The sequence below is a fragment of the Mycobacterium celatum genome, from assembly GCF_002101595.1.
GTDB lineage: Bacteria > Actinomycetota > Actinomycetes > Mycobacteriales > Mycobacteriaceae > Mycobacterium > Mycobacterium celatum.
The window spans coordinates 1-41,611 of the sequence record NZ_LQOM01000036.1 but is presented as its reverse complement, the minus strand read 5'-3'; the positions used below and the strand labels follow the sequence as shown (position 1 = coordinate 41,611).

Below are 41,611 nucleotides of genomic sequence, written 5' to 3'. Positions count from 1 at the left end.
CCCCAGCCGTGCATCCCGGCAGGCACGCGCCGAGGGGGTACGCGTCTTGGCGGCATAGTAGGTGCTCGGGGCCACCGACACCCCTGCGCTGCGCAGGACGGTGCAGATGGGCTCGACCCCGAACTCGTCACGGTTGGCGTCGATGAACTCGACTATTTCTTGTGTTGGCGGTCGAGCTCCGCCCCGAAGAAACTGGCCGCTCGCTTGAGAATCTCGTTGGCGCGCTTGAGTTCTCGGTTTTCCTGTTCAAGCTCTTTGATTCGGCGAGACTCCGTAGTCGACACCCCGGGGGCGTATCCGTCGTCGATGTCGGCTTGGCGCACCCAGGAGCGCACCGACTCCACGCCGTAGCCCAGCTGGCGGGCGACCCGCCCGACCGTCCCGTGCTCGGTGCCCAACTCCGCACACAGGGTGCGCACCATCCGCACCGCACCCGCTTTCTCCTCCGGGCTGTACCTACGAGCGGTCGGCTTGCCCGTCGACTGTCCTTCGGCATGACTCCATCCTCGTTTCCAAAATCAGGAGCCTCCAAAATTTCCAGGGCGATTCATCGGTAATTCTCTGGAGGAAATGGCGCAGACGCAATCACGGCTAGCTCTGTAGTGTTTGGACAGACTGATGTTTTCGGCACAATGGTTTTAGGTTGGTGAGGACTTGTTAAGCTACCCTCTGGATCCGGCACATCTTGGGAGGCGGGCATGTGTACGCCTCCAAACAAGTGGTCAGCTGGCGACTTGAGCGCCACCGAGGCCGCTCGGCGTAATGGTGATACCTGGCTGGCCGACCAGTCGGTAAGACAGGCGCTGCAACTCAGCGCCGTCGACGCTGATGACGAACGTGTACTGGCCGAGCTTCTCGAACGGCAGGGCTGGCACATTGACCGCCAGCGCGACTGATTGACTTTCGCCGACTTCAAGTTGTGGCGGACGACCAACATTGAAGCGGATCTCAGTTCCGAACGGCTGACGATCAGTTGGACTCGTCAGCACTTCGACCGGATGGCCGTCCGCATCCTGCAGAGCGATGCGAACGCTGTGTTCCTGGTTCGTCTGCGTCCAAGGGACTTCAACAATCATTCCCACTGCGAGAGACACGGGCCATGGCCCGGGTTGGCCAGCCGGAATCAGGACTCGATCGATGCCGCCTCCTGAGAGGTATAGCAAGTTGTTCTGCGCTTCCGCGTGGTTGCACAGCAGTGCGGTTAACTCCATCGCCTTCTCCGTGTCATACGTGCTAGACTATTCGGTAATACCGTAACACGAAAGCGGTATGACCGCCACCAAGGAGAGTCGTGGGATCGCCCGCCGATGCCGAGTTCCTTGAGATCGATGAGCGCAATGAACTTCATATAACAAAGCACGGAATAACCGCCGCAGAACTTGAACAAGTGTTCGAGAACTATCCCGTCTGGGCGCCGAACAGGCGGGGGCGCACCGCCACCTATTTGATGGTTGGGCGGACGTTTGGTGGGCGGCCGGTCATTGCGGCGGTATTTTATGACGAAATGCGGCGAGTGGTTCGACCGATCTCGGTCCGGGAGTGCACCCAGGCAGAGATCAACAAATGGCTCTAAGGAGTAGTTGATATGAGCAACGATCGCAGGGTTGAAGACGAGAGCGAGCTTGCTGATGAGCTCGAGAAGGCTATGGCGGATCCAAGCGAGTGGGGTGAGCCGATTCGAGAGAGTCGGCATCTGCGGTCGGAGAAGAGGCACCGTGCCGCGATGATTAGCATTCGGCTCACGGCGGAAGAGTTGACCGCCGTACAAACGGAGGCTACTGCCCGCGGCCTGAGTGTGAGCGCGTATGTACGCGACGCGGCACTGCGTCCTGCGCAGTTGTCATCGCCGATCACGGCCATGCATAGGCTGCCCGTCAATTCGCCTGCGGACACGCAGAATCCGATAATCGTAAGCGCTCAGAATCTTGCTACGCCCGATGAGAGGAGCGTCGCCACGACGTATCTTTTCCCGACTGCAGCGTCATAGGATCCATGCGCGCCGGAGCCGTGGCAACTCTCGACACTCGAAATCGCATCTCCGATGCTTTGGGCGACATAGGCGGATCGAGAAGAGCGTCTTCAAGAAGTGTTTCAGGCGGACGAACTTGACCTACCTCACATGTCGCAAACGACACCCCATGACCCTGGTGAAGGCGGCCCGGCCGACCGTCTACATGACGGCCGCCCGCGCCAGCGGGCCCGACCGGGTCATCTCGGCAGCATCGCACTGATCCAGCTGGAGCAGAGGCCTGCTCACCCGCCGGCCGGCCAGCGCGGAAGCATGTTGGGCCGCGGCAGGAATCGGGCAGCGTCGGCCAACCGGGCGGCGCCGTGCCCGGCCATACCCGTGATCGGCATGACGGGCACACCTGCCGGCCCTGCGGGGCCACTCACGGGGACGGTGTTAAAGCCGCCGGAGCCCGTCGGCAACGCCGCGGCAACGGAATTCGTCGCCGGCACTGCCGCAGACCAGCTCTGGGGCACCGACAGCGCCCCGAGCGAGGCGGCCCGGCGCAGGCCCGCCGCGACGCCTGACCCGCCCGACCCGGCTGCACCTGCCCAGCCGGCCGAGCCCGCCGCGCCCGCGCTACTGCTCACCAGTGAGCCCAGCCCGCCCAGCGCCGACGCCTTGACGCCGCTTTCCGCAGCTTTGGCCGCAGGCATCAGTGACTTTCCGGTCGAAATCACCGACGTTATCGTCGAACCTGTCCTTGACCAGAAATGCGGATCCATCGTGATCGTCGTCCACATCTCCTCTACGTTCTCCCACATACGCGAGGTAGACAACGAGGGAGATGCAGCCTCTTGCAACGTGATTGGGATGGTCGACGTGAGCCGCGACAGGGCCGCCTGCGTTGCGGCGCCCTGGCCTGCCACACCGGCCGGGTTCGTGGTGGGGGGAGGCGCCGTAAACGGCGTAACCTTCGAAGCCGCGGCGGAGGCGCCGGCGTAGCCGTACATCGTCGCAGCATCTTGGGCCCACATCTCGCCGTAATGGAACTCGGTGGCCGCGATCGCAGGAGTGTTCTGGCCCAAGATATTTGTGGCCACCAGTGTTTTCTGCAGTGCGCGGTTGGCGGCAACCACCAGTGGAGGCACCGTCGTCGCACGTGCCGATTCGTAGGCACCCGCGGCGGCGCTGGCCTGAGCCGCGGCCTGCTCGGCCTGTTTCGCGGTCGCGCGCATCCATGTGACGTAGGGTGCGGCAGCGGCAGCCATCGACGCCGACGCCGACCCCAGCCACGGCCCGCCGGCCAGTTGCGAGACCACCGACTGATAGGCCGACGCGGTGGCGTGCAGCTCGGCGGCCAGCTCGTCCCAAGCCGCCGCGGCAGCCAACATCGATCCCGAACCTGGACCTAAATACATTCGGGCGGAATTGATTTCCGGTGGTAATGACCCAAAGTCAAAGAACATGAAACTCTCCTCGAGAAAAAAAGACATAGGGGTAGCAGCTCGCGCTGCATAAACGCAGACGAGCATCAGATCAAGCGGTCGAACGCTGACCGATCAGCGGCGAGCGATGCAGAATTGGGTCAAGAGTTGTTGCCCGGCAAGGGAAGTCGGGGGCGCGCCGGGATGAGCCGCGCCGAACCGGGACCAGCCTGCCGGCAAGGAGATCGACAGCGAAGACCACCGCCACAGCGGCATCGAGCGCAACCGCGGAGGTAGCGCGCGGTGCAACGCTATTGCGTCGAACGCCTTTTGGGCGACAGGTGACGAACCGTGGTCCGTCTCCGCCCGTTCGGCGTCGTCAGCGGCCAACAACGCCACCACAGAGGGCGGCGGGGCAGATTCCGCGAACTCGAATCGCACCAGCCCGTATCCGACGACGGCGACCAGAGTGCAAATCGCGACAACGACGGCAATGGCCGACCGCCACCATCGCGGTCTGGGTCGGTCGCTGAAAGTCACAGTGGCGCAACTATAACAGCACGTCAGCGGGCCTTTTTCCGGCCGCCGCAAACCTATGTGTGTTCATATTTAACGAGCAGCGGTTCATAGAACAACGACACCAGCCGGTTACCGACTGTTCATTCAGCTGATGCCCGTGAGGAACTCGCCGTTGTGCTCGCCCACTTCCGGTGGGGGATTCGTCGCTGCGGCGGTGAACGTCGAATAGCGGGCCGGGGTGCGGATCAGCGTGACGGCGTCCTCGCCGCTACCGATCTCAAGCGCCAGCTTGTTCTCCGCGAACAGCGGGGTGTCCACGACCTGCTTCCAGGTGTACGGCAGGCACGCCATTAAGCCGTTGCCGCGCAACAGCTCCACCCACTCGGCCGATGTCTTGGCAGAAAGCGTCGACTCGAGTTCGTCGGTCAGTTCGCTGTAATTGATGGACCGCGAGCGCTGGTCGGCGAACCGCTCGTCGTCGAGCAGATCGGGGCGGTCGATCGTTCGGCACAGCAGTTCCCAGTGCTTGGGTACATACGCGCTGATGACGACGTAGCCGTCGGCCGTTCGGAAGGCGTCCGACGGTTGGGTGGCGAAGCCAACGCTCTTGGGCCCCTTGGGCTTCGGTGGTTGGTCGCTGCTGGACCGATTCAGGTGCACCGTCAACTGGTTGACCTGAAGGCTCACCGCGACGTCATACATGGCGACTGTGACGACGTCGGCCACGCCGTGGCGCTCGCGGTTGAGCAGCGCGGCCAGAACCGCCTGGGCGAGCACATGTCCGCTGGCGTTGTCGACCAGCTGGAACGGGATGATCTGCGGCTTGCCGTCCGGGGTGCGCATGCCGGTGGTCATGCCAGCTTCGGCGGCCACCATCAGGTCGACGCCGGGCCGGTCGCCGTGCGGACCGTTGCCGCCGAACGCCGAGAGCCGCGCATAGACCAATCGCGGGTTGCGCGACTGCAATTCGCTCGGACCCAGCCCCAGCCTTTCCATCACCCCGGGCCGGAAACCTTCGAGGACCACGTCGGCGGTGTCGGCCAATCGCAGTATCTGCTGCTTGGCTTCGTCGGAGGTCAGGTCCACCGCCACCGATTTCTTGCCGCGGTTGTTCGGCAGAAAGTAGGTCGCCAGCGGCGGGCGCCCGGGCAGGACGGAGGTGATCTGCCGGGCGGCTTCGCCGCCGGGCGCCTCCACCTTGATCACCTCGGCGCCCAGGTCGGCCAGCACCTGACCCGCGAGCGGCCCGGCCACGTTCTGGGTGAAATCGAGCACCCGGAAACCGTCAAGAGGCTTGGGGGCGTTGGTGTTCACGACCCCGCGCCCCGCACCGCGGTGCAGTAGTAGTTCTCCGCGGATTCGGCGTCGCTGCGCGGCGGCACCGGTAACCCGTTGTCGGACAACAACTGACTGGCCAGCGTGCGCGCGGTGCGCCAGCCTCGCTCGTTCAGGTAGGTTGCGACGTCGTGACGTCCGCCGGCATACCACAGGTCGTCGATGTGGGCGTCCAAACCATGCTCGTACCACTTCTGCGCGGCGGCGTGCATGACCTGCAGGGATTCCGGGGAATTCAGAAATATCTCCGCGACCAGCCGGCTCCCGTCGGCGCTGAGCGCAGTGATGTTGTCCAGCAAGCGATCCTGAGCCTCCGGCGGCAGGAACGCCAGCAGCCCCTCGGCGATCCAGGCGGCGGGGCGCGCCGCGTCGAACCCGGCCTGTCGCAGTGCGGCCGGCCAGTCGTGGCGCAGGTCGACCGGCACCGCCCGCAGTTCGGCCGTCGGCGCGGCACCCAGCCGAGCCACCGTCGCGGCCTTGAATTCCAGGACCTGCGGCTGGTCGATCTCGTACACCGTCATATCGGCGGGCCACGACAGCCGGTAGCCGCGCGCATCCAGGCCGGAGGCCAGGATGACCGTCTGGCGGACGCCGGCCGCCGCTGCGTCGGCGACAAAGCTGTCGATGAAGCGGGTACGCACGGTCAGCAGGTCGGTCATCGGCTGCATGCCCCACGGGTGGTCGGGGATGTCAACCTCCGCGGGGTCGATCTCGCCGGCGGCCCACCGGGTGAAGAAGTCGACGCCGACGGCCCGAACCAGCGGCTCGGCGAACCGGTCGTCGATGAGTCCGGCCCTGGTGGCGCGGGCCCGTCCCGCGGCCACCATCGTCGCGGTGGCACCCACGCTGGTCGCCAGATCCCAGGTGTCGTTGTCAGTACGCGCCATGCTCAGCAGCCTAACGACCTTTAGGATCGCCTGGTGACCTCCTCCAGCCCCGCCGGCCTCGACCACGTCTGTCACGACGAGTCCGTACACGTCGCACCGCCCAGGGACGCTGTCTGGCACCGGCGGGCCCGGTGGGCGCGACGGCTGGCCTGGGTCAGCCTGGTCGCGATGCTCGCAGAGGGCGTCATCGGGTTGTGGCAGGGCCTGGCGGTCGGATCGATCGCGCTGACCGGCTGGGCGCTGGGCAGCGCCCCGGAGGGGCTGGCCAGCGCAATGGTGGTGTGGCGGTTCAGCGGCCGGCGCACCCTGTCCGACACCGCCGAACGACGCGCCCAGCGCGGCGTCGCGTTGTCGTTTTGGCTGACCGCCCCCTACATCGCCGCGGAATCCCTGCATCACCTTCTGGACGAGCGCCATGCCGACACCTCGGTGATCGGGATTGCGTTGACGGCGATCGCCCTGGTCCTGATGCCGACGCTCGGCCGGGCCAAGCACGTCCTGGCCGTGCGGTTGGGCTCGGCGGCCACCGCCGGCGAGGGCACACAGAACTACCTGTGCGGAGCCCAGGCCGCCGCGGTCATGCTCGGCCTGCTGGTAACCGCGTGGTGGGCCGGCGGTTGGTGGCTGGACCCCGCGATCGGGCTGGTTGTCGCCGTCGTCGCGGTCTGGCAGGGCATCCGCTCCTGGCGCGGAGAGAACTGCGCCTGCTGATCGTCAGCCCTCGGCGTTCCAGGTGCCCGGCATCATCGGCATGCGCGTGCCGCCGCCGAAGTCGTCTGACAGGGTGGTCAGTCCCGCCGCGGTAGCGGTCTCCTTTGGGACCGTTCCCGTGAAGCCCAGGGTTCCCGCACCCCGATCCGACGCCAGCGCCTCGTCGGGTTCTAGGTCCATGTATTCGTAACCGCGGCCGAGCTGGCTGACCTTCACCCGTCGGCGCAGACGCGCCTCGGCCGCCTCCGGGTGCGCCGCTGCGGCCGCCAAAGCCGCGGCGGCGTCGGGGCGGGGGGTCTTCTTCTTGGCGCCGGAGCCGGCGGCGCTTTGGGAACCAATGCCCAGGTTGCCGACCGCGTAGGAGAAAAGCTCCGGCCCCGCCGGTGTCGGTGGCGGCGGTGGTGCGCCGGGCGCTGGAGGCGGCGAGGACGCAACGGTCGATACAGGAGCCGGGGCCGGCACCCCGGCCGGGCTGGCTGCCGGGGCGGTAGCGGGGACGGCGGGTGCGATGACGGCCGGGGCGAACGGCGCGGGTGGCGCGATGGTCACCGTGACCGGATGAGCCAGGCCGGCAAGTCCCGCCAGGCCCGCGAAGCCGGCGACCGCGCCCACCGGGGCTGCCGCCAGGGGGAGCGCAGCGGCGGCTGCCAGCGGCACGAACGGTGTCGTCGCGACCAAGTAGGTGATCACCCGAAGCGTCTCGCTGAACATCTCGAACCCGATCTCGGAGAAATAGATCAGCGAAGCGAACACCAAGACCGCGACATTGCCGTTGGCGGCTTGCACGATCGTCGGATAGAACTCGAGGTAGTAGCCAGGCCCGGCGAGGAATTCGTTGATCGCATCGGCCAGCGTCACCCCGGGCTGGGGCACCAGGTTCCAGTTGAACCAGCTCAGGAACTGTTCGGGGTTTTCGAAGCTGTAGAACGGGCTGCCGATCAGGTCGCGAAGCTCGGGTGGCAGAAGCTGTTGGATCAGTTGGTCGAGCGATTGGAAGATATTTTGCGGTTCCCCTGCGGAGCCCTGGTCGGCGAACGTGGTCACCGCTTCGGATTTCACGATCTGCGGTGCGCGTCCGGTTTGCGGCGCCGACGCCACCGCCGCGGTCGCGACCGCATGATAAGTGGCCATCGTGGTGGCCGCCTGGATCCACATCCGCACATAGTCGGCCTCGTTCAGTGCGATCGGGATCGTGTTGATGCCAAAGAAATTCGTCGCGACCAACACCGCGTGGGCCGCGTGGTTGGCGGCCAGCTCGGCCAGCGTCGGCATGGTCGCCAGGGCGGTGGTGTAGGCGACGGCGGCGGTTTCGTGTTGGGCGGCGGTCTCGGCGCTGTCGGCGCTGGCCTGCGTCAGCCACGCCAGATACGGCGCGTGGGCGGCCACATAGCCCTCGGCGGTGGGGCCGTCCCACGCTCCGGCCAGCACCGCGTCCAGCACCGCTGTGAGTTCCTGGGCCGTTTCCGCGTACGCGGTGCTCAGCGAGCTCCATGCCCCCGCGGCCGCCAGCAACGAGCCCGGGCCCGGGCCGCTGGACAGCAGCGTCGAATGCACCTCCGGGGGCGAGGCCATCCAGATGGGCGCGGTCATCCGTGCCGAAACCCCTTGCCGGCGCGGTCAAGTGGATCGGGGCCCAGCCCGAGATAGATGGCGCGCAGCCGGTCCCACAGCTCCAGTTGGCCCCAGGCGGGTTTGTCGCGGATCTGCTGGTCGTTGGTCAGGAACGGGTTCGGCAGCATCAGCGTCATCATTTGTTCGTCGCGCCCGTTGAACAGGCGCACACCCCACGACGTGGGGCATCCGTCGCTGCCGAGCCGGCGATACATCTCGGCCCGCGAACACTTTCGGATCCGGCCGAGCTCGGGCCCGCTCGCCGTGTGCTCGCCGATGCACAGATGGAAATGCCAGCGGCCGAAGTCGACCGTCGCGTACCCGTCGTACATCGAGATGCGCTTGGGCGGGCAGGGCGCCGCCACCTCCCAGGCCGCGCCCTCGATCAGGACGCCGAACCAGATGTCGTCCCAGTACTCGTCGAAGCACAGGTGGATCAGGTCGAGCACCCGCTGCTCGTCGGTGGGCAACGGCCAGATCTGTTCTCGCCCTCCGCCTTCCGTCTCGACGACGGGCGGCCTGGCGGTCTGGGTCATGACGCATCCTTTCTGCGGTCGGGCTTGGCTGTGAGCACACACTCGCCGCACAACCCGCCTCCGGACGTGCGGTAATACAGGCAGCAGCTGGTCCGGCGGTAGCCGCTACTGTCGAAACATATTGCGCCCGAGAGTCTTTCGTCGGCACACAACCTGCGGGCCAGGTGCCGGCCAGGCTCGCGGTCGAAGACGCGTGCGGCGCCCAGCAGCGCGGCTGCCGAGTTGCCGCGCAGCACCTTTTCCGAGATCGGGCCGAGCCGGCGCAGCGCCGCCGCCAGCGGGGTCAAATGTGTGTCGAGGACCGTGTCGGCCAGCAGCGGCTCGAGATCGTCGCCCTGCCATGCGATGGGATGCTCGAGGTGCAGCTCGATCCGGCCGTCGGTCTCCCGAAACAGCAGCTGCTCGGGGGCCAGGTCGGGCAGCAACCGATACCCGACCACGCCGCCGAGCCCGACCGACCACAACCGGGCAGCGAAACCGAGGAACAACGTCGAGGCCGCCACCCTCCGCTCCGGGGCGTCGATGCGCGTCTGCACGCGGCGCACAATGCCGTCGAGCAATTCTGTGTCGGCGTAGAGCCGCTGCACCGGCCACCAGCCGGCGTCGACCGGCCCCGCCCCGATCGCGAAATACTGGCTGACGGTGGACAATTCGTCCAGCATCGCCGTGATCTGCGGTTCGGGTGCACATCGATGGCTGCTCTGTGGAAGCTCGCGAAGCAGCGCGGGCAGGCTACTCAGTGCGGCCGACGCGGCGAACCCGGCGGCGCGGACGGTGATTCGCTCGGGCTCGGCCGCGGTGACCACGATCTCGGCGGGTTCAGCCGTGCGCCAGCCTTCCCGGGTGAGCACTCGCTGCAGCGCGCTGCGCAACGGGCCCGGCGCATCGACACGCGCAGCCCGCCCGCCGTTGTCCTGCACCGCGAACAGCTCGCCGATGCGGCCGGACAGCAGGTGCTCTTCCGGGATGGCGTCGACGAGCGTGCCGTCGGGAGCCAGCAGCCACACCCGGTCGGCCACGCGCAGCGCCAGTTCGAGGTCGTGCGTGGACATCACGACCGCCAGGTTTTGGTCGCGGGCCAGGCCGCGCAGCACCTCGACCAGGCCGGCGCGCGACGGCACGTCGAGGAAGGCGGTCGGCTCGTCGAGAACCAGGACCGACGGCTGCTGCGCGAGCGCGCGGGCGGTCAGCACTCGCTGCCGTTCGCCGTCGGAGAGTTCGACGGCGGGCCGCTCGGCCAGGTGCGCGGCACCCACGGCGCGCAACGCCCAGTCGACGACGGCGTGGTCGTCGCGGGTGAGCCGGCCGGTGACGCCGAGGTGCGGAATGCGGCCCAGCGCAACAAGTTCCCGCGCCGACAGCAGTCCGGGCTCGATCCGGTCGGTCAGTACGACCGCCACCCGCAGGGCCAGCTCGCCGGACCCCACCCGGGCGAGATCGTCGCCGTCGAGCAGTACCCGCCCGTCGAGCGCGGGCAGCAGCCCGCACAGGGTGCGGATCAGTGTGGACTTGCCGCAGCCGTTGGGGCCCAGCAGCACGGTGAGCTCGCCGGGGCCCGCCCGCCCGTGCAGGCCGGCGGCGATCACCCTGCTGCGACGTCGTCCGCGGTAACCGATTGCGAGATCATGCAATTCGATCATTGCGCCACTCCCACACCGCGGCGGCTGCGCAGCAGCACGGCGACGACGACCGGCGCCCCGATCAGCGCGGTGACCGCGTTGACCGGAAGCACCGCGTCGCTGCCCGGAACCTGGCTGACGATCCCGCATCCCAGCGCGGCCGCCGCGCCCATCAACACCACACCCGGCAGCACCACCCGGTGATCGGAAGTGCCCAATGCGAGACGCGACAGGTGCGGAACCGCCAGCCCCAGAAAGGCGATCGGCCCGCAGAACGCCGTCGTCACCCCCGCCAGCAGTGACCCCGACGCGACGGTGATCACGCGTACCCGTCGCACGTCGATGCCCATCGTGCGGGCGTAGTCCTCGCCGAGCAGCAGTGCATTCAAGGGACGCGCCGTCAGGGCGCAAGCCGCCAGCCCCGCTGCCACGAGCGGCAACAGCAGCCGCAGGTCGGCCCAGCTGGTGCCCGCGAAACTGCCGAGCCCCCACAGCAAGTATTGCTGGACGCGCTGCGGATCGCCGTGGGCCAAAAGCACGCTGACGATCGCCGCGCCGGCCGCGCCGACCATCACCCCGATCAGCAGCAGAGTCGACGCCGAGCGCACCCGGCGGGCGAGCAGCAGAACAACACCCAGCACCAGCGCCGCGCCCAGCGCCGCGGCGATAACCACGCCCGCATGGCCGCCTGCGGTGAAACCCGTTCCGGTGGCCATCACCACGACCGCGACGCCCAGGCTTGCGCCGGAGCTAACGCCCAGCACGTACGGGTCGGCGAGCGTGTTGCGAAACAGCGTCTGCATCTGCAGGCCCGCGACCCCGAGCCCGGCGCCGACGGCAATCGCCGTGAGTGCCCGCGGTAGCCGCATGTCGGCGACGATCACCTGCCAGCGTGGGTCGGACGGCGCCGCGCCGACGAGAACCCTGGCGGTGTCGGCAAGCGGCACCCGCACCGGCCCGAGCGCAAGTCCCAGCAGACCCAGCACGACCACCCCGCCGGCCAAGGCGGTCAACACCGCCGCCGCCCGGCTCATCCGCGAGTCACCTGTCGGTAGAACACGAATTCGTGGCCGGGGCCGAGTTCGGGATGCAGGATCGCCACCAGGTCGGCCAGGACCAGGTCGGGGCGCGCCACACCACGCTCCCAGTAGTCGGTGCCCGCCGTCCACACCTGACCGGTGCGGACCGCGGTCAGCTCGCCGTACCGGATGTCGGCCGCCAGCGCGTCGTCGAGCGTTGTCCAGTCGCTGGTGACCAGCCAGCGCGGTGCGTGGCCGGCCCTGGCATACACCGATTCGAAGTTCAACTGCAGGCTGCCGGTTCTCGTGTCGCCGGCCCACGGGTAGTTGCCGCCGGCGTCGACGATGAGCTGCCCGGCGTAGCCACCGCCGGCGGGCATCGACCAGGTGCCCTGGTGCATGGTTCCGGACAGCACCTCGACAGGCCGTGCGGCTGCAGCCTTTTCGGCGACCTTGCCGTAGTCGCCGCGCAGCTTGCCGTACAGTTCGCCGGCCTTCTTCTCGGTGCCGGTCAGCGCGGCGAACACCTTGACCCACTCGGCGCGGCCCAACGGGGTGGCCTCCAGCCATTCGGCGTCGGCGAGTACGTCGACGCCGGCGTCGCGCAGCCTGGCGTAGCTCGGGTCGTCGGTGCCCGCGGTCACCAGCACGCCGGGGTGGGCGGCGACGACGGCTTCGACGTCGACCTGCCCGCCGGGCGCGTACTCGGCGACCTTGCCGGCGTGGATGCGTTGGCGCAGGACCGGATTGACGACGTTGGCGGTAGTGGCGACACCGCTGACCACGTCGGTCCGGTCGAGCTCGACGAGCATGCCCAAATGGGTGGTCGATGCCGAATACAGGCTCGTTACCGGCACCGTGATCTGCTGAGAGTGGGCGAGGTCGCCGGTCAGGTGCGGGGCCGGGGCGCCGCAGCGCACCAGCACGTACGACTCGGGGGAGGCGTTGGGGTAGGGCTGCCTGACGGTTAGGACCTGATAGCTGCGGTGGTAGCTGAGCGTGAAGTTGGTGGCGTCGACGATCGTCGACTTATCCGGGAAGTAGTCGGCCTGCGGGTCGAAGTCGGTGATGCAGCCCGGGCGCGGGCCGCTGGTAACGGCAGGCGAAGCGCAGGCGCTCGGAATCAGCGCCAGGGCAATGGCAGCGGCGAGGGCCGCCCATGACACGCGGGACACGGACGTCGGTCAGCTCTCTCGGGGTACACCGCCCCGGGTCGCAGGACGCGATGACGCGAGTCTCCTGGCTCTCGGATCGCTGCTCGCCTCGCCTTCCAGCTCGCTGGCCGTGGCGTGTGAGGGTCGCTCCCCGATGACAGTGGCGGGACCGCGCCGGATTTGCACCGGCTTCCTGCGTCGTCATCGCCTTACGGGCGACATTGTTGCATGCCGTTCGCAACTGGGCGACGGCGGCGCGCTTTTCAGGTGGCAGCCGCGATGCTGGGTTCTTCGCCGGTGGCGAACCATCGGTTCAGCACCGGCTCCAGGCGGCCCTGCTCTTGAGCCTCGACCAGCTCGGCGGCCAGATGACGAAGCTTGACGTTGTGGTGCTGCGAGGCGTGCCGCAGCCGGTCGAACGCCTCATCGGAGTCGCACGAGTAGTGGCGCATGAGCAGGCCCTTCGCCTGACCGATCAGGTCGCGGGTGGCCAGCGCGGCGTGCAGGTGGTCAACCAGGCGGCGGGAATCGTCGTAGAGCGCGGCGTTGTCGAAGGTGGTGCCCGCGTGCAACGCAAAGAGCATCACCAGATCCATGACGTGCTCGGTGAATTGGTTGGGGCGCGGCGAGAACAACGTGCAACCCACCGACGGCCGGCGGAACGCGGGCAGCGGCAACGCGAGGCAACTGCGGAAGCCGGCGCTGCGCATCCGTTCGGGGAATCCCGGCCAGCGCTGCTCGGTCTCGGCGTCCTCGACCCGGCGCGGCTCGCGGTAGCGGATGGCGTCCAGAATCGGGCCTTCCCACGGGCGGAGCTCGCCGGGATGGTGTGCCAGCGCGGCGATCTCGCCGCCGGCCACCGTTTCGAGCTTGCCGGGCGCAACCTCCACGGTGACCGTGGCGTGTTCGCAACCCGGAATCGTGCGCACCGCACGCCTGACCATCCGGTCGACCACACTGACGACGTCGTCGTCGTCGACCAGTCGGCCCACTTCCGCCAACTCGCGGGAGAGCGAATGAAGCTGCTCGTTCATCGGCCCAGGCTACGTGGTTGCCCCCGCGTTGGGGAACGCAAACGGTTGATAGTCTGGTGGCGCGGTTGGACCAACAGCCCGTACGACGTTCGGTGTACCCGAACCTGGCTGGTTCAGTGGTCGTGATCGCGGTTCCCCGGCGTCGGTCCCTACCTGATCACCGACGGGGGAAGGAGCCCGCGACGACTCTGCTAGATGTTCACCGGGAAGAACTCGACGACGTGGTTCTGTTGCAACTCCGCGGTGAGGTCGACCTGTCCAATGTCGAAGTTCTGGAACTGGCGCTCGATCAGATCTGCTCCGGCATTGCGCGGCGGGTGATCATCGACGCCACCGCCATTACCTTCCTGTCGATGGCTGCGGTGGCGGCGCTGGTGCAGGCACAGGCGAACGGCTTGGATTTGGTGCTGGTGGCCGTGCAGCGGGCGGTGCTGCGGCCGCTGGAGGCCACCGGCCTGGCTCAGCGGCTGAAGATCTTCGCCTCGCTGGACGCTGCGCTGGCGATCGCCACCTAAGCCATTTGTGGCGACCCGCCGCGCTGGCGATCGCCACTAGGCGATTTGTGGCGACCCGCTGCGCCCGGCTTCGCCGCGCTGGCGATCGCCACTAGGCGATCCGGTATCGGATCAGCCGGGAGCTGTTGGCGACGACGGCCACCGACGACGCGTTGTGCAGGATCGCCGCCAGCACCGGCGACAACGCGCCGCCCGCGCCGATCAGCAGCCCGGCGGCGTTGACGGCGATCGACATGCCGTAGTTCTCCCGGATCACCTCGACGGCCCGCACACCCAGGTCCCGCACGTCGAGCAGGCGCTGCAGGTCGTCGTTGGCCAGCGCGACGTCGGCGGTCTCGACGGCGACGTCGGTACCCGCGAGCCCCATCGCGATCCCGATGTCGGCCGCCGCCAGCGCCGGCGCGTCGTTGACGCCGTCGCCGACCATCCCGACGACGTGGCCGTCGTCCTGGAGTTGGCGCACCACTTCGAGCTTGTCCTCGGGCAGCACCTCGGCGCGCCACTCGTCGATGGCCAGCTCGGCGGCCACCACCTTGGCGATCTCCGGATGGTCGCCGGTGAGCATGACGATCCGGCGGATTCCGTTGGCGCGCAGCTGCGTTAACACTTCCGGTGCCTCGGCGCGAACTTCGTCGCGCAGGCTGATCAGCCCTACCAGGGTACCGTCCACCGCCAGCAGCAGCGGCGTCTCGGCCTGCCGGCGCAGCTTGTCCACCCATTGCGCCGCCTCGCGGGACACCTCGACGTCTTCGGACTGCAGCAGCGACGGGCTGCCCAAGAGCAGGGTCCGCCCGTCGGCCCACGTCCGCATGCCCAGGCCGACCAACACCTCGCATTCCTCGTGCGGCGGGATGATGATCCGGCGTTCCTCGGTCGAGCGGATCACCGCCTCGGCCAGCGGGTGCCGCGAGTGCAGCTCCGAGCTGGCCGCATAGGCGAGCACCTGTTCGGGTTGCCAATCCTGGTGCAGCGCAATGATATTCGTTACGACGGGACGGCCCACGGTCAGCGTCCCGGTCTTGTCGAACACGATCGCGTCCACCCGGCCCGCCTGCTCCAGGTGCGAACCGCCCTTGATCAGGATGCCCCGGCGGGCGCCGTTGCCGATCGCGGCGCTGATCGCGGTCGGTGTCGCCAAGCCCACCGCGCATGGGCATGCGATCAGCAGCATGGTCATCGCCCGCCGGACGTCGCCGGTGATCGCCAGGGTGATCGCCGAGACGACGAACGAGATGGGCACGAAGCGACGGGAGAAGTTCTCGCCGACGGTTTGGATCGGGGCCCGATCATGTTGGGCCTCTTCGACTCTGGTGATGATGCGGCCGATGGTGGTCTCGTTGCCGACGGCGCTGGCGCGCACTACCAGCCGCCCGCGCAAGACCACCGAACCGGCGTGCACCCGTGCGCCGGTGACGACGCTGACCGGCAGGGTCTCGCCGGTGATAGCGGACTGGTCGACGATCGCCTCGCCGTCGACAACGTCGCCGTCGACCGGTATCGCCACGTGGTCGTGCACCACCACCTCGTCGCCGACTTGCACGGTGTCCATCGGCACCTGGACCTCATTGCCGTCGTCCAGACGCAGCCACGCCGTGTCGGCGGTGCCGCGCAGCAGGTCGGAGATGGCCCGCCGGGTCCGTCGCAACGTCAGGTCCTGCAGGTACTCACCGATATTCAGCAGCCACAGCACGGTCAGCGCGACGACGTTCTCACGCAGCACCAGGCTGGCCACCGTCGCCGCCGTGACCAACGCGTCGGTGCCGGCGCGCCCGGACCGCAGCGAGCGCAGCGCGCCGCGCAGGAACGGGTAGCCCATGAACACCGTCGCGCCGGTCGCCACCAGCTGGCCCGTCGGGCCGAGCAGTGGCGGGCGCTGGAAGACATAGCGGCGCACCCCGAGCAAGGCCAGCGCCGCACCGCCGATCACCATCCGCAACACCTCGGCGTTGCGGACATCCGACGAGCGCGGCGTGCGCGCGGGAATCAGCTCGGCCGCAACGTGTTCGGCGGACTTGATCGCCTCCAGCACACCGGAGCGGTCGCAGCGCTTCGGCGAATACCACACGACGACGGAGCCGGTATGCGGGTAGGCGTGCACTGTGCGCACCCCGTTTTGTTTGTCGACGGCCTCTTCCACCGCGACGGCGCGCCGCGAGTTCGAACGCACCCAGGGGACGTGCACCCGCATCCGCCCGGCCGCGTCGGAAACGACGAGCACGTCAGTGCTCGTGGTCGTGGTTGCCTCCGGCGGCGGGCGGGGGCGCTTCCTCGCCGATGCGTTCGCGTGCTTCGGCCACCACATCGGCGAGCTTGAGGCGGGCCGACTCCGCTGCTTCCTCGGCGCGCCGGGTTCCGCGCAGGCTCCACTCCGTCGCGGTCACTGCCGCGTTGTGCACCGGAGCCGAGCGCACGGCCTTGCGCAACGCTTCATAGGCGCTTACTCCGACGAGTCCGGTGACGACCGTCCCGGCCGCCTTCGCGAGTAGCCCGTGCACCACCATCGCCACATTCCTCCTGTGTTACGTCGATCCGCACCCGACGCTAACATAGAAATATTGCGATACCAATATGGATTGGCGGGTGGGCCTCTAGTCGAGGACCCGGGTGACCTTCTCGGTGTCGATCCGGTGCTGTATCGCTTTCGGATCGGGGTTGGCCACCTGCACCAGCGACGCGCCGACCGCCAACACTGCCAAGAGCCCGTCGATCAGCCCGGCGGGCCGGTCCCATGACATAGACGACAGCAGCCGGTCGGAGGCTGTCAAACCTCTTGTGGCAGCGGAGATTTGGCAGTCGGCGAGGACCTCGTCGACTGCTCGGCCGGCCAGCGCCGGGCCGGGATTGCGTTCGCCGTCGATCTGGTCGCCGTGCACCCGCACCGCGGTCGCGTAGTCGGTGACCCCGACCGGCAGGTCGGATGCGGGGCTGCCGAACGGATCGAGCGACAGCACCGCCACCTCGCCGGCCCCGGTGGCGTCGGCCTCCTCCAGCCGCGCCGCGGTGCACAACGCGACGTCGGCGTCCCAGGAGCCGCCGAGCAGGACTTCGGCGCCGATCCACCACACCCCGAACAGCACCGCGGCCGTCTGCCAATGGGTCGGCAGCAGTACCGCCACCCGGCTGCCCGACCCGGCGCCCAGTTCGTCGCGCAGCAGGTTGCCGGTCTTGGCGGCCCAGTTGGCCAGCGTCACCGCGGAGAGCTCGATGCGCTCGCCGGTGGCGTCGTCGTAGTAGGTGATGCGCGGGCCGACCGGGTCGGCGCGCAGCATCGGGTCGAGAATCGCAGCACTGAGCGTGCTCAGTTCACACACTCCGGTTTATCCGTGCCCGCCGTCAGGATCGGCGACGGCGGGGGAGCGTCGGGGTTGCCCGTGCCCGTGCCCGAGTTCGACGACACCGCCATCGGCGAGGCGCTGCCGTCGAGCCCGGATCCCGGGCCGGTGTAGTCGTTGGCCAGCACCACCCGCACGGTACCCGCCGGCACCGACGCGTCGGCGACGACGGGCAGACCGCCGAGGTCTTTGGCCACCGCTTGTGCGCCCAGGTCGTCGGCCTTGGCGGCCTGCACCTGGCTGCGCTGCACGTGCGCGCCTTCGTTGTTGCCGACGGGGCCTGTGCCAAAGCCCTTGGCGCTCAACACTTGTGACACCGCAGAGGCTAGCCCGTTGATGTCGGTGTCGTTGAAGACACTGGCGGCGGTCTTGGCGGGTGTGTAGGCGATTTCCTCGGTCTTGCCCTGGGCCTGATCCTGCAACAGGCCGCCGACCCACTCCTGAACCTGGTGCGGATCGACCCGCACCACGCTGTGCATGCCGTCGTCGCTCCAGCCGGCCTCGTCGAGCACCGGGATGGTGGCGAACGCGACGTTGCCGGCGGCCAGCTTCTGCAGCTGCTTCACGAAATCCATGATGTCCCAACCGGATGACAGCACCACCGAGCGCTGGATAGCGCCCTGCAGCCGCTCCAGCGTGGTCGGGCTCGACAGCGTCTTGCCGGAGATCACCTGGTGGGCCAGCGACGCCATCACCACCTGCTGGCGCACCACCCGGTCCAGGTCGCCGCGCGGCAGGTCGTGGCGCTGGCGGACAAAGCTCAGCGCCTGCGGACCGTTGAGCTTTTGCCAGCCGGCCGGGAAGTCGGCGCCCGAAAGCGGTTCGTACACTGCCTCTTTGAGGCAGACGTTGACGCCGCCGAGGGCGTCGGTGATCAACGCGAAGCCCAGCAGCCCGATCTCGGCGTAGTGGTCGACGGTGACGCCGGTCAGGTCGGCGACGGTCTTGATCAGCGCCTCGCGGCCGGCTTCGGTCCCGCGCGCCTCGGCTTCGGCGGGGTCGACGCCGGATTCGACGAGGCTGACCCGCTTCTCCTCCTTGACCTGTCCGTAGACGCCGTTGATCTTGGTCTTGCCCAATCCCGGCGCCGAGACATAGGTGTCGCGCGGAATCGAGATCGCGGTGGCCGACTTCCCGTTGTTGGGGATGCGGACCAGGATGATCGTGTCGGTGTTGGTGGCCACCTCGTCGCCGGCCCGCAGCGTCGCCAGTTCGTCGGCCGAGAGTGGGTTGCCGTGCGCGTCGGTGCGGCTGTCCATGCCGACCAGCAGGATGTCGACGGCGCCGTCGTCGCCGCCCTGGCCCAGCGACGGGGCGAACATGTGGTAGATCCCGTCCTCGAACGAACGGACCTGGCTCCACGCCACCCCGGTGCCGAACACGATGACGATGGCCGCCACGGTGGCAACCACACGAACCACACGTTGCGCAGGCATCACTTCAGGCTACTTGCGTAACAGTGGTATCGCCGGTAGCTGCGCATCGGCGTGCCAGACTCGACGGCATGCAGCCCAGGCTTGTGATCACCGGCGCCGGCGGACAGCTCGGCAGCGTTCTGGCGGCCCAAGCCGCCCGCCGCGGGCGCGACGTGCTTGCGTTGACGTCGTCGCAGTGGGACATCACCGACCCCGACGCCGCCGAGCGGATCATCCGCAGCGGCGACGTGGTGGTCAACTGCGCCGCTTACACCAATGTCGACGGCGCGGAAAGCGACGAGGCCAACGCGCACGCGGTCAACGCGGTGGGCCCGGAGCACATCGCGCGGGTGTGCGCGGACGTCGGCGCGCGGCTGATCCACATCTCCACCGACTACGTGTTCAGCGGCTCGGAACGCCGCCCCTACGAGCCCGACGACGAAACCGGGCCGCTGAGCGTGTACGGGCGTACCAAACTGGCCGGCGAGGTGGCCGTCCGCAAAACGCTGCCCGAGGCCACCGTCGTGCGGACCGCCTGGGTCTACACCGGCGGCACCGGCAACGACTTCGTCGCCGCCATGCGCCGACTGGCCGCCGGGGACGGCGCCGTCGAGGTGGTCGAAGACCAGACCGGCTCACCGACCTACGTCGCCGATCTGGCGACTGCGCTGCTGCAGGTGGCCGACGACGGCGTGCGGGCGCCCGTGGTGCATGCCGCCAACCAAGGCGCGGTCAGCCGGTTCGAGCTGGCCCGCGCGGTGTTCGCCGGGGTGGGGGCCGACCCGGAGCGGGTGCGGCCGATCAGCAGCGACCAGAAGCCGCGGCCGGCGCCGCGGCCCCGCTATTCCGCGCTGGGCGCCCGGCTCTCGACCGAGGGAGGCCTTACGCCGCTGCGGCCGTGGCGTGACGCGCTGGCAGTTGCTCTCGGGGCGGCTCCGCGGCCCTGACCGTCGGTCGGCGACCCGCTACGCCCGGCTCCGCCGCGCTTGCGATCGCCTCCTGACCGTCGGTCGGCGACCCGCTACGCCCGGCTCCGCCGCGCTTGCGATCGCCTCCTGACCGTTACTCTCTACGCGTGAGTGACGTCCTGCCGGTGGTGACGGTGACCTATTCGCCGGGCCCGCACCTGGACCGATTCCTGGCCTCGCTGTCCCTGGCCACCGAGCGGCCGCTGAGCGTCGTGATGGCCGACAACGGCTCCACCGACGGGGCGCCGCAGGCGGCCGTCGAGCGCTACCCGAACGTTCGGCTGTTCCCCACCGGCGCGAACTTGGGCTACGGCAGCGCGGTGAACCGGGCGATCGCGCAGCTCCCAGAGGCGGACGAGTGGGTGGTGGTGGCCAACCCGGACGTGCAGTGGGGGCCAGGCAGCATCGACGCGCTGCTGGACGCGGCCGCCCGCTGGCCGCGCGCGGCGACCCTGGGCCCGCTGATTCGCGACCCCGACGGGTCGGTGTACCCGTCGGCGCGCCACCTGCCCAGCCTGATTCGCGGCGGCATGCACGCCGTCCTCGGCCAGCTGTGGAAGGGCAACCCGTGGTCGACGGCGTACCGCCAGGAGCGGCTGGAACCCAGCGAGCGGCCGGTGGGGTGGCTGTCCGGGTCGTGCCTGCTGGTCCGCCGGGCGGCGTTCGACCAGGTCGGCGGCTTCGACGAGCGCTACTTCATGTACATGGAAGACGTGGACCTGGGTGACCGGCTGGGCCGGGCCAGCTGGCTGAACGTTTATGTGCCGTCGGCGGAAGTCCTGCACCACAAGGGCCACGCAACCGGCCGCGAGTCGGCGCGCAACCTGATCGCTCACCACAACAGCACCTACCTCTTCCTCGCCGACCGGCATTCTGGGTGGTGGCGCGCGCCGCTGCGCTGGGCGTTCCGCGCCGGCCTGGCGATCCGCGCGCGCCTGATGGTGCGGGGCGCAGAAAGGCGACGGTCGTGATTCGCGCCCGCGACGATGCAGAGCGAAGCGATGAGGAGGAGCGGCGCTCGTGATTGAGGTTGACGCCGTCGTACTGGTCGGCGGCAAAGGCACTCGGTTGCGGCCGTTGACGCTGTCTGCGCCCAAGCCAATGCTGCCGACCGCCGGGTTGCCGTTCGTGACGCATCTGTTGTCGCGGATCGCCGCCGCCGGAATCGAGCACGTGATCTTGAGTACGTCGTATCGGCCGGCGGTGTTCGAGGCGGAGTTCGGCGACGGCTCCAAACTGGGGCTGCAGATCGAATACGTCACCGAAGAGCATCCGCTGGGCACCGGTGGCGGAATCGCCAACGTCTCCGGCCGTTTGCGCCACGACACGGTGATGGTGTTCAACGGCGACGTGCTCTCCGGGGTCGATCTGGGTCAGCTCCTCGACTACCACCGCTCGAACGAGGCTGACCTGACGCTGCATTTGGTGCGCGTCGGCGACCCGCGCGCCTTCGGCTGCGTGCCGACCGAAAACGGCAGGGTCACAGCATTTTTGGAGAAGACACAGGATCCGCCGACCGACCAGATCAACGCGGGCTGCTATGTGTTCTCGCGGGACATCATCGACCGGATACCGCGCGGGCGGGAGGTCTCGGTGGAACGTGAGGTGTTTCCAGCGCTGCTGTCCGACGGGGTGCAGGTGTGCGGTTACGTCGACGCGTCGTATTGGCGCGACATGGGCACGCCAGAAGACTTCGTGCGCGGCTCCGCGGATCTGGTGCGCGGCATCGCGCCGTCGCCGGCGCTGCACGGGCACCGCGGCGAGCAGCTGGTGCACGACGGCGCGGCGGTCTCCCCTGGCGCGGTGCTGATCGGCGGGACGGTAGTCGGGCGTGGCGCCGAAATCGGCCCGGGCGCAAGGCTTGACGGCGCGGTGATCTTCGACGGGGTAAAGGTCGAGGCCGGCAGCGTGATCGAGCGCTCGATCATCGGCTTCGGCGCGCGGATCGGCCCGCGGGCGCTGATCCGCGACGGCGTGATCGGCGACGGCGCCGACATCGGCGCACGCTGCGAGCTGCTGCGCGGCGCCCGGGTGTGGCCGGGGGTCTCGATTCCCGACGGCGGGATCCGCTACTCGTCCGACGTCTAGCTGCGCCGAATGTGGGCTTGACGCACGATTTTTCGGCGAACGCGTGTCACAATCCCACACTCGGCGCGCGGGCGACCAGGTAGGCCAGCGCGTCGTCGGCGCTCTCGGGCAACGCATCGGCCGGCCACCACTGCAAATCCACCGACTCGTCGCTGATCGTGATCTGCGCACCGGGCGGCGCGTGGGCGACGAACTGCAGGTCGAGGTGGCGGGTCGGCACGCCCAGCGAGCAGGTGACGGGATGGACGTGGATGGCCGCCAACTCGCCCAGCCGCAGACCCGCGATGCCGGATTCCTCGGTGGCCTCCCGCAGTGCGGCCGCCGCGATGTCGCCGTCGCCGTCGTCGCAGTGCCCGCCGAGCTGGACCCAGCGGCCGAGCCGCGGATGCAGGGTGAGCAGCACCCGGCTGCCGGAGTCGTCCAGCACCAGCGCCGAGGCGGTGACATGACCGGGCACGCACTCGCGCCGGCAGGCGTCGTCGCGGGCATACAGGAACGCAAGCACAGCGTGGCGCACCGAGTCCTGGGCCGGATCCGGGGCTTGCCAGCCGGACAGCAGCGCGATCGCCGACTCCCGGACGCTCACTTGCGCACCAGCAGGTCGGCGACGGGCACCGGATCCCGCGGCTGTGTCGACCGCTCGGATGGATAGCCAATCGCGATGGCGCCCAGCGGTTCCCAATCGGCGGGCAGCCCCAGCTCGTCGCGGACCAGGTCGGCAGCGAAGATCGTCGAACCGATCCAGCAGCTGCCGATGCCGCGGACCGCCAGCGCGACCAGCAGCGCCTGCACCGCTGCGCCAACCGCGACGGTGAACATGGTGTGCTCGGCGTTCGTCCGCCCGGCGTCGGGATAGCTGTGGGCGCCGTCGGGCACCAGCATCGGGATGACGACTTCCGGTGCATCATAAAGGATTTGGCCGCGGGCCACCCGTCGCTCGATCGCGTCGGGGGGCCTGCCGTCGCCGGCCAGGTCGGCGCGCCACTTCTCACGCATGCGATCCAGCAACCGGGTGCGCAGCGCGGGAGTCTGCAGCCACACGAACCGCACCGGGCGGGTGTGGTGCGGGGCCGGCGCGGTCAACGCCTCGGCCATCGCCTCCTCGACGAGATCCGGCGGCACCGGCTCGCCGGCGAACCGGCGCACCGATCGGCGCAGCAGCTGCGCTTGGCGGCGGCCCAGTTCCATCGCTTCGGCGGTGCCGAGCCAGAACAGGTCCTCGGTGCCGGAGCGCACCAACCGGCGCGCGGTCGAGCCGTCGTCGGACACCGGCAACCCCCGAACCACGGCCACCGGTATTCCGGTGAGTTTGCCCTTGACCAGATCGGCGGCCGCGGCGATCTCGTCTGCGACGGCCACCTCGGTGACGATCAGCTCGTTGCCGTGGGCATCGACCGCTCCGGCGTACCCGTGCAGCACTTCCAGGCCGGCCGAGCCGACGGCGACGTCGGTCTGACCGTTGCGCCATGCCCGGCCCATCGTGTCGGTGACCACCACCGCGACCGTCACGCCCAGCCGATGGCGCAGCGCGGCACGCAACGCAGCGGCGCTGGCATCGGGATCTGTTGGCAGCAAGGCCAGTTCGGCTGACCCGACGTTCGAGCCGTCCACGCCGGCGGCGGCCTGCACCAGCCCGAGCCGGTTCTCGGTGATCAGCGTGCGGCCCTTGCGGGCCAGCACACGAACCGCCTCGGCGTCGACCAGCTTGCGCCGCAACGCATCCCGCGCCTCCGGGTCGTTGGGTGCCGGCACCAGCCGGCCCTCGCATTTGGACACCACCTTGCTGGTGACCACCACCACGTCGCCGTCGCGCAGCCACGGCGCGGCCCCGGCAATCGCGGTGGCCAAGTCGTCCCCGGGGCGGAATTCGGGAAGGCCGGTGACGGGCAGGATCTGCACCGCCGACGCGGTACCGTGTTCGCTCACGCCGCGACGCCCGCGAGCTCCACGCCGGCGCTCACCATCTCGGCCGTCGCTTTCGGATCCGTCATCAGCAGCGGTATCGAGCGCACCGCCACACCGTCGATGTCGGCGTGGTCGCCCTCGTGGACCAACCAGCAGTCCAGGATGCCGGTGCCCGCACGCGCGCCGTAATGCCGGCCGACCGCCTCGGCGGTGGACTCCACGCCGATCACCGACAGGCATTCTTGAGCCATGCCGCGCAACGGTTTTCCGTCGATGATCGGCGAGTAGCCGACGACGGGCGCACCCGCCGACCGCAGCGCGCCGCGGATCCCGGGGATGGCCAGGATGGCGCCGATGCTCACCACCGGATTCGACGGCGCCACCAGGATGATGTCGGCGTCCGCGATAGCATCGAGCACTTCGGTTGCGGCATGGGCGTTTTCGGCCCCGATATGGGCAAAGCTGTGGGTCGGCACCTGTGCGCGATAGCGTACCCACCACTCCTGGAAGTGGATCGCGCGCTGATTGCCGTCGGCGGGATCGGTTATGACCACGTGCGTTTCGCATCGATCGTCACTGGCCGGCAGCAGCCGGGCCCCCGGCTGCCAGCGGTCGCACAGCGCAGCGGTGATCTGCGACAGCGGGTAGCCGGCCCTCAGCATCTGCGTGCGCACCAAATGGGTCGCCAAGTCGCGGTCACCGAGCTCGAACCAGTCAGGCTGCATGCCGTAGCGGACCAGTTCCTCCTTGGCGTGCCAGGTTTCGTCGCGGTGACCCCAGCCGCGCTGTGGGTCGACCCCGCCGCCCAGGGTGTACATGCAGGTGTCCAGGTCCGGACAGATCCGCACGCCGTGCATCCAGGCGTCGTCGCCGATGTTCACGACCGCCGTCACCTCGTGATCGCCGGCCGCACCCTTGTTGGCGAACTGCCCCAGGCCGAGCAGCTGCTGCACGCCAAGGAGAAAGCGGGCGCCGCCGACCCCGCCGACCAGAACCGTGACCTTCACATCGCACGACCCTACGCCGACACGCCGAGGCCGAATTGGTGGCAGTGCCGTCAAAAATCGGTCACGAGATGGTATGGAAATCTTCCCAATAGCTTGACCACGGCTGATAACACGTGTGTAATCTCATCAGTGTCATTTCCCGGTTGGCCGGCCGGATTCGGTGTCGCAGACCGAGATTCGATCAAGTGTTCGAATTGAGATGGCCGCACATCAAAACAGTGGGCGACATTCACGAATCAACGAAATCAGGTGAGGAGGCGGAGCATGTCCTATGAGCACCTACGGGGCCTGATGGGAAGCACACCGCACACCACTACCGGCGCGGCGACGGCGGGGGCCGCAGCACGACCCCACTTGAGTTTGGTGCCCATCGCGCCCGAAGTGCCCGAAGTCCTTGAGCCGGCGCCGGTTAACGCCGACCAATGGCAAGACCGCGCGCTGTGCGCGCAAACCGATCCCGAGGCGTTCTTCCCCGAGAAAGGCGGCTCCACCCGCGAGGCCAAGAAGATCTGCTTGGGCTGCGAGGTGCGCACGGAGTGCCTGGAGTACGCACTGGCGCACGACGAGCGGTTCGGCATCTGGGGCGGCCTCTCCGAGCGGGAACGCCGTCGCCTCAAGCGCGGCATCATCTAACCGGCAGGCAGGGTTAGTCGGCGGCCGACCCGCCGCGCCCGGCTATGCCGCGCTTGCGATCGCCCGGTTAGTCGGCGGCCGACCCGCCGCGCCCGGCTATGCCGCGCTTGCGATCGCCCGGTTAGTCGTCGTCGATCGTCGGGTCGATGACGGAGGGCTCGACGTCCAGATACGTGGCCACTTGAGCCACCAGAATTTCGTGCAGCAATTCGGCGAGTTCGACGGTGTCCTTCGCGCGCCGCTCGATCGGCTTGCGGAACAACACGATTCGGGCCCGGGTGGCATTGCCGCGCACGTCCACCCCGGCGGGGATCAACCGGGCCAGCGCAATCGGCCCGTCGGCGATCACCTCCGGCGGCCACTGCACACTCTCGGGATCGCGGGCGGAGATCCGGGGGATCTCGTCGACGGCGACGTCGAGCCCGGACAAGCGGTCAGCCCAGCGCTGCTCGATGGGCTCGTAGGCCTCCAGCACCGCCATGTCGAACCGCTCGGCGCGGCTGCGCCACCCCGGCACCGTGGGCGGCAGTAGCGGACCGCGCATTTCGCGCCCCCGCCGTGACGCAGATCTGCGCACCGAGCGCCCGGAGCTGCGCGAATCGCTCACGGGCCGATGGTAACGGTTGGACATCGTGGTCCCCAGGTATGCGCGTGTCACCCGATGCCAGGACGTTTGCGCACGATAGCCTCTCGATCGTGAATGTTCCGCGTCGCTGCTGTCGGCCCGGGTGCCCGCACTACGCGGTGGCAACGCTGACGTTCGTCTACTCCGACTCCACCGCGGTGATCGGCCCACTCGCCACCGCCCGCGAGCCGCACTCCTGGGACCTCTGCGTCAGCCACGCCGGTCGCATCACCGCGCCGCGGGGCTGGGAGCTCGTCCGCCACTCCGGCCCGCTGTCCATCCCGTCCGACGACGACGATCTGGTCGCGCTGGCCGAGGCAGTGCGCGAGGGCCGCGCCGCGGTCCCTGCCGCGCCACCGGTCAACGGATTCGCCGACCCCGACGCGGCGCCGGCACCGGCTCCGAGCGCCGCTGTGCTGACCCCGGCCGGGCAGCGCCCCGCCGGCACCGGGCGCCGCCGCGGCCATCTGCGGGTGCTGCCCGACCCCGCCGACTAGAAGCCTGCTTAGCTGTCAGCCGGTCCCCCCGAAACCGTTAGGCTGACCACCATAGAGTCCCGATAGTCAGGAGCCCTTTCATGTCTCGGCCCGCCGCGGCTGTCAACCGTGTGATCAAGGCTTATGACGTGCGAGGCGTCGTCGGTGAGGACATCGACGAGCCGTTTGCCGCCGACGTCGGCGCGGCGTTCGCCAGGCTGGTGCGTGAGGACGGCGCGGGGCGGGTAGCCCTCGGCCACGACATGCGGGACAGTTCGCCGGCGTTGGCCGCGGCCTTCGCGTCCGGGGTTACCGGGCAGGGGCTCGACGTGATCCGGATCGGTCTGGCATCGACCGATCAGCTTTATTTCGCCTCGGGGCTGCTGGACTGCCCGGGCGCAATGTTCACCGCCAGCCACAACCCGGCCGCCTACAACGGGATCAAGCTGTGCCGGGCGGGCGCCAAGCCGGTCGGCGCCGACACCGGGTTGGCCACCATCCGCGACGACCTGATCGCCGGTGTGCCGAGCTACGACGGGCCGGCCGGCAGCATCGCCGAGAAGGATGTGCTCGCCGACTACGGGCAATTCCTGCGCTCGCTGGTGGACCTCTCCACGCTGCGCCCGCTGCGGGTGGCCGTCGACGCGGGCAACGGGATGGCCGGCCACACCGCCCCGGCGGTGCTCGGCGCAATCGAGTCGATCACGCTGCTGCCGTTGTACTTCGAGCTCGACGGCTCGTTCCCCAACCACGAAGCCAACCCGCTGGACCCGGCGAACCTCAAAGACCTGCAGGCCTACGTGCAGCAGAGCGGTGCGGATATCGGGCTGGCATTCGACGGCGACGCCGATCGCTGCTTCGTGGTCGACGATCGCGGCGAGCCGGTGTCGCCGTCGACGGTGACCGCGTTGGTCGCCGCCCGCGAACTGTCCCGCGAGATCGGCGCGACGGTGATCCACAACCTGATCACCTCCCGCGCGGTACCGGAGCTGGTGGTCGAGCGCGGCGGCACACCGGTGCGCTCCCGCGTCGGGCACTCCTACATCAAGGCGCTGATGGCCGACACCGGCGCGATCTTCGGGGGCGAGCACTCCGCGCACTACTACTTCCGCGACTTCTGGGGCGCCGACTCCGGGATGCTCGCCGCGCTGTACGTGCTGGCCGCGCTCGGTGAACAAGACCGGCCGCTCTCCGAGCTCACCGCCGACTACCAGCGCTACGAATCCTCCGGGGAAATCAACTTCACGGTCACCGACGCCGCCTCGGCCACCGAGGCGGTGCTGAAGTCCTTCGGCGGCCGCATCCACTCCATCGACCATCTGGACGGGGTGACCGTCGACCTCGGCGACGGCAGCTGGTTCAACCTGCGCAGCTCCAACACCGAGCCGCTGCTGCGGCTCAACGTCGAAGCACGCTGCGCCGAGGACGTCGACGCGGTGGTTCAACAGGTTGCCGCGGAAATAGCCGGGCTGACACAGGCAGTCACGTGAACGCCATCCACGCCACCATTGACATCGACGACACCGACGCCCTGATCGCCGCCGACCGCGACGGGCTGTTGCGGGCCGCGTCGATGGCCGGCGCACAGGTGCGGGCCACCGCCGCCGCGTCCGAGGAGGGTGCGCTCGACGCGGTGCGCGGAGATACCCCCCGCACAGTGATCTGGGTGGCCGGTCGCGGCACCGCCGAAACCGCCGGCACCATGCTGGCCGCGACGCTGGGCGGCTCGGCCGCCGCGCCGATCGTGGTCGCCGCCGAGGCCCCACCGTGGATCGGCGCGCTCGATGTGCTGATCATCGCCGGCGACGACCCGGGCGATCCTGCACTGGTCGGCGCCGCCGCCACCGGGGTGCGCCGCGGCGCCCGCGTGGTCGTCGCGGCACCCTACGAAGGCCCGCTGCGCGACACCACGGCCGGGCGGGTCGCGGTGCTGGAGCCGCGGATGCGGGTCCCTGACGAATTCGGCCTGTGCCGCTACCTGGCCGCCGGGCTGGCCGCACTGGACAGCATCGACCCCAAGCTGCGGACGGATCTGGCTGTGCTGGCCGACGAGCTGGACGCCGAGGCGCTGCGCAACAGCGCGGGACGCGAAGTGTTCACCAATCCGGCCAAGGCGCTGGCCCAGCGGATGGCGGGGCGCAGCGTCGTGCTGGCGGGAGACTGTGGAGCGACGCTGGCGCTGGCCCGGCACGGATCGTCGGTGTTGCTGCGGATCGGCCATCAGGTAGTGGCGGCCACCGGACTGGCCGACGCGCTGGTGGCGCTGCGCACTGCGCCGACGTTCGCCGAGGCGACGGACGCGCTGTTTCACGACGAAGCGATCGACGGACCGCTGCCCGAGCGGCTGCGGGTGCTGGCGCTGACGCTGGCCGCCGACCGGACCGTCGTCGCCGCCCGGGTCGCCCCGCTCGACGACGTCGACATCGTCGGCGCCGAGGACGTACCCGACGTGTCGGTCGGCGCTGCCGGCCAGGTCGGCGCGCAGCGGGCCGAGCAGCAGCTGGCAATATTGGCCGTTCGACTGGAGATGGCCGCCGTTTACTTGCGACTGGTGCGGGGATAGACAACAGACGTGGAACTGCTACGCGGAGCGATACGGACGTACGCCTGGGGATCGCGTACGGCCATCGCCGAATTCACCAGGCGATCCGTCCCGGCGGCTCACCCCGAAGCCGAACTCTGGTTCGGCGCGCATCCGGCCGACCCGGCATGGCTGGAGACCGCCGGCGGCGAAACGTCGTTGCTGGACGCCCTGGTCGCCGACCCCGACGGCCAGCTCGGTTCGGCAACTCGTGCCCGATTCGGTGACGTGCTGCCGTTCCTGGTGAAAGTGCTTGCCGCCGACGAGCCGTTGTCGCTGCAGGCGCACCCCAGCGCCGAGCAAGCCGCCGAGGGCTATCTGCGCGAGGAGCGGCTCGGTATCCCCATCAACTCGCCGATACGCAACTACCGCGACAAGAGTCACAAGCCCGAATTGCTGGTGGCGCTGCACCCGTTCGAGGCACTGGCCGGGTTCCGTCCGGCCGCCCGCACCGTCGAATTGCTCCGGGCGCTGGCGGTCTCCGACCTGGATCCGTTCATCCATCTGCTCAACGACCAGTCCGACGCCGACGGGCTGCGCGCGCTGTTCACCACCTGGATCACCGCCCCGCAGCCCGACATCGACGTGCTGATCCCCGCCGTGCTCGACGGTGCGATCAACTACATCACTTCCGGTGCAACGGAATTCGCGGCCGAAGCCAAGACCGTTCTGGAGCTTGGTGAGCGCTACCCGGGAGACGCCGGTGTGCTGGCGGCGTTGTTGCTCAACCGGATCAGCCTGGCCCCCGGGGAGGCGCTCTTCCTGGCGGCCGGCAACCTGCACACGTACTTGCGGGGGGTTGCGCTGGAGGTTATGGCCAACTCCGACAACGTGTTACGCGGCGGCCTGACCCCCAAGCACGTCGACGTGCCGGAGCTGCTGCGCGTGCTGGACTTCACGCCCACCACCGAGGACCAGCTGCGGCCGCCGACGCATCGCGACGGGCTTGGGCTGGTTTACGACACCCCAACCGACGAATTCGCGGTGTGCGTGCTGACTCTCGACGACGAGCACGTCGGTCACGAGGTCGACGCGCCGTCACGCCACGACGGCCCGCAGATCCTGTTGTGCACCGAGGGCCGCACCACCGTGCACGGAAAATCCGGGACGCTGACACTCGAGCGCGGGGCCGCGGCCTGGGTGGCCGCCGACGACGGGCCGATCCGGCTGGTGGCACACCAGCCGACGAAGTTGTTCCGGGCCACCGTCGGCCTGTGAGTACCTCTGCCAGCACCCGCGCGATCCTGGCTGCGCTGGCCGCCAACGCCGGCATTGCCGCGGCCAAGTTCGTCGGCTTTGTGGTCACCGGCAGCTCGTCGATGCTCGCCGAGGCGGTGCATTCGGTGGCCGACACCTCCAACCAGGCGCTATTGCTGTTCGGACAGCGCGCGGCGCGCAAACAGGCCGACGCGCTGCACCCGTTCGGCTACGGCCGCAGCCGCTACTTCTGGTCGTTCGTGGTGGCGCTGGTGTTGTTCACGCTCGGCGCAGTCTTCGCCCTCTACGAGGGCTATCACAAGATCGTCCACCCCACCGAGTTGACATCGCCGGCTGTGGCGCTGGTGATCTTGGCGGTGGCAATCACGTTGGAGGCGTTCAGTTTCCGCACGGCGGTGGTCGAGTCCCGGCCGCTGAAGGGCAGCGGTAGCTGGTGGCGGTTCATCCGCAACTCCCGCAATCCGGAGCTGCCGGTGGTGCTGCTGGAAGACACCGGCGCGCTGATCGGATTGGTGTTCGCGCTGGCCGGCGTCGGTTTGACGACAGCCACCAGCAACCCGGTCTGGGACGGCGTCGGCACCATCGCGATCGGTCTGCTGCTGGGCGTCATCGCGACCATCCTGATGGTCGAGATGCACAGCCTGCTGATCGGGGAGAGCGCCACCGCGGCGGAAGTCGAGGCTATCCGGGCGGCGCTGGAAAACACCGAACATGTCGACCGCCTGATCCATTTGCGCACGCAGTACCTGGGCCCCGACGAGATGCTCGTGGGCGCCAAGATCGCGGTGGGTCCGGAGGTCGAACTGGCCACGGTGGCGGCCACCATCGACGCCGCCGAGGCCAACATTCGCGCGGCGGTACCGGCCGCCCGGGTCATCTACCTCGAGCCCGATTTGGATCGCGCCCGCTCGCGCAGTAGCTGACGACGCTCGGCGAACCACAGCCGCATGTTGTGTCGGATCGTGCGCGCGATCAGTTTGGCTGAGGGGATCATGTAGAGGCTGTCCAGCAGCGAGAACCGGCGCAAAAACCATTCGGCGAGAACGGGATCGGTTTCCGCGGCGCCGAGCAGCTGGTCGTAGAGGTTACCGACCGGGCGATACCACCAGGGCATCGGACCGGCAGCGTGGTGGAACGTGAAATCGCCGACGGAATTCATGACCCACACCGGGTAGGTGGTCTTCGCGGTGGCCCGGTTCAGCTGACGGGCCAAATCTGCGCCCGGGTTGGCCAGCGCCTGGCGCAGATGACCGGCCTGCAGCGACGTCATCGTCATCCCCTGCCCGAAGGTGGGATCGAAGCTGGCCACCGCGTCACCGAACGGCACGATCCCGGCCGGAAACCGGTCGAGCTTGTCATAGCGGCGCCAGCGGCTGGTGGGGAAGCGATGGAAGGCCACCTCGCCGATTGGCTCGGCCTGTTCGAGCGCGGCGGTGAACTGCGCGGGCAACAGCTTCTCGGCCAGCACCCGGATCTCCGAGAAAGTATGCGGCGGTTCGACTTTGGCGACACCGAAGGTGGTCAGCGTCCAGGTGCCGTCCTCGTATTGCAGCATGCCCAGCCCCAGCGGCTGCTCGCGGGACGCGCCGGCGACCACCACCTTCTGGTTGATCATGCCATCGGGAATCCGAAGCTGTTGCGTCGCATAGCCGATACCGACGTCGACAACCTCCTCGGGTGGCCGCGGATATCCCCACTTCTCGAGCCACACCGGCAGTCTGGTGCCGCGCCCGGCGGCGTCGACGACGAGGTCGGCGGCGACGAGCTCGCCTGAATCGAGCGACACGCCGCTCACCCGTCTCGCGACGGGGTCGAAGCGCGGTTCGACCACCGTGCGCTGCTGCTGGATCTCGACGTTGGGCAACGCAACGACGCGCCGCCGGATCTGCCATTCCAACTGCGGCCGGCTGGGCACGTAGGCGGTGAACTCGTCGCGCAGGGTGTGGCCGGTTCCGAGCAGATGGCCGGCGGCGCCGAAGTAGATGGCATCCGGGCGGTTCGGCAGGATCGGCACCCCGGCGGCGACCATGTCGTCGAGCAGGCCCGGGAACAACGCCTCGAATTCCGCCGCGCCCCGCGCCATCAGCAGGTGCACGTGCCGGCCCTGCGGGACCGCCGCGCGGTTGGCGGGTGCAGCCGGCAGCTCGTCGCGCTCGAACAGCGTGACCCGGTCGTAGAAGTCGGCCAGCACCCGCGCGGCACACAGGCCCGCGATGCTGGCACCTATCACGACGGCGCGCATGTCCGCACAGTAGTCGGTACTGTCCCGGTGCATGGCCGATCGCTGGCGCGTCAAGTCCGTCGAACAGTCGATATCCGACACCGACGAGCCGGACAGTCGACTGCACAAAAACCTCAGCTGGTGGCACCTGACCGTGTTCGGTGTCTCGGTGGTGATCGGCGCCGGGATCTTCACGGTCACCGCCTCGACCGCGGGCAACATCACGGGCCCGGCCATCTGGATCTCGTTTCTGATCGCGGCGATCACCTGCGGGCTGGCCGCGGTGTGCTACGCGGAGTTCGCCTCTACGCTGCCGGTGGCGGGCAGCGCCTACACCTTCTCCTATGCCACCTTCGGCGAGTTCCTGGCGTGGGTGATCGGCTGGAACCTGGTGCTCGAGTTGGCCATCGGCGCAGCGGTGGTGGCTAAGGGGTGGTCCAGCTACCTCGACACCATGTTCGGAATCGCCAGGGGCACAATCACTTTGGGCTCGCTCACACTCGACTGGGGCGCGCTATTGATCGTGGCGCTGGTGGCGACGCTGCTGGCGCTGGGCACCAAGTTGTCCGCGCATTTCTCGGCGGCGGTCACTGCGATCAAGGTGTCCGTGGTGGCGTTGGTGGTGGTGGTCGGCGCCTTCTACATCAAGGCCGACAACTACTCGCCGTTCATCCCGGCGCCGGAGGCCGATCACGCCGGCACCGGCGTCGACCAGTCGGTGCTCTCGCTGATGACCGGGGCGCACACCAGCCACTACGGCTGGTTCGGCGTGCTGGCCGGGGCGTCGATAGTGTTCTTCGCGTTCATCGGGTTCGACATCGTGGCCACCATGGCCGAGGAGACCAAGCACCCGCAACGCGACGTCCCGCGCGGGATTCTTGCGACGCTGGGCATCGTCACCGTGCTCTACGTCGCGGTGTCGGTCGTGCTGTCCGGGATGGTGCCCTACACCGCGCTTCGCGACCGCCCCGGCGGCAAGCATGCCAACCTCGCCACCGCGTTCGCGGCCAACGGGGTGCACTGGGCGTCCGGCGTCATCTCGATCGGAGCGCTGGCCGGACTGACCACCGTGGTGATGGTGCTGATGCTCGGCCAGTGCCGGGTGCTGTTCGCGATGTCGCGCGACGGGCTGCTGCCCCGGCAACTGGCGGCTACGGGCTCGCGCGGGACGCCGGTGCGGATCACCGTGCTGGTCGCGCTGCTGGTGGCGCTGGCGGCATCGGTGTTCCCGATGGCCAAACTCGAGGAGATGGTCAACGTCGGAACGCTGTTCGCGTTCGTCCTGGTGTCCGCCGGGGTGATCATCCTGCGCCGCACCCGCCCCGACCTGCCGCGGGGCTTCCGGGCGCCGTGGGTGCCGCTGCTGCCGATCGCCTCGGTGTGCGCGTGCCTGTGGCTGATGCTCAACCTGACCGGGGTGACCTGGATCCGGTTCGGCGTCTGGATGGTCGTCGGCGTCGCCATCTACTACGGCTACGGCCGCCGGCACTCGGTGTTGGCGGGCCGGGCGGCCGAGGAGCAGGCCGCCGCGGAGGTTGCGTCTTAACCGCAGCTGGGCACCGAGCGTGCACTGGCGGCGAGTTTTCTAGCGATTTTTCGCCCTGAGTACACGTTCGGCGAGCAGGCGTCTTTACAAACGATACCTCTATGTCTAGACAGCCGACATATTCGCCTGTATTGTCCAATCTCAAGTGCTGTGACTCACAACGGAGGTTGCGACATGACCACCAGTACAGGCCCCGACGTCACCGTGTGGCGGGACAAGAAGCGCCACCTGTGGCTGCTCGGCCTGATCGCGCCGACGGCGCTGCTGCTGATCCTTCCGATCGTGTGGGCGATGGATCAGGCCGGCTGGCGGAGCGCCTCGCAGGTGCTGTTCTGGATCGGCCCGATCCTGATCTACCTCCTGCTGCCCGCGCTGGATCTGCGCTTCGGGTCCGACGGGCAAAACCCGCCCGACGAGGTGATGGAGCGGCTGGAGAACGACCGCTACTACCGCTACTGCACCTACATCTACATCCCGTTCCAATACCTCAGCGTGGTCCTGGGCGCGTATCTGTTCACCGCGTCGGACCTGAGCTGGCTGGGCTTCGAGGGGTCGCTCAGCTGGCCGGCCAAGATCGGACTGGCGCTCTCGACCGGCACCCTCGGCGGCGTCGGCATCAACACCGCCCACGAGATGGGCCACAAGAAGGAAACGCTGGAGCGCTGGCTGTCCAAGATCACCCTGGCCCAGACCTGCTACGGGCACTTCTACATCGAGCACAACCGCGGCCACCACGTGCGGGTGGCCACCCCTGAAGACCCGGCGTCGGCGCGGTTCGGCGAGACGTTCTGGGAGTTCTTCCCGCGCAGCGTGATCGGCAGCCTGCGCTCGGCGTGGAACTTGGAGGCGCAGCGGCTGCGCCGGCTGAACAAGAGCCCGTGGCATCCGTCCAACGACGTGCTCAACGCGTGGCTGATGTCGGTGGCGTTGTGGGGCGTGCTGATCGCGGTATTCGGCCCGGCGCTGATCCCGTTCGTGGTCATCCAGGCCGTCTACGGCTTCTCGCTGCTGGAGTCGGTGAACTACCTCGAGCACTACGGTCTGCTGCGGCAGAAGACCGCCAACGGCCGCTACGAGCGCTGCACCCCGCAGCACAGCTGGAACTCCGATCACATCGTGACCAACCTGTTCCTGTACCACCTGCAACGACACAGCGACCACCACGCCAACCCGACACGCCGCTACCAGACGCTGCGCAGCATGGACGGCGCACCGAACCTGCCCAGTGGGTACGCGTCGCTGATCGGGCTGACCTACCTGCCGCCGCTGTGGCGCAGGGTGATGGATCACCGGGTGTTGGCGCACTACGACGGCGACGTCACCCGCGCCAACATCCACCCACGCGTCCGCGACCGGGTGCTGGCCCGCTACGGGGCGGTGGCGTGATGGCGTCGTACCAGTGCCCGGGCTGCGGCTACGTTTACGACGAGGCCAAAGGCGCTGCGCGGGAGGGTTTTCCGGCCGGCACACGTTGGGATCAGATTCCCGACGACTGGTGCTGCCCGGACTGTGCGGTCCGCGAGAAGGTCGACTTCGAACCGATGCGTCCGACGACGACGAGTGCCGGCACGGCACGAGGAGGAATCGGACAATCAAGGGAGCAAACGCATGAGTGACTACAGGCTGTTCGTCTGCGTGCAGTGCGGCTTCGAGTACGACGAAGCCAAGGGCTGGCCCGAAGACGGCATCGCGCCCGGCACCCGCTGGGACGACATTCCCGACGATTGGAGCTGCCCGGACTGCGGCGCGGCCAAGTCCGACTTCGAGATGGTAGAAGTCGCGCGTTCGTGACGGCTAGTGTCGCGCATGTGAAACGGGTCCCGTACGCCGAGGCGTCGCGGGTCCTGCTGCGCGATTCGGTGCTCGACGCGATGCGCGAGCTGCTGCTGAGCCGTGACTGGTCGGCGATCACGCTGGCCGACGTGGCCCGCGCCGCGGGCATCAGCCGGCAGACCATCTACAACGAGTTCGGCTCGCGCCAGGGCCTGGCCCAGGGCTACGCGCTGCGGCTCGCCGACCGGCTGGTGGACGCCGTCGAGGACGCCATCTACTCCAACGTCGGCGACGTCTATGCGGCGTTCCTGCAGGGTTTCCGGATGTTCTTCACCGAGTCGGCCGCCGACCCGCTGGTGATCTCGCTGCTGACCGGCGTCGCCAAGCCCGACCTGCTGCAGCTGATCACCACCGACAGCGGCCCGATCATCACCCATTGTTCGGAGCGGTTGACGAACACCTTCCAGCACAGCTGGGTCAAGGCCAGCGATGAGGATGCGGGGATCATCGCGCGCGCCATCGTGCGGCTGGCGATGAGCTATGTGTCGATGCCGCCCGAAGCCGACCACGACGTCGCCGTCGATCTGGCGCGGCTGATGACGCCGGCCGTTGAACGCTACGGTGTCATCGAAACACCCTGACCCGGCCTCGCATGCGCGCCGCGTCGAGGACTAATGTATATGCAAGCTAACTAGTTGAACCGACGAGGGATTGGGCCATAGATGACGACCACCGAAAACGCGCTGAGCGCCGACGTCCGCAACGGCATCGAGTACAAGGTCGCCGACCTGTCGCTGGCTGGGTTCGGGCGCAAGGAGATCCGGCTGGCCGAGCACGAGATGCCGGGCTTGATGGCTCTGCGCCGGGAGTACGCCGAGGTGCAACCGCTGAAGGGCGCGCGGATTTCGGGGTCGCTGCACATGACCGTGCAGACCGCGGTGTTGATCGAGACTTTGACGAGCCTCGGTGCTGAAGTTCGATGGGCGAGTTGCAACATCTTCTCCACCCAGGACCACGCCGCGGCAGCGGTGGTCGTCGGCCCGCACGGCACCCCGGAGGAGCCCAAGGGCACGTCGGTGTTCGCGTGGAAGGGCGAGACGCTCGAGGAATACTGGTGGGCTGCCGAGCAGGCGCTGACCTGGCCCGGCGAACCGGCCAACATGATCCTCGACGATGGCGGCGACGCCACCATGATGGTGTTGCGCGGCATGCAGTACGAGAAGGCCGGTGTGGTGCCGCCCGCCGAGGAGGACGACTCGGCCGAGTGGAAGATCTTCCTGAACCGGCTGCGCGAGGGCCTGGAGAACGACAAGACCAAGTGGACCAAGATCGCCGAGTCGGTCAAGGGTGTCACCGAGGAAACGACGACCGGTGTGCTGCGGCTCTACCAGTTCGCGGCCGCCGGCGATCTGGCATTCCCGGCGATCAACGTCAACGATTCGGTGACCAAGTCCAAGTTCGACAACAAGTACGGCTGCCGGCACTCGCTGATCGACGGCATCAACCGCGGCACCGACGTGCTGATCGGCGGCAAGAAGGCGCTGGTCTGCGGCTACGGCGACGTCGGCAAGGGCTGCGCGGAGTCGCTGGCCGGCCAGGGCGCCCGGGTGACCGTCACCGAGATCGACCCGATCAACGCGCTGCAGGCGCTGATGGAGGGCTACGACGTCAAGACCGTCGAGGAGGCGATCGGCGAGGCCGACATCGTCGTCACCGCGACCGGCAACAAGGACATCATCACGCTCGAGCACATGAAGGCGATGAAGGACCAGGCGATCCTGGGCAACATCGGCCACTTCGACAACGAGATCGACATGGCCGCGCTGGAGCGTTCCGGCGCGACGAAGACGAACATCAAGCCGCAAGTGGACGTGTGGACCTTCGGCGACACGGGCCGCTCGATCATCGTGCTCTCCGAAGGCCGGCTGCTCAACCTCGGCAACGCCACCGGCCACCCGTCGTTCGTGATGAGCAACAGCTTCTCCAACCAGGTGATCGCCCAGATCGAGCTGTGGACCAAGAACGACGAGTACGACAACGAGGTCTACCGGCTGCCCAAGCACCTCGACGAGAAGGTGGCCCGCATCCACGTCGAAGCCCTGGGTGGCCAGTTGACCAAGCTGACCAAGGACCAGGCCGAGTACATCGGCGTCGACGTCGAGGGCCCCTACAAGCCCGACCACTACCGCTACTAAACCGGCTAGCCGGTCGCCTCGTCTGGGTCGAGCCCGGCCAGCAGCGCCCCGCGGGCGCGGGCGACGCGAGACCGTATGGTGCCAACCGGGCAGCCGCACACCGCGGCAGCGTCGGCGTAGGACAGTCCCAGCAGTTGGGTGAGCAGCAGGGCCTCGCGCTGGTCGGCGGTGAGGTTGGCGATCATCGTCTTGACCTCGACGACGTCCTCGAATCCGCGGCTGGGCCGGTCGCGGTTGAGCAGCTGTTCGGGGTCGGCGCCGTGCGCGGTCCGTGGGCGGGCCTGGGCGTGGCGCACATGGTCGGCGACGACACGGCGCGCGATGGCCAACAGCCACGTGCGGGCGCTGGATCGTCCGGAGAATCGCCGGATGGCGCCGATGGCCCGCAGAAACGTCTCCTGGGTCAGGTCGTCGGCGTGGGACCCGTCCGACAGGTAGGCGACAAAGCGCCACACGTCCTGCTGGGTGGCTTTGATGAACGTCTCGAGCGCCCCGGCCTCGCCGCGCGCAGCGGCGAGGGCATGTGCGGTAACGGCGTCGTCGTCGCTACGCGCGGTCATGACGACCCACTTTAATACGACGCGCTGTAGTAGAACGCACCGTCAGGCAGCGGAGCGGTTGACGGGCCACAGGTGCGCGCGGCGTCGAGCGGCCGGAGCGGGCGCAGTCAGCACCAGCTCGGTTGTCGGGGCGCCGCCCTCGGCCTCGGGCTTGGTCGACCCGACGTGCTCGCGGGCCACCAAAAACGCAAACAGCAGGCCGAGCAGCACCGGTAGGTGGCTGGCGATGCGCGCCGCGGTGACCTGTCCGGTGCAGGCGTCGACGGTCACGTAGCCGAGCAGGGCCACCGCGAACGCGCCGGCGATCGCCGCGACGCCGACCGCCGCCGCGGTCCAGATGCCGGCGGCGATCATCGCCACACCCAAGGCCAGGAACCATGCGGTGGACTCGTGCAGCAGGTGTGCCCCGGTCGCGGCCCCATGCCCGTGGGTGGACACCAACCCGAAGTCGAGGCCGGCGATTTGGGCCAACGCCACCGCGACCTGCACCATCCCCACGACGATCAGCCCGCAGCGCCGGTAGTCCGACACCAGATCCCGCAGCCAGCGGCGATACGGCGGCGTCGGCGCGACGCCGGCGCTGGCCATGATCTGTTTGACCAGGTCCGGTGCGCGACCCACCTCGACCGAGGACAGCCGGCGGGTCTGCACCGCCACCCCGATCAGCCAGGATCGGCAGTCGTGACACGACCCCAGATGGGCGTCGACCCGTTGGGCCGGCACGTGCGCAGCCTCACCATCCAACCTCGCCGACAGCGCTTCCCGCGCAACCTCACACCGCATCGCTGTATCGTCGCGCATTCCTGAGCCCCGCACAAAGGTGGCCCCGCGGCGATCGCAAGCGCGGCGGAGCCGGGCGCTGCGGGTCGCCGCGCGAAAACCCCGCCGGAACTAATTCGCGGCGCGCGCCGACCACTTGTAGGTACGCACGATCAACCGGAACTGATCCCGAAAGAGGTATTTGTGTCCCTGCGAGTTGTTCCCGAGGGCCTGACCGCGGCCAGCGCTGCCGTGGCAGCGTTGACAGCGCGGCTTGCTGCCGCGGAGGCCGGTGCGGCGCCGCTGATTTCGGCAGTGGTGCCGCCCGCCGTCGATCCGGTGTCGCTGCAGACGGCGGTGGGGTTCAGCGCATCCGGTAACGAGCATGGCGTCGCGGCTGCGCAGGGCGTCGAGGAGCTGGGCCGCTCCGGCGCCGGCGTCGGCCAGGCCGCCGGCAGCTACGCCACCGGTGACGCGGCAGCCGCGTCGTCGTACCCGGTTGCCGGCGGCTTATGACGGCGCCAATCTGGATGGCCTTTCCGCCGGAGGTGCACTCGACGCTGCTGAGCACCGGCCCGGGACCGGCCTCACTGTTGGCGGCCGCCGGGGCGTGGTCCTCGTTGAGCGCCGAATACGCCTCGGCCGCAGACGAACTCACCGCGACGCTGGCCGGCGCGCAGGCGGTGTGGGAGGGCCCGACTGCGGAAGAGTATGTGGCGGCGCACGGCCCGTACCTGAGCTGGCTGCTCGATACCGCCGAGAAAAGCGCGGTGGCGGCGACTCTGCACCAGACCGCCGCCGGCGCCTATACCGCCGCGCTGGCCGCCATGCCCACGCTGGCGGAGCTGGCGGCCAACCACGCTGTCCACGCGACGTTGGTCGCGACCAACTTCTTCGGTATCAACACCATCCCGATCGCGCTGAACGAGGCCGACTATGTGCGGATGTGGGTTCAGGCGGCCACCACGATGAGCACCTATCAGGCCGTCGCGGGATCGGCTCTGGCGGCCGTCCCCCCGACCGCGCCGTCGCCGCAGATCGTCGCGCCGGGCGGCGAAACCCGCACTGCCGCAACGCAATCGGCCGCTACCCAGCAGCAGGTCGCCACGGCGGCGACCAGTGGTTCGTCGTGGCAGGACCAGTTGGCGAGCGGCATCTCTGACATCACCCAGAACATCCTGTGGCCGCTTGGCAAGCTGATCTACCCCGACGGATGGCCAATTCCCGCAGTTCCTTTCGCCAACGGCGTCGCCTCGTTGCTGACGCAAATCTTCCCCGGAATGTCGCCGGCGCTGGCCACCGCCCTCGGTTGGTTCGTCTTTCATTCCTTGATGCTTGTCTGGCCCCTGGTGCAGGCGGCCCCGGCATTGCTGATGGCCGCTGTTCCTGCGCTGGCCGGCGCCGCGGTCGCCGGCCTGGCGGGAGTGGCGGGCCTGGCCGGCGTGGCCGGAGTCGCCGATGTCGTGGTCTCTCCGGCGGCGGACCTGCCGGCGGCCGCGGCCACTCCGGCCCCTGTCGGCTCAGCGCCGGCGATGTCAACGGTGACGGGCGTCGAATCAAGCGTGAGCAATACCCCGACGACGTCGAGCGCTGCGACGCCGAGCTCGGCCATGCCGAGCGGCGCGGGACCGGCAGGGGGTGGCCCGGAAGTCGGCTTCGGCCCGACCACCGGAATGAGCGAAGGCTTTTACGCGGTGAGCGCGGCGGGATTGTCGGCGCAAACGAGCGCCAGCAGTCGCGCACGCAGCCGGACCAAGGAGTCGTCGTCGGAGGACGTCGACGCGGCGGCGCCCGCCGCTGCGTCGGCTCGCGAGCAGGCGCGGGCCCGGCGGCGCCGGGCTGCGGAGATGGATCGGGGCCACCGCTACGAGTACATGGATTACGAGCCGGTTGCCACCTCCGGGCAGGGTGCCGGGTCGTTGGGTTTTGCCGGGACGGTGGGTCGTGAGGGCGTCGAGCGGGCGGCGGGGTTGGCGACGCTGGATGGTGATGAG

At 68.7% G+C, this 41,611-nt stretch carries 43 protein-coding genes, 1 pseudogene, 1 riboswitch and 1 other annotated feature; of the genes and pseudogenes, 21 read left to right on the top strand and 23 right to left on the bottom strand.

Features of this window, described 5'->3' with window-relative positions:
- Together AWB95_RS16230 and AWB95_RS16225 are read right to left on the bottom strand one after the other, a co-directional pair.
- Positions 1-496, bottom strand: a pseudogene (locus AWB95_RS16230) (transposase); the annotation flags it as partial.
- Positions 67-198 (bottom strand) — a sequence feature (AL1L pseudoknot). It overlaps the preceding pseudogene by 132 nt.
- Positions 497-722: 226 nt before the next feature.
- Positions 723-1,211, bottom strand: a complete 489-nt coding sequence (locus AWB95_RS16225) for a DUF6941 family protein (protein ID WP_062541529.1) — start codon at positions 1,209-1,211, stop codon at positions 723-725.
- An 80-nt stretch (positions 1,212-1,291) separates the two neighbouring features.
- On the opposite strand from AWB95_RS16225, the gene AWB95_RS16220 reads away from it, so the two are divergent.
- Positions 1,292-1,573, top strand: a complete 282-nt coding sequence (locus tag AWB95_RS16220) for a BrnT family toxin (RefSeq protein WP_062541530.1) — start codon at positions 1,292-1,294, stop codon at positions 1,571-1,573.
- 12 nt (positions 1,574-1,585) lie between these two features.
- Entirely contained in the window at positions 1,586-1,987 is a 402-nt protein-coding gene (locus tag AWB95_RS24155) for a plasmid mobilization protein (protein ID WP_062541531.1), read from the top strand.
- A 266-nt stretch (positions 1,988-2,253) separates the two neighbouring features.
- Here AWB95_RS24155 and AWB95_RS16210 read toward each other — a convergent pair whose 3' ends face one another.
- From AWB95_RS16210 to AWB95_RS16195, 4 genes are all read right to left on the bottom strand, one after another.
- Positions 2,254-3,417, bottom strand: coding sequence for a PPE family protein (locus AWB95_RS16210; protein WP_085168408.1), 1,164 nt, complete (start codon positions 3,415-3,417; stop codon positions 2,254-2,256).
- A 93-nt stretch (positions 3,418-3,510) separates the two neighbouring features.
- Complete coding sequence (lpqS, locus tag AWB95_RS16205; protein WP_062541282.1) at positions 3,511-3,915, bottom strand: putative copper homeostasis (lipo)protein LpqS; 405 nt, start codon at positions 3,913-3,915, stop codon at positions 3,511-3,513.
- A 123-nt stretch (positions 3,916-4,038) separates the two neighbouring features.
- On the bottom strand, positions 4,039-5,208 hold the full coding sequence (locus tag AWB95_RS16200) for a CoA transferase (RefSeq protein WP_062541281.1): 1,170 nt from the start codon (positions 5,206-5,208) through the stop codon (positions 4,039-4,041).
- Positions 5,205-6,116, bottom strand: coding sequence for a class I SAM-dependent methyltransferase (locus tag AWB95_RS16195; protein ID WP_085168406.1), 912 nt, complete (start codon positions 6,114-6,116; stop codon positions 5,205-5,207). The genes AWB95_RS16200 and AWB95_RS16195 overlap by 4 nt, the downstream gene beginning before the upstream one ends.
- A 33-nt stretch (positions 6,117-6,149) precedes the next feature.
- Here AWB95_RS16195 and AWB95_RS16190 point away from each other — a divergent pair, with 33 nt between their 5' ends.
- The gene (locus tag AWB95_RS16190) at positions 6,150-6,827 is read left to right on the top strand and encodes a cation diffusion facilitator family transporter (protein ID WP_099539777.1); all 678 of its coding nucleotides are present in this window, start codon (positions 6,150-6,152) and stop codon (positions 6,825-6,827) included.
- Positions 6,828-6,830: 3 nt separating this feature from the next.
- Here AWB95_RS16190 and AWB95_RS16185 read toward each other — a convergent pair whose 3' ends face one another.
- The 6 genes from AWB95_RS16185 to AWB95_RS16160 form a co-directional block, all read right to left on the bottom strand.
- Entirely contained in the window at positions 6,831-8,417 is a 1,587-nt protein-coding gene (locus AWB95_RS16185; RefSeq protein ID WP_085168405.1) for a PPE family protein, read from the bottom strand.
- Complete coding sequence (locus AWB95_RS16180) at positions 8,414-8,974, bottom strand: DUF7676 family protein (RefSeq protein ID WP_062541886.1); 561 nt, start codon at positions 8,972-8,974, stop codon at positions 8,414-8,416. Before AWB95_RS16180 ends, AWB95_RS16185 begins: the two co-directional genes overlap by 4 nt.
- A complete protein-coding gene (locus AWB95_RS16175; protein ID WP_085168404.1) occupies positions 8,971-10,614 on the bottom strand; it encodes an ATP-binding cassette domain-containing protein in 1,644 nt (547 codons plus the stop codon). The genes AWB95_RS16180 and AWB95_RS16175 overlap by 4 nt, the downstream gene beginning before the upstream one ends.
- A complete protein-coding gene (locus AWB95_RS16170; protein WP_062541752.1) occupies positions 10,611-11,627 on the bottom strand; it encodes a FecCD family ABC transporter permease in 1,017 nt (338 codons plus the stop codon). The genes AWB95_RS16175 and AWB95_RS16170 overlap by 4 nt, the downstream gene beginning before the upstream one ends.
- Complete coding sequence (locus tag AWB95_RS16165; protein WP_306306562.1) at positions 11,624-12,778, bottom strand: ABC transporter substrate-binding protein; 1,155 nt, start codon at positions 12,776-12,778, stop codon at positions 11,624-11,626. Before AWB95_RS16165 ends, AWB95_RS16170 begins: the two co-directional genes overlap by 4 nt.
- Before the next feature lie 46 nt (positions 12,779-12,824).
- A riboswitch (cobalamin riboswitch) is annotated at positions 12,825-13,002 on the bottom strand.
- Between the two features lie 27 nt (positions 13,003-13,029).
- The gene (locus tag AWB95_RS16160) at positions 13,030-13,800 is read right to left on the bottom strand and encodes a GAF and ANTAR domain-containing protein (RefSeq protein WP_084707435.1); all 771 of its coding nucleotides are present in this window, start codon (positions 13,798-13,800) and stop codon (positions 13,030-13,032) included.
- A 56-nt stretch (positions 13,801-13,856) separates the two neighbouring features.
- Between AWB95_RS16160 and AWB95_RS23315 the strand changes: the two genes are divergently transcribed.
- On the top strand, positions 13,857-14,315 hold the full coding sequence (locus tag AWB95_RS23315) for an STAS domain-containing protein (RefSeq protein WP_306306561.1): 459 nt from the start codon (positions 13,857-13,859) through the stop codon (positions 14,313-14,315).
- Between the two features lie 91 nt (positions 14,316-14,406).
- On the opposite strand, the gene ctpC is transcribed toward AWB95_RS23315, so the two are convergent.
- The 4 genes from ctpC to AWB95_RS16135 form a co-directional block, all read right to left on the bottom strand.
- Complete coding sequence (gene ctpC / locus AWB95_RS16150; protein ID WP_232315741.1) at positions 14,407-16,503, bottom strand: manganese-exporting P-type ATPase CtpC; 2,097 nt, start codon at positions 16,501-16,503, stop codon at positions 14,407-14,409.
- A gap of 31 nt (positions 16,504-16,534) precedes the next feature.
- Positions 16,535-16,816, bottom strand: a complete 282-nt coding sequence (locus AWB95_RS16145; protein WP_062541302.1) for a DUF1490 family protein — start codon at positions 16,814-16,816, stop codon at positions 16,535-16,537.
- An 87-nt stretch (positions 16,817-16,903) separates the two neighbouring features.
- Positions 16,904-17,626: a TIGR03089 family protein gene (locus tag AWB95_RS16140; protein WP_193830655.1), complete on the bottom strand. Its 723-nt coding sequence runs from the start codon at positions 17,624-17,626 to the stop codon at positions 16,904-16,906.
- Positions 17,614-19,086, bottom strand: coding sequence for an LCP family protein (locus AWB95_RS16135; RefSeq protein WP_099539776.1), 1,473 nt, complete (start codon positions 19,084-19,086; stop codon positions 17,614-17,616). Before AWB95_RS16135 ends, AWB95_RS16140 begins: the two co-directional genes overlap by 13 nt.
- A 65-nt stretch (positions 19,087-19,151) precedes the next feature.
- Between AWB95_RS16135 and rfbD the strand changes: the two genes are divergently transcribed.
- The 3 genes from rfbD (at position 19,152) to manB (ending at position 22,118) form a co-directional block, all read left to right on the top strand.
- A complete protein-coding gene (gene rfbD, locus AWB95_RS16130) occupies positions 19,152-20,009 on the top strand; it encodes a dTDP-4-dehydrorhamnose reductase (protein WP_085168402.1) in 858 nt (285 codons plus the stop codon).
- A gap of 146 nt (positions 20,010-20,155) precedes the next feature.
- Positions 20,156-21,001, top strand: coding sequence for a glycosyltransferase family 2 protein (locus AWB95_RS16125; protein ID WP_169714692.1), 846 nt, complete (start codon positions 20,156-20,158; stop codon positions 20,999-21,001).
- A 49-nt stretch (positions 21,002-21,050) separates the two neighbouring features.
- Positions 21,051-22,118: a mannose-1-phosphate guanylyltransferase gene (gene manB / locus AWB95_RS16120; protein WP_085168400.1), complete on the top strand. Its 1,068-nt coding sequence runs from the start codon at positions 21,051-21,053 to the stop codon at positions 22,116-22,118.
- A gap of 46 nt (positions 22,119-22,164) precedes the next feature.
- Here the strand turns inward: manB and AWB95_RS16115 are convergent, their stop codons facing one another.
- The 3 genes from AWB95_RS16115 to cofD are packed head-to-tail and all read right to left on the bottom strand — an operon-like array spanning position 22,165 to position 25,030.
- Positions 22,165-22,704, bottom strand: coding sequence for an NUDIX hydrolase (locus tag AWB95_RS16115; RefSeq protein WP_062541314.1), 540 nt, complete (start codon positions 22,702-22,704; stop codon positions 22,165-22,167).
- Positions 22,701-24,044 carry a coenzyme F420-0:L-glutamate ligase gene (locus tag AWB95_RS16110; protein WP_062541313.1) on the bottom strand — a complete coding sequence of 448 codons (1,344 nt, stop codon included), beginning with the start codon at positions 24,042-24,044 and terminating at the stop codon, positions 22,701-22,703. Before AWB95_RS16110 ends, AWB95_RS16115 begins: the two co-directional genes overlap by 4 nt.
- On the bottom strand, positions 24,041-25,030 hold the full coding sequence (gene cofD, locus AWB95_RS16105) for a 2-phospho-L-lactate transferase (protein ID WP_062541312.1): 990 nt from the start codon (positions 25,028-25,030) through the stop codon (positions 24,041-24,043). The genes AWB95_RS16110 and cofD overlap by 4 nt, the downstream gene beginning before the upstream one ends.
- Positions 25,031-25,321: 291 nt before the next feature.
- Between cofD and AWB95_RS16100 the strand changes: the two genes are divergently transcribed.
- Positions 25,322-25,663: a WhiB family transcriptional regulator gene (locus tag AWB95_RS16100; RefSeq protein ID WP_062541315.1), complete on the top strand. Its 342-nt coding sequence runs from the start codon at positions 25,322-25,324 to the stop codon at positions 25,661-25,663.
- 121 nt (positions 25,664-25,784) lie between these two features.
- Here AWB95_RS16100 and AWB95_RS16095 read toward each other — a convergent pair whose 3' ends face one another.
- Positions 25,785-26,207: a metallopeptidase family protein gene (locus tag AWB95_RS16095; RefSeq protein WP_085168399.1), complete on the bottom strand. Its 423-nt coding sequence runs from the start codon at positions 26,205-26,207 to the stop codon at positions 25,785-25,787.
- Between the two features lie 152 nt (positions 26,208-26,359).
- Here AWB95_RS16095 and AWB95_RS16090 point away from each other — a divergent pair, with 152 nt between their 5' ends.
- From AWB95_RS16090 to AWB95_RS16070, 5 genes are all read left to right on the top strand, one after another.
- Complete coding sequence (locus AWB95_RS16090; RefSeq protein WP_193830654.1) at positions 26,360-26,785, top strand: DUF3499 domain-containing protein; 426 nt, start codon at positions 26,360-26,362, stop codon at positions 26,783-26,785.
- Positions 26,786-26,865: 80 nt separating this feature from the next.
- Positions 26,866-28,254, top strand: a complete 1,389-nt coding sequence (locus AWB95_RS16085; protein WP_062541297.1) for a phosphomannomutase/phosphoglucomutase — start codon at positions 26,866-26,868, stop codon at positions 28,252-28,254.
- Positions 28,255-28,259: 5 nt separating this feature from the next.
- Entirely contained in the window at positions 28,260-29,327 is a 1,068-nt protein-coding gene (locus tag AWB95_RS16080; RefSeq protein ID WP_420799451.1) for a TobH protein, read from the top strand.
- Between the two features lie 9 nt (positions 29,328-29,336).
- Positions 29,337-30,563 carry a mannose-6-phosphate isomerase, class I gene (manA, locus tag AWB95_RS16075; RefSeq protein WP_062540880.1) on the top strand — a complete coding sequence of 409 codons (1,227 nt, stop codon included), beginning with the start codon at positions 29,337-29,339 and terminating at the stop codon, positions 30,561-30,563.
- The gene (locus AWB95_RS16070) at positions 30,560-31,486 is read left to right on the top strand and encodes a cation diffusion facilitator family transporter (RefSeq protein ID WP_062540881.1); all 927 of its coding nucleotides are present in this window, start codon (positions 30,560-30,562) and stop codon (positions 31,484-31,486) included. The genes manA and AWB95_RS16070 overlap by 4 nt, the downstream gene beginning before the upstream one ends.
- Here the strand turns inward: AWB95_RS16070 and AWB95_RS16065 are convergent.
- A complete protein-coding gene (locus AWB95_RS16065; RefSeq protein WP_099539779.1) occupies positions 31,441-32,805 on the bottom strand; it encodes an FAD-dependent oxidoreductase in 1,365 nt (454 codons plus the stop codon). The genes AWB95_RS16070 and AWB95_RS16065 overlap by 46 nt on opposite strands.
- Before the next feature lie 31 nt (positions 32,806-32,836).
- On the opposite strand from AWB95_RS16065, the gene AWB95_RS16060 reads away from it, so the two are divergent.
- From AWB95_RS16060 to ahcY, 6 genes are all read left to right on the top strand, one after another.
- Complete coding sequence (locus AWB95_RS16060) at positions 32,837-34,330, top strand: amino acid permease (RefSeq protein WP_062540883.1); 1,494 nt, start codon at positions 32,837-32,839, stop codon at positions 34,328-34,330.
- 174 nt (positions 34,331-34,504) lie between these two features.
- The gene (locus AWB95_RS16055; RefSeq protein WP_085168396.1) at positions 34,505-35,716 is read left to right on the top strand and encodes an alkane 1-monooxygenase; all 1,212 of its coding nucleotides are present in this window, start codon (positions 34,505-34,507) and stop codon (positions 35,714-35,716) included.
- A complete protein-coding gene (locus AWB95_RS16050) occupies positions 35,716-35,946 on the top strand; it encodes a rubredoxin (protein ID WP_084707212.1) in 231 nt (76 codons plus the stop codon). The genes AWB95_RS16055 and AWB95_RS16050 overlap by 1 nt, the downstream gene beginning before the upstream one ends.
- On the top strand, positions 35,939-36,121 hold the full coding sequence (locus tag AWB95_RS16045) for a rubredoxin (RefSeq protein ID WP_062540888.1): 183 nt from the start codon (positions 35,939-35,941) through the stop codon (positions 36,119-36,121). The genes AWB95_RS16050 and AWB95_RS16045 overlap by 8 nt, the downstream gene beginning before the upstream one ends.
- Positions 36,118-36,744 carry a TetR family transcriptional regulator AlkX gene (gene alkX / locus AWB95_RS16040; protein ID WP_169714690.1) on the top strand — a complete coding sequence of 209 codons (627 nt, stop codon included), beginning with the start codon at positions 36,118-36,120 and terminating at the stop codon, positions 36,742-36,744. Before AWB95_RS16045 ends, alkX begins: the two co-directional genes overlap by 4 nt.
- A gap of 81 nt (positions 36,745-36,825) precedes the next feature.
- Positions 36,826-38,298: an adenosylhomocysteinase gene (gene ahcY, locus AWB95_RS16035; RefSeq protein WP_062540885.1), complete on the top strand. Its 1,473-nt coding sequence runs from the start codon at positions 36,826-36,828 to the stop codon at positions 38,296-38,298.
- A 5-nt stretch (positions 38,299-38,303) separates the two neighbouring features.
- Here ahcY and sigC read toward each other — a convergent pair whose 3' ends face one another.
- Positions 38,304-38,858: an RNA polymerase sigma factor SigC gene (gene sigC / locus AWB95_RS16030; RefSeq protein ID WP_062540886.1), complete on the bottom strand. Its 555-nt coding sequence runs from the start codon at positions 38,856-38,858 to the stop codon at positions 38,304-38,306.
- Between the two features lie 42 nt (positions 38,859-38,900).
- On the bottom strand, positions 38,901-39,641 hold the full coding sequence (locus AWB95_RS16025) for a DUF2275 domain-containing protein (RefSeq protein ID WP_169714689.1): 741 nt from the start codon (positions 39,639-39,641) through the stop codon (positions 38,901-38,903).
- 180 nt (positions 39,642-39,821) lie between these two features.
- Here AWB95_RS16025 and AWB95_RS16020 point away from each other — a divergent pair, with 180 nt between their 5' ends.
- Positions 39,822-40,133 (top strand): PE family protein, encoded by a 312-nt coding sequence (locus tag AWB95_RS16020; protein WP_085168395.1) that lies wholly within the window; start codon positions 39,822-39,824, stop codon positions 40,131-40,133.
- A partial coding sequence (locus AWB95_RS16015) for a PPE domain-containing protein (RefSeq protein WP_099539775.1) occupies positions 40,130-41,611 on the top strand: 1,482 nt, incomplete at its 3' end. The genes AWB95_RS16020 and AWB95_RS16015, both read left to right, overlap by 4 nt.

What these genes read in the sequence shown, in the direction of transcription:
- AWB95_RS16185 (WP_085168405.1), bottom strand. Translation starts at nt 8,417, where the DNA reads ATGACCGCGCCCATCTGGATGGCCTCGCCCCCGGAGGTGCATTCGACG.
- AWB95_RS16210 (WP_085168408.1), bottom strand. Translation starts at nt 3,417, where the DNA reads ATGTTCTTTGACTTTGGGTCATTACCACCGGAAATCAATTCCGCCCGA.
- ctpC (WP_232315741.1), bottom strand. Translation starts at nt 16,503, where the DNA reads ATGCGGGTGCACGTCCCCTGGGTGCGTTCGAACTCGCGGCGCGCCGTC.
- AWB95_RS16170 (WP_062541752.1), bottom strand. Translation starts at nt 11,627, where the DNA reads ATGAGCCGGGCGGCGGCGGTGTTGACCGCCTTGGCCGGCGGGGTGGTC.
- AWB95_RS16055 (WP_085168396.1), top strand. Translation starts at nt 34,505, where the DNA reads ATGACCACCAGTACAGGCCCCGACGTCACCGTGTGGCGGGACAAGAAG.
- sigC (WP_062540886.1), bottom strand. Translation starts at nt 38,858, where the DNA reads ATGACCGCGCGTAGCGACGACGACGCCGTTACCGCACATGCCCTCGCC.
- AWB95_RS16175 (WP_085168404.1), bottom strand. Translation starts at nt 10,614, where the DNA reads ATGATCGAATTGCATGATCTCGCAATCGGTTACCGCGGACGACGTCGC.
- AWB95_RS16050 (WP_084707212.1), top strand. Translation starts at nt 35,716, where the DNA reads ATGGCGTCGTACCAGTGCCCGGGCTGCGGCTACGTTTACGACGAGGCC.
- rfbD (WP_085168402.1), top strand. Translation starts at nt 19,152, where the DNA reads ATGCAGCCCAGGCTTGTGATCACCGGCGCCGGCGGACAGCTCGGCAGC.
- AWB95_RS16160 (WP_084707435.1), bottom strand. Translation starts at nt 13,800, where the DNA reads ATGAACGAGCAGCTTCATTCGCTCTCCCGCGAGTTGGCGGAAGTGGGC.
- ahcY (WP_062540885.1), top strand. Translation starts at nt 36,826, where the DNA reads ATGACGACCACCGAAAACGCGCTGAGCGCCGACGTCCGCAACGGCATC.
- AWB95_RS16060 (WP_062540883.1), top strand. Translation starts at nt 32,837, where the DNA reads ATGGCCGATCGCTGGCGCGTCAAGTCCGTCGAACAGTCGATATCCGAC.
- AWB95_RS16100 (WP_062541315.1), top strand. Translation starts at nt 25,322, where the DNA reads ATGGGAAGCACACCGCACACCACTACCGGCGCGGCGACGGCGGGGGCC.
- AWB95_RS16145 (WP_062541302.1), bottom strand. Translation starts at nt 16,816, where the DNA reads ATGGTGGTGCACGGGCTACTCGCGAAGGCGGCCGGGACGGTCGTCACC.
- AWB95_RS24155 (WP_062541531.1), top strand. Translation starts at nt 1,586, where the DNA reads ATGAGCAACGATCGCAGGGTTGAAGACGAGAGCGAGCTTGCTGATGAG.
- AWB95_RS16065 (WP_099539779.1), bottom strand. Translation starts at nt 32,805, where the DNA reads ATGCGCGCCGTCGTGATAGGTGCCAGCATCGCGGGCCTGTGTGCCGCG.
- AWB95_RS16045 (WP_062540888.1), top strand. Translation starts at nt 35,939, where the DNA reads ATGAGTGACTACAGGCTGTTCGTCTGCGTGCAGTGCGGCTTCGAGTAC.
- AWB95_RS16085 (WP_062541297.1), top strand. Translation starts at nt 26,866, where the DNA reads ATGTCTCGGCCCGCCGCGGCTGTCAACCGTGTGATCAAGGCTTATGAC.
- AWB95_RS16225 (WP_062541529.1), bottom strand. Translation starts at nt 1,211, where the DNA reads ATGGAGTTAACCGCACTGCTGTGCAACCACGCGGAAGCGCAGAACAAC.
- AWB95_RS16195 (WP_085168406.1), bottom strand. Translation starts at nt 6,116, where the DNA reads ATGGCGCGTACTGACAACGACACCTGGGATCTGGCGACCAGCGTGGGT.
- AWB95_RS16095 (WP_085168399.1), bottom strand. Translation starts at nt 26,207, where the DNA reads ATGCGCGGTCCGCTACTGCCGCCCACGGTGCCGGGGTGGCGCAGCCGC.
- AWB95_RS16025 (WP_169714689.1), bottom strand. Translation starts at nt 39,641, where the DNA reads ATGCGGTGTGAGGTTGCGCGGGAAGCGCTGTCGGCGAGGTTGGATGGT.
- AWB95_RS16180 (WP_062541886.1), bottom strand. Translation starts at nt 8,974, where the DNA reads ATGACCCAGACCGCCAGGCCGCCCGTCGTCGAGACGGAAGGCGGAGGG.